51 protein-coding genes and 1 tRNA gene (2 of these 52 running past the window's edge) are annotated in these 57,671 nt (G+C 46.4%); 24 read left to right on the top strand and 28 right to left on the bottom strand.

Annotated elements, in window-relative coordinates:
• On the top strand, positions 1-5 hold the 3' end of the coding sequence (locus tag AC1DFM_RS11010; RefSeq protein WP_477076776.1) for a NirD/YgiW/YdeI family stress tolerance protein. Its footprint begins 319 nt before the window's first position; only the last 5 of its 324 coding nucleotides appear in the window; the start codon falls outside the window, past its left edge; the stop codon is at positions 3-5.
• Positions 6-14: 9 nt separating this feature from the next.
• Here AC1DFM_RS11010 and AC1DFM_RS11015 read toward each other — a convergent pair whose 3' ends face one another.
• Complete coding sequence (locus AC1DFM_RS11015; protein WP_477076777.1) at positions 15-989, bottom strand: sulfite exporter TauE/SafE family protein; 975 nt, start codon at positions 987-989, stop codon at positions 15-17.
• A gap of 173 nt (positions 990-1,162) precedes the next feature.
• On the opposite strand from AC1DFM_RS11015, the gene AC1DFM_RS11020 reads away from it, so the two are divergent.
• Positions 1,163-2,455 carry a hemolysin family protein gene (locus tag AC1DFM_RS11020; protein ID WP_477076778.1) on the top strand — a complete coding sequence of 431 codons (1,293 nt, stop codon included), beginning with the start codon at positions 1,163-1,165 and terminating at the stop codon, positions 2,453-2,455.
• A gap of 11 nt (positions 2,456-2,466) precedes the next feature.
• Entirely contained in the window at positions 2,467-3,330 is an 864-nt protein-coding gene (locus tag AC1DFM_RS11025) for a pirin family protein (RefSeq protein WP_477076779.1), read from the top strand.
• A 123-nt stretch (positions 3,331-3,453) separates the two neighbouring features.
• Here the strand turns inward: AC1DFM_RS11025 and AC1DFM_RS11030 are convergent, their stop codons facing one another.
• On the bottom strand, positions 3,454-3,690 hold the full coding sequence (locus AC1DFM_RS11030) for a hypothetical protein (protein WP_477076780.1): 237 nt from the start codon (positions 3,688-3,690) through the stop codon (positions 3,454-3,456).
• A gap of 273 nt (positions 3,691-3,963) precedes the next feature.
• On the opposite strand from AC1DFM_RS11030, the gene AC1DFM_RS11035 reads away from it, so the two are divergent.
• On the top strand, positions 3,964-4,593 hold the full coding sequence (locus tag AC1DFM_RS11035) for a hypothetical protein (RefSeq protein ID WP_477076781.1): 630 nt from the start codon (positions 3,964-3,966) through the stop codon (positions 4,591-4,593).
• A gap of 86 nt (positions 4,594-4,679) precedes the next feature.
• Here AC1DFM_RS11035 and AC1DFM_RS11040 read toward each other — a convergent pair whose 3' ends face one another.
• The 15 genes from AC1DFM_RS11040 to AC1DFM_RS11110 form a co-directional block, all read right to left on the bottom strand.
• Positions 4,680-6,272 carry a beta-N-acetylhexosaminidase gene (locus AC1DFM_RS11040; RefSeq protein ID WP_477076782.1) on the bottom strand — a complete coding sequence of 531 codons (1,593 nt, stop codon included), beginning with the start codon at positions 6,270-6,272 and terminating at the stop codon, positions 4,680-4,682.
• A gap of 75 nt (positions 6,273-6,347) precedes the next feature.
• Positions 6,348-9,272: a DUF4132 domain-containing protein gene (locus tag AC1DFM_RS11045; RefSeq protein WP_477076783.1), complete on the bottom strand. Its 2,925-nt coding sequence runs from the start codon at positions 9,270-9,272 to the stop codon at positions 6,348-6,350.
• A gap of 18 nt (positions 9,273-9,290) precedes the next feature.
• The gene (locus AC1DFM_RS11050; RefSeq protein ID WP_477076784.1) at positions 9,291-10,430 is read right to left on the bottom strand and encodes a VWA domain-containing protein; all 1,140 of its coding nucleotides are present in this window, start codon (positions 10,428-10,430) and stop codon (positions 9,291-9,293) included.
• The gene (locus AC1DFM_RS11055) at positions 10,420-12,732 is read right to left on the bottom strand and encodes a DUF5682 family protein (protein WP_477076785.1); all 2,313 of its coding nucleotides are present in this window, start codon (positions 12,730-12,732) and stop codon (positions 10,420-10,422) included. The genes AC1DFM_RS11050 and AC1DFM_RS11055 overlap by 11 nt, the downstream gene beginning before the upstream one ends.
• Before the next feature lie 506 nt (positions 12,733-13,238).
• On the bottom strand, positions 13,239-14,318 hold the full coding sequence (locus AC1DFM_RS11060; protein ID WP_477076786.1) for an ATP-binding protein: 1,080 nt from the start codon (positions 14,316-14,318) through the stop codon (positions 13,239-13,241).
• Positions 14,319-14,396: 78 nt separating this feature from the next.
• Positions 14,397-15,860 (bottom strand): DUF5691 domain-containing protein, encoded by a 1,464-nt coding sequence (locus AC1DFM_RS11065; protein WP_477076787.1) that lies wholly within the window; start codon positions 15,858-15,860, stop codon positions 14,397-14,399.
• Positions 15,860-17,173, bottom strand: a complete 1,314-nt coding sequence (locus tag AC1DFM_RS11070; protein WP_477076788.1) for an SWIM zinc finger family protein — start codon at positions 17,171-17,173, stop codon at positions 15,860-15,862. Before AC1DFM_RS11070 ends, AC1DFM_RS11065 begins: the two co-directional genes overlap by 1 nt.
• A 116-nt stretch (positions 17,174-17,289) precedes the next feature.
• Positions 17,290-17,604 (bottom strand): iron-sulfur cluster assembly protein, encoded by a 315-nt coding sequence (locus tag AC1DFM_RS11075; RefSeq protein WP_291921355.1) that lies wholly within the window; start codon positions 17,602-17,604, stop codon positions 17,290-17,292.
• Positions 17,601-18,029, bottom strand: a complete 429-nt coding sequence (locus AC1DFM_RS11080; protein WP_477076789.1) for a SufE family protein — start codon at positions 18,027-18,029, stop codon at positions 17,601-17,603. Before AC1DFM_RS11080 ends, AC1DFM_RS11075 begins: the two co-directional genes overlap by 4 nt.
• Before the next feature lie 10 nt (positions 18,030-18,039).
• Positions 18,040-19,287, bottom strand: a complete 1,248-nt coding sequence (locus AC1DFM_RS11085; RefSeq protein WP_477076790.1) for an aminotransferase class V-fold PLP-dependent enzyme — start codon at positions 19,285-19,287, stop codon at positions 18,040-18,042.
• Between the two features lie 7 nt (positions 19,288-19,294).
• A complete protein-coding gene (sufD, locus tag AC1DFM_RS11090) occupies positions 19,295-20,602 on the bottom strand; it encodes a Fe-S cluster assembly protein SufD (protein WP_477076791.1) in 1,308 nt (435 codons plus the stop codon).
• Positions 20,603-20,721: 119 nt separating this feature from the next.
• A complete protein-coding gene (gene sufC, locus AC1DFM_RS11095) occupies positions 20,722-21,486 on the bottom strand; it encodes a Fe-S cluster assembly ATPase SufC (RefSeq protein WP_142685371.1) in 765 nt (254 codons plus the stop codon).
• A 41-nt stretch (positions 21,487-21,527) separates the two neighbouring features.
• Positions 21,528-22,973, bottom strand: coding sequence for a Fe-S cluster assembly protein SufB (sufB, locus tag AC1DFM_RS11100; protein WP_477076792.1), 1,446 nt, complete (start codon positions 22,971-22,973; stop codon positions 21,528-21,530).
• Between the two features lie 13 nt (positions 22,974-22,986).
• Complete coding sequence (locus tag AC1DFM_RS11105; RefSeq protein ID WP_477076793.1) at positions 22,987-23,313, bottom strand: HesB/IscA family protein; 327 nt, start codon at positions 23,311-23,313, stop codon at positions 22,987-22,989.
• Positions 23,314-23,365: 52 nt separating this feature from the next.
• Positions 23,366-23,935 (bottom strand): NADPH-dependent FMN reductase, encoded by a 570-nt coding sequence (locus AC1DFM_RS11110; RefSeq protein WP_477076794.1) that lies wholly within the window; start codon positions 23,933-23,935, stop codon positions 23,366-23,368.
• A gap of 137 nt (positions 23,936-24,072) precedes the next feature.
• Between AC1DFM_RS11110 and AC1DFM_RS11115 the strand changes: the two genes are divergently transcribed.
• On the top strand, positions 24,073-24,714 hold the full coding sequence (locus tag AC1DFM_RS11115) for a helix-turn-helix transcriptional regulator (RefSeq protein WP_477076795.1): 642 nt from the start codon (positions 24,073-24,075) through the stop codon (positions 24,712-24,714).
• A gap of 9 nt (positions 24,715-24,723) precedes the next feature.
• On the opposite strand, the gene AC1DFM_RS11120 is transcribed toward AC1DFM_RS11115, so the two are convergent.
• From AC1DFM_RS11120 to AC1DFM_RS11130, 3 genes are all read right to left on the bottom strand, one after another.
• Positions 24,724-25,140 carry an EamA family transporter gene (locus tag AC1DFM_RS11120; protein ID WP_477076796.1) on the bottom strand — a complete coding sequence of 139 codons (417 nt, stop codon included), beginning with the start codon at positions 25,138-25,140 and terminating at the stop codon, positions 24,724-24,726.
• Positions 25,141-25,209: 69 nt separating this feature from the next.
• On the bottom strand, positions 25,210-25,707 hold the full coding sequence (locus AC1DFM_RS11125; RefSeq protein WP_477076797.1) for an N-acetyltransferase family protein: 498 nt from the start codon (positions 25,705-25,707) through the stop codon (positions 25,210-25,212).
• A gap of 12 nt (positions 25,708-25,719) precedes the next feature.
• Positions 25,720-26,274: a GNAT family N-acetyltransferase gene (locus tag AC1DFM_RS11130; RefSeq protein ID WP_477076798.1), complete on the bottom strand. Its 555-nt coding sequence runs from the start codon at positions 26,272-26,274 to the stop codon at positions 25,720-25,722.
• Between the two features lie 143 nt (positions 26,275-26,417).
• Between AC1DFM_RS11130 and AC1DFM_RS11135 the strand changes: the two genes are divergently transcribed.
• The 5 genes from AC1DFM_RS11135 to AC1DFM_RS11155 all read left to right on the top strand — a co-directional run bounded on the left by AC1DFM_RS11135 (position 26,418) and on the right by AC1DFM_RS11155 (position 34,245).
• Positions 26,418-27,098, top strand: a complete 681-nt coding sequence (locus AC1DFM_RS11135; protein WP_477076799.1) for a response regulator transcription factor — start codon at positions 26,418-26,420, stop codon at positions 27,096-27,098.
• 75 nt (positions 27,099-27,173) lie between these two features.
• Positions 27,174-28,544, top strand: coding sequence for a sensor histidine kinase (locus tag AC1DFM_RS11140; protein ID WP_477076800.1), 1,371 nt, complete (start codon positions 27,174-27,176; stop codon positions 28,542-28,544).
• A gap of 70 nt (positions 28,545-28,614) precedes the next feature.
• On the top strand, positions 28,615-29,919 hold the full coding sequence (locus AC1DFM_RS11145; RefSeq protein ID WP_477076801.1) for a TolC family protein: 1,305 nt from the start codon (positions 28,615-28,617) through the stop codon (positions 29,917-29,919).
• A 19-nt stretch (positions 29,920-29,938) separates the two neighbouring features.
• Positions 29,939-31,048: an efflux RND transporter periplasmic adaptor subunit gene (locus AC1DFM_RS11150; protein WP_477076802.1), complete on the top strand. Its 1,110-nt coding sequence runs from the start codon at positions 29,939-29,941 to the stop codon at positions 31,046-31,048.
• A gap of 41 nt (positions 31,049-31,089) precedes the next feature.
• The gene (locus AC1DFM_RS11155) at positions 31,090-34,245 is read left to right on the top strand and encodes an efflux RND transporter permease subunit (RefSeq protein WP_477076803.1); all 3,156 of its coding nucleotides are present in this window, start codon (positions 31,090-31,092) and stop codon (positions 34,243-34,245) included.
• A gap of 86 nt (positions 34,246-34,331) precedes the next feature.
• On the opposite strand, the gene AC1DFM_RS11160 is transcribed toward AC1DFM_RS11155, so the two are convergent.
• On the bottom strand, positions 34,332-35,420 hold the full coding sequence (locus AC1DFM_RS11160) for an AI-2E family transporter (protein ID WP_477076804.1): 1,089 nt from the start codon (positions 35,418-35,420) through the stop codon (positions 34,332-34,334).
• Positions 35,421-35,561: 141 nt separating this feature from the next.
• Between AC1DFM_RS11160 and AC1DFM_RS11165 the strand changes: the two genes are divergently transcribed.
• Positions 35,562-36,647 carry a family 20 glycosylhydrolase gene (locus AC1DFM_RS11165; protein ID WP_477076805.1) on the top strand — a complete coding sequence of 362 codons (1,086 nt, stop codon included), beginning with the start codon at positions 35,562-35,564 and terminating at the stop codon, positions 36,645-36,647.
• Positions 36,648-36,762: 115 nt separating this feature from the next.
• On the opposite strand, the gene AC1DFM_RS11170 is transcribed toward AC1DFM_RS11165, so the two are convergent.
• Positions 36,763-37,683 carry a helix-turn-helix transcriptional regulator gene (locus AC1DFM_RS11170; protein WP_477076806.1) on the bottom strand — a complete coding sequence of 307 codons (921 nt, stop codon included), beginning with the start codon at positions 37,681-37,683 and terminating at the stop codon, positions 36,763-36,765.
• Between the two features lie 453 nt (positions 37,684-38,136).
• Between AC1DFM_RS11170 and AC1DFM_RS11175 the strand changes: the two genes are divergently transcribed.
• The 3 genes from AC1DFM_RS11175 to porG all read left to right on the top strand — a co-directional run bounded on the left by AC1DFM_RS11175 (position 38,137) and on the right by porG (position 39,821).
• Positions 38,137-38,370 (top strand): hypothetical protein, encoded by a 234-nt coding sequence (locus tag AC1DFM_RS11175; RefSeq protein WP_477076807.1) that lies wholly within the window; start codon positions 38,137-38,139, stop codon positions 38,368-38,370.
• Positions 38,371-38,417: 47 nt separating this feature from the next.
• On the top strand, positions 38,418-38,783 hold the full coding sequence (locus AC1DFM_RS11180; protein ID WP_477076808.1) for a DsrE family protein: 366 nt from the start codon (positions 38,418-38,420) through the stop codon (positions 38,781-38,783).
• 168 nt (positions 38,784-38,951) lie between these two features.
• Positions 38,952-39,821, top strand: a complete 870-nt coding sequence (gene porG / locus AC1DFM_RS11185) for a type IX secretion system protein PorG (protein WP_477076809.1) — start codon at positions 38,952-38,954, stop codon at positions 39,819-39,821.
• Positions 39,822-40,034: 213 nt separating this feature from the next.
• Here the strand turns inward: porG and AC1DFM_RS11190 are convergent, their stop codons facing one another.
• Positions 40,035-40,250: a hypothetical protein gene (locus AC1DFM_RS11190; RefSeq protein WP_477076810.1), complete on the bottom strand. Its 216-nt coding sequence runs from the start codon at positions 40,248-40,250 to the stop codon at positions 40,035-40,037.
• 167 nt (positions 40,251-40,417) lie between these two features.
• On the opposite strand from AC1DFM_RS11190, the gene AC1DFM_RS11195 reads away from it, so the two are divergent.
• From AC1DFM_RS11195 to AC1DFM_RS11205, 3 genes are all read left to right on the top strand, one after another.
• Entirely contained in the window at positions 40,418-40,741 is a 324-nt protein-coding gene (locus AC1DFM_RS11195) for a hypothetical protein (RefSeq protein ID WP_477076811.1), read from the top strand.
• A 106-nt stretch (positions 40,742-40,847) separates the two neighbouring features.
• On the top strand, positions 40,848-42,770 hold the full coding sequence (locus AC1DFM_RS11200; RefSeq protein ID WP_477076812.1) for a menaquinone biosynthesis decarboxylase: 1,923 nt from the start codon (positions 40,848-40,850) through the stop codon (positions 42,768-42,770).
• A complete protein-coding gene (locus AC1DFM_RS11205; RefSeq protein WP_477076813.1) occupies positions 42,742-43,239 on the top strand; it encodes a DUF6265 family protein in 498 nt (165 codons plus the stop codon). The genes AC1DFM_RS11200 and AC1DFM_RS11205 overlap by 29 nt, the downstream gene beginning before the upstream one ends.
• Positions 43,240-43,641: 402 nt before the next feature.
• On the opposite strand, the gene AC1DFM_RS11210 is transcribed toward AC1DFM_RS11205, so the two are convergent.
• Positions 43,642-45,225, bottom strand: a complete 1,584-nt coding sequence (locus AC1DFM_RS11210; RefSeq protein ID WP_477076814.1) for a peptide chain release factor 3 — start codon at positions 45,223-45,225, stop codon at positions 43,642-43,644.
• Between the two features lie 102 nt (positions 45,226-45,327).
• Here AC1DFM_RS11210 and AC1DFM_RS11215 point away from each other — a divergent pair, with 102 nt between their 5' ends.
• The 5 genes from AC1DFM_RS11215 (at position 45,328) to AC1DFM_RS11235 (ending at position 53,582) form a co-directional block, all read left to right on the top strand.
• Positions 45,328-46,581 carry an ABC transporter permease gene (locus tag AC1DFM_RS11215; protein ID WP_477076815.1) on the top strand — a complete coding sequence of 418 codons (1,254 nt, stop codon included), beginning with the start codon at positions 45,328-45,330 and terminating at the stop codon, positions 46,579-46,581.
• 76 nt (positions 46,582-46,657) lie between these two features.
• Positions 46,658-47,662 carry a tRNA (adenosine(37)-N6)-threonylcarbamoyltransferase complex transferase subunit TsaD gene (gene tsaD, locus AC1DFM_RS11220; protein ID WP_477076816.1) on the top strand — a complete coding sequence of 335 codons (1,005 nt, stop codon included), beginning with the start codon at positions 46,658-46,660 and terminating at the stop codon, positions 47,660-47,662.
• Between the two features lie 156 nt (positions 47,663-47,818).
• Positions 47,819-49,954 (top strand): alpha-L-fucosidase, encoded by a 2,136-nt coding sequence (locus AC1DFM_RS11225; RefSeq protein WP_477076817.1) that lies wholly within the window; start codon positions 47,819-47,821, stop codon positions 49,952-49,954.
• Positions 49,955-49,956: 2 nt separating this feature from the next.
• A complete protein-coding gene (locus AC1DFM_RS11230; RefSeq protein WP_477076818.1) occupies positions 49,957-50,673 on the top strand; it encodes a tRNA1(Val) (adenine(37)-N6)-methyltransferase in 717 nt (238 codons plus the stop codon).
• A gap of 38 nt (positions 50,674-50,711) precedes the next feature.
• The gene (locus AC1DFM_RS11235; protein WP_477076819.1) at positions 50,712-53,582 is read left to right on the top strand and encodes a PKD domain-containing protein; all 2,871 of its coding nucleotides are present in this window, start codon (positions 50,712-50,714) and stop codon (positions 53,580-53,582) included.
• Between the two features lie 4 nt (positions 53,583-53,586).
• Here the strand turns inward: AC1DFM_RS11235 and AC1DFM_RS11240 are convergent, their stop codons facing one another.
• On the bottom strand, positions 53,587-54,801 hold the full coding sequence (locus tag AC1DFM_RS11240; RefSeq protein WP_477076820.1) for an NAD(P)-dependent oxidoreductase: 1,215 nt from the start codon (positions 54,799-54,801) through the stop codon (positions 53,587-53,589).
• Between the two features lie 243 nt (positions 54,802-55,044).
• Between AC1DFM_RS11240 and AC1DFM_RS11245 the strand changes: the two genes are divergently transcribed.
• Both AC1DFM_RS11245 and AC1DFM_RS11250 read left to right on the top strand, forming a co-directional pair.
• Positions 55,045-55,128, top strand: a tRNA-Leu gene (locus AC1DFM_RS11245).
• A 139-nt stretch (positions 55,129-55,267) separates the two neighbouring features.
• Positions 55,268-56,314 (top strand): tyrosine-type recombinase/integrase, encoded by a 1,047-nt coding sequence (locus AC1DFM_RS11250; protein ID WP_477076821.1) that lies wholly within the window; start codon positions 55,268-55,270, stop codon positions 56,312-56,314.
• An 826-nt stretch (positions 56,315-57,140) separates the two neighbouring features.
• Here AC1DFM_RS11250 and AC1DFM_RS11255 read toward each other — a convergent pair.
• The 3 genes in view from AC1DFM_RS11255 to AC1DFM_RS11265 are tightly spaced (each overlapping or abutting the next) and all read right to left on the bottom strand, a layout consistent with a single transcriptional unit that may run on beyond the window.
• Positions 57,141-57,488: a hypothetical protein gene (locus tag AC1DFM_RS11255; protein ID WP_477076822.1), complete on the bottom strand. Its 348-nt coding sequence runs from the start codon at positions 57,486-57,488 to the stop codon at positions 57,141-57,143.
• A complete protein-coding gene (locus AC1DFM_RS11260) occupies positions 57,475-57,660 on the bottom strand; it encodes a hypothetical protein (RefSeq protein ID WP_477076823.1) in 186 nt (61 codons plus the stop codon). The genes AC1DFM_RS11255 and AC1DFM_RS11260 overlap by 14 nt, the downstream gene beginning before the upstream one ends.
• Positions 57,657-57,671, bottom strand: the 3' end of a protein-coding gene (locus AC1DFM_RS11265; RefSeq protein WP_477076824.1) for a hypothetical protein. The gene runs 429 nt beyond the window's last position; only the last 15 of its 444 coding nucleotides appear in the window; its start codon lies off the right edge, out of view — the gene reads right to left on this strand; its stop codon occupies positions 57,657-57,659. Before AC1DFM_RS11265 ends, AC1DFM_RS11260 begins: the two co-directional genes overlap by 4 nt.

Here is a 57,671-nt window from a genome sequence, read left to right on the forward strand (position 1 = left end):
ACTAACGCCGAAGACTATATGATTTTTACCAGGAAGCTGTAAATACTCTTCATACTTACCAGGATTACAATCACCGCTACCGCGACCATAATTGTTTTGGCAGAAATTTTATTGGATACTTTGGCTGCAATAGGAGAAGCAATGGCGCTGCCTATTACCAGCCCCAGTACTGCATCCCAGTGAACGTGAGAGAGTACGGTGATAAAAGTGAGAGAGCTTAGCATGGCAATGAAAAAACGGGTAGCCTTCACCGTGCCCAGTGAAAAGCGGGGATGCCTGCCACCGGCAATCAGGGAGGATAATACAATAGATCCCCAGCCGCCGCCGCCAATAGCATCTATAAAGCCGCCTCCAAAGCCCAGGAAGCCAATTCGCTTTATTTTTTTAACGACATGTTTTTGGCGTTGCGCACGGATAGCCCGCAACAGGATGATGGTACCCAGGATCAGGGTATATAAGGATACTACCGGCTTCGTATACATCGCATAATGTTCCAGGGAAGACAGCAGGTAAGCACCAATTACGGCGCCCGCAATGCCGGGTAATATGAGGATTTTAAAGAGCTTCTTGTTTACATTGCCCATCCGTTGGTGCATCCAGCCTGCAATACCGCAGCTCAGTATTTCCGAAATATGCACCGCCGTGCTGGCAGATGCCGGCGGAATCCCCATCGACAAGGAAAAAGTAGTGGAAGTGATGCCATAAGACATACCAATGGCGCCATCAATCATGGCAAATATGAAACCGGCTATCAGGAAATAATAAAAAGTAGGGGGTACATCCTCCACATACGTGCGAAAATCCGGCGATTGCCACCAGGATACACCTAATATAATCGCCAATAATAAAATCCCGCCCAATCCAAATATCCAACGCTGCTTTTTTAGCGCACCATTGTCACCGGCGCTGCTATTCACGGGCACTATTGCCTTTGATTCCGCTGTGGTAGTGGTTACCGGAGCATCCAGGGTAGTAAGTTCTTTCTCCATTTTATATATTCCAGGCCTTAATTCACCACAAAATACATAAACTCTATGAAATAAGTGGACTATCGAAGAAAAATTGCGATAAGAGAGGCGATAATTCGCCATTCTCCAAAATACTACAACGTATAAAAATTGATTTACCTATATTTGGGGTTGCGAACCAATCTACGAACTACATGCTTTGGCAACTTTTCTGGACAATTATTTTAGTGCTATTAAACGGATTCTTTGTTGCGGCAGAATTTGCCATTGTTAAAGTACGTACCTCTCAAATCAACAGCAAGGGCGGTATGGCCAGCAAAAGGGCCACAGCAGCCGCTAAAAGCGTGTTAAGTAACCTGGATGGTTATCTGGCAGCCACACAATTAGGGATCACCCTGGCCTCCCTGGGTCTGGGTTGGGTAGGAGAGTCGGTTATGACCGCCATTGTGCTCAAAGGAATGGATCATCTGGGTATCCACAACATTTCCCACGGCGTTGTAGAAGGTGTTTCCGTCGCCATTGCCTTTACCATCATCACGATATTGCATATTGTTTTCGGAGAACTGGCCCCTAAGTCAATGGCTATCCGTAAACCATTGCCTACTACTTTGGCCGTAGCCATACCACTGCGCGTGCTCTTCGTTATTTTCCGTCCATTTATCTGGATGCTCAATGGCCTGGCCAACAGCATCCTGCGCCTCATCGGGATTACGCCGGCTGGTGAATCGGAAATTCACTCTGAAGAAGAACTGAAACTCATTATCTCGGAAAGCCAGGAAGGAGGCGCCATCGAAGAAACAGAACGGGAGCTGATCCAGAACGTTTTTGAATTCGATGATAGCCGCGTAAAAGAAATCCTGACCCACCGCAAAGATATTTCCGCACTCGATGTCAATCTGCCCCTGGATCAGCTCATTGACCAGGTAATCAAAGATGGCTATTCCCGCTACCCTGTATTCAGCGGCTCCCTCGATGAACTGAAAGGCGTGATATATACAAAAGACGTTGTAAAAGGCATGCACGAAAAAACGCTGCAGGACATTAAAGATATCATGAAGCCGGTATTCTATGTACCCGACAGCATGAAAATCAAAGACCTGCTCCGTACTTTCCAGGGCCAACGCCTGCAAATGGCCGTAGTCACCAACGAATTTGGCGATACCGAAGGTATTGTTACCATGGAAGATATCCTGGAAGAGCTGGTGGGAGATATACAGGATGAGCATGACCACGAAGCACCCATCGTTGAACAGAAAGACGATAACTTCATCGTGGATGCACATGAATACCTGGCTGATATTAATGAATTGTTACCTTACCCACTGCCGGAAAGCGAACATTATGAAACGCTTTCAGGTTTAATCAACTACACCCACGGAACAATTCCCCGCGAAGGAGAAATGATCATCATCGAAAACTACGAAGTGCTGATCCTTAAAATGTTCCGTAGCTCTGTGGAGAAAGCGCGACTCAAACTGATCCGATAAAATAAATTTTTATGGAGAAGAAAATACTCCACGTCCTGGAAGGACGCGAAAAACATATTACAGATACCGAAGTGGTGCGGCAGTCCTTACCCACTATGCAGTTCCGGTTTGCCAGCCCGTTTATTGTGGTGCACCATATGCCGGAGAAGTATTTCGCGCCGGGATCACCGGAAGACCGCCTGCATCCGCACCCTCACCGCGGTTTTGCACCAGTTACCTTTATGCTGCAGGGCCAGGGCTATCACCGCGATAATGCCGGTAACGCCATGACTGTTACCGCCGGTGACGTACAATGGATGTTTGCCGGAAAAGGTATCCTGCACAGTGAAGGTCCCTCTGCTGAATTCCTGGAGAAAGGAGGCAACTATGAACTGCTGCAACTGTGGTTTAACGTACCCGCCGCCCATAAAGGTGAAGCACCGTGGTATCAATATATCAAAGGCGTGGAAATGCCGCCGGTAGCAGTGAAAGAAGGTGTGCACCTGACCCTCATTGGTGGCGAGTATGAAGACAGAAAAGGACCGCTGAAAAATTTCACACCTGTTACCGCCATCTGGGGAAACATAGATGCCGGAAAGGACGTAACATTAACGGCTACACGTGGATACTGGACGTTGCTCTATGTAGTGGATGGTGGCCTGAAAGTGAATGGTACTGATGTAAGTGGATACCACCTCATTGTTTTTGATAAAGATGATGAGAATGCAGACATTCATATCACCGCTACTGAAAATACCCGCATCCTTTATCTATGCGCGGAACCTATCGATGAGCCTGTAGCAGCTAAAGATAATTTTGTCATGAATACCGCAGAAGAAATTGAACAGGCCATGGCAGACTATAAAAATGGTTTGTTTGGCACACTGGAGAAATAGCTGAAAGCATAAAGCATAAAGCATAAAGCAAAAAGCCATTGTAGCGAGTGATCAAAGCGTATTAATATTCGCTGTAATCACTCGCTACAATGGCTTTTTGCTTTATGCTTTATGCTTTCAGCTTTACAATGTATCCCTTCGGTGCCTCCACGTTGTATCCATTTTTTTCCTTTCCTTATTCCGATGATGTCTCATGGTAGTATCCAGCGGTGTAGGAGGAACCGTATCCTGCTGGAAAATTTCAATATTAGCGCGATCATTTGCCGGAGCAGCCTGCACAGCACGGTCCGGATTTCCCCTGAAGAAAACAAGCAGGGCAAGTATTATCACGAATCCAATAGTAGCCGGAAGGTTTTTCATATAATAAAGATTTATGTTCAGAGATGATATAAGCAGATATCGTGCTTTTTTAGCCTATATGGCCGTATTTGTTATAATCGCCTGAAACATACTTCAGTGGCTTTTTTGCCGGCCTGAAACATAGCGTCAGCACTGTGGATATTGTCCATCAATCAGTGGAAAGTGGGACACAAAACAGGGCTTTCAGCGTTGCCAGGGAAGGCACTGCTTTTGTAGCGCATTCCACATGGAGGTATGATTTTCTCCGGTATCTTTAATGAAAAAATAGCAGCTATGTGGTACGATAAAATAAGTATGGCCGGTTTCCTTGTAGTGGCAACTCTTTTCGCCTGTAACAGCCCTATGCAGAATAAGGCAGAGCAGGCGGCACATGATTCTGCCAATAAGCACCCCGTTACTCCCAACACACTGGATGGTACATCTGTAGAACGGGATACCATCTTCGGTGATTACCGTATTGCGGTGATCACCAAAGGCAACGGCTATATGCGCGATCTCTACCTGGCTGTTGGTTCAAAAAAAGACACCACCATAGCCGACAGTATCGTGGAAAGAGATGTGAAAGGAGCGCTAAGAAACCTGCTGATCGCCGATTTGAACGGAAACGGCCAACCGGAAATTTATTGCACCATGTTGTCTGAAGGAACCGGGCATTATGGAAGAATTTATGCCTTTGAGCTGCAGCATCCTGTTGTCCGTATTGATGTATCGGCGATTGACACGATGGAGCAGGCAGCTTACCGCGGACAGGATAGCTTCGCCATCAAAGGAAAAAACCTTGTCCGTACTTATCCGGTTTATCGGGAAGGCGCGTCAGATGCACTAACGGCGAATACGATGGGGATCATCCTGTATGGCCTGAAACAGGACGGTGATACGCTGAAGTTGTTACCATTGAAATGAACGACGTTATCCTGCTGAAAAGAGGAAGCGACGAACAAAAGCAGTGATTGCTTTCATCCGTCGCTTCCTCTTTTTTTATAAATGCCTTATTTATTATAACCGATACCTTCCTTATCCCAGCGTGCATAGAAGAATTGCAACGCTTCCTGGAATTGTGTAAAGTTTTTGTTGGCAGGCAGCGTCCATCCATCTTCTGCATAGGCCGCCAGTCTTGGAAATACCTGGTGATTCATCGCTTTATTATCTGGTATCCATTCGCCCCACATCTGGCAGCCGCTACCCAGTATTTTTGAATAATATTTTGGATCTAATCCTGCAGGAATAGGATCGAAGCTATAGGCCTTTTCCAGAGAGATATCACTATAGCTGTAATCCAGGTAAGTAGCAGCATGATAGGAATTTACCACATCATATCCTTTGGACACCGCATCTGTGATGAGGTTGAGTTCTCCCTTCCAGAACTGAACAATGGTGCCCGGCGCCAGTTTTTCAGTGGCAGCTACATCTTTGCTATCAGTAAATTCATGGAGCTTGCTACCCATAATTTCGTTCCAGCCGGTCATACGACGGCCTTTCTTCGACAAGTAATTGGAAATGTTGTTGGTGAAAAAGATCTGTAAATCGGCTGGAGAAGCCAGTTTATGGGCAGCCATGTAAGATTGTACACCCGCGTCTTCTTTCCATTGATTGTATTTTACTTCATCCCCGCCAATATGAATTACTTTAGATGGGAACAACGCAATTACTTCATCCAGTACATCCTGTAAGAAGCTAACAACCTTAGGATTGCTAACATTAAATACGTCGTAATGTACCCCGAAGGTGCCTGGTACTTTAATCGGTTCGCTCTTGGTACCTAACCACGGATAGGCGGCAATAGCGGCGCTGGAATGGCCCGGCATCTCTATTTCCGGTACAATGGTGATGTGCCTGTCGGCCGCATATTTAATAATGTCTTTGATTTGTTCCTGGGTATAGAAGCCCTGATGCACTTTGCCATCAAAATTTTTGCTGCCCCAGCTGCCTATCTGTGTGGAATCTCTTCTGCCTCCCACGGTGGTGAGCAAGGGATATTTTTTGATTTCTATGCGCCAGCCCTGATCATCGGTGAGATGCCAGTGAAACATATTCATTTTCAGCAACGCCATTTCATCCAACAGGTGTTTCACGGTTTCTCCACCTTTGAAGTAACGGCCTTCATCCAGCATAAAGGCTCTCCAACCAAAGCGGGGCTTGTCTTTCACAGATACGGCTTCCACCGTACAGGCGTTTCCGTTAGCCACGATTAATTGGCGCAGCGACTGGATGCCATAGAAGATACCTGCATTGGTAGCGGCAGTAATGGTAACACCGGCAGGTTGTACCAGCAGCTGGTAGCCTTCTGTACCGAGGTCCTGTTTTAATTTTTCATTTAGTGTTAAACGGATGAAGTCCGTTTTGGCTGTGGGTTTCAGCGAGAGGGAAAGTCCATATGTTTCCTGCAGGGTTTGTAGCAGCTGATTAGCCTCGCCGGCGCTCTTACCTGGAATGATAGTAGTGGCGCCGGATAATGTAAAGGTGCCGGACAACGTCTTTACTTCCGACGGTTGCGGAATAATATGAATGGCCTGAACGGACAGGGTGCCAGCTGATAGCAGCAGCATAAAAGCCCCCGCCAGGGTGTTGCGTAGTTTTAACATACGTCGGATTTTAATTGTTCATGTTCACTGGTGAAAGCGAAAAAATACAAATAAAATTCCGTGATTTTAAAAAAGCTACACCAATGCGGTCTGATCGCGGGAGATCGAGATATCCGTCATCACTTCCGAATAAAACACCGGCGGCACATTCTTCAATGGCAGCAGGCAGTCTACCGCTTCTTTGTCGGTGCTGCGGAACCAACGTTGCTGCGTTTTGGTTTTATCTATAAAGTACAGCTTACCTAATTTGTACCGGAAGCTATCTTCATTAGAAATACTGCTCATTTCCACAATCACCTCCAGCTGATGTTCATCGTCAATTTTATGATAGGCATATACAAATTTGCCATCACTACCTTCACTCAGCTGCCAGCCTTTCTTTTCCATGTACTGATTCAGGATATTGCTTTCCAGGGAAATATCCTCAAAGTCGTGCACCAGCGTGCTATAAGCTTGCTGCGGTGATAACGCAGCCACCGGTCTTTCCAATTGAGGAAAGACCGGTGTAATGTTCAGCGCAGTAAACTTTTGTTTCCACTGTTGTAAAGTAGCAGCGTCGAGATAAATCGGGTGAAGCATCCGTACGGAGGCACTTTCCGGCAGTGTGATAACGGTATCTGCCAGCGTGAGCAGGCGGCCGTCTTCCCCGCGGTAGAAGGAGGTGATCAGTTGATCTTCTTCATCAAAAAGTCCCCAGGCCAAACGGCTGGCGTATACAGACATCACCGGATGTTGTCCGAAGAATTGCTGCCATTGTGTGGTACGCCATTTCCGTTGTGTGACCAGGAAGTGCTCCATACGGGGCGTCTGCGATTTCACTGTTTCCGCCACTTCTTTGGTCAAGGCTTTGAACGATTCCCTTATTTCAGGTGGCGTGGCAGCAGGTATTGCTTTCAGCTGCCGGTTATTATCATTGAGATAAGCCGGTTTGAAATTACGATCCAGATATGCCCGGTAAACATCCTTCTTCACTTCAAAGGATTTGTATAATCCATCGAAACCAAAATCAGGAACGATATAGTCGCCTAAGTCGTGCAGACTCATCCCTCTTGCGGCAGCGGTTTGTTGCAGGGCTGCCAGGGCGGCGGCGCCTACATTAGGCTTGCGGCTGCGGTATCTACGCGACAGGTATTCTACCATGCGTAACGCCTGGTTACTACCATGGAGGGCCAGTGCGCCCACTCCATGTTCGGCCATTTTGAGACGCTTCGTATCAATCCAGAATTGCAGCGCCACGCGCAGGTTTGCGGCCAATGCGTCATCACCTACTAATGCCGCCAGCGTCATCAGGTATTTGTATTTGGCATCGCCGCCTCTGTCGATATAAAACTGGAAGAGGTGATTAGCGAAATCCCCGCTGCGGGTACGGTCTACCAAACGCAGGAATGGTTGGACTTCCATATCCGCCACAATTTCTTTGGTGCGGCTCATACGGTAAAAGAGGAATCGTACCATATCCAGGGAGGCGATGTTGCCGCTCAATAAGTAGAGTGGTGGCATGTTGCTGTCGTCCAGCCATTTTTCTACCGGTCTGGACAGCTTACCACGTTTTTTCGCATACGCCACCAGTTGTGTTACTATGGTGAGATCATCTTCACCAGTAATGGTATGGTCGTTCAATGTTTCCAGCATCAGGTCACGCGCATCGTCGTTCACTTCTTTCTGCAGTATCTGTTGCAGTAAGGTGATTGCCTGCGGATTGTTGAGTCGGACGAGAATTTGCACACCTGTGAGGCGTTGATCTGCCTTGGTACTTTGCACCAGTTCGGATGCCCGCTCCATGGCCAGCGGATGTTGCGCCAATACAACGGCAACGAGCGAACGAACAGATTTTAATTTATGGTATACAAACGGCCATAGCTGTTCTATATACAAGGCAGCCGGTAACTGAGTCAGCGCTGGTAATACTACCCGGGCATCGTAGTCGTTCCCGAGTGCATTCAGCAACAACGGCACAGCGGATTCTCCGAGTTCATTTACCAGCAGCTGGAAGGTATCCGGGTGCAGATAACGTTTTTCTCCCAGATAATTATCCAGGTAAGGCAACAGCTTTGCCTGGTCTTTTTGCAGCAGGGTGCGGATTGCCAGTATGCCGGATGACGATACATCAGGTATCCACAAACCTGTTACGAGTGAGCCGGTCAGGGCGCGGTCTTCGATGCCGGTAGTGGGCATATCGAGGTAATCGTATGCTACGCTGATGAGCCTTTGCTCAAATCGTTCCGGCAGATGATGCGCCAGCAGATGATAGCTATGCAGCGCCGAGGCAATATCCGGGCGTAGCCAGGCTTCTTCGGCGGCTCTTTCTATCAGCGGCTCATATTTGGCCACATTATTTTGTAATAATGCTTTTGATAATTCATGCTGATCAGGGAGATTACCTGCAGGAAGCAACATATTTTCGAGGTATTCCATTTCCCGTTCCGGATGGCCTTTAGCCAGCAGACGATAGAAGAGGGAATTCCAGTTTTTAGGTTTCCAGGTAGCGAGGTAGTCGTCTATGACATGTCGCTCGGCGCTTTTGATCAGGTCCTGTAAAAATTTACGCAGGGGCGTAAATTTCAGTGGCGCGAGGTCGAAGTTATTGCCATCGCCGGAGTAGCTGATAAGTTGAGAGCCTATTTCCTGTGGTGTACAGCCTCTTTGTTGGAGGAAGCTGGTAAAATAGCTGAATCGCAGTACAATGGATGAGGAAGTTCCCGGCAGGTCCATCATGGGGACGATGCGGGATAAAAATAGTGGTTGGCACACCTTCCAGGTGTCGGGTGAGGAAATAAGCTGAAGTATCAGCCGGTCATTGTCGTTCCAATGTTCCGGTACCTGCAGCAACTGGATAAATAGTCCGAGGGTACGGGCCTCCTCCGGGTTGTTAAACAGGGGAGGTTGTAAAGTTTGTCCAGTAAGGAAAGCTACCCCGGTTCTAATAGGTTCATTGTTTTCATAGATAGTCAAGTTCAGTTTTTCAAGCAGCGGTAGTATGTCTTCCTTGTTGTACGGCATAAGGTATAAATAGATTCATTATTTTTTCAGCACAATATCTTCTTTTGCGGCCCATTGCGCAACATCTTGTTTGCTTAGTGCCATGGCCATCATATCCGGGAATTTATCCGGAGAGCAGGCAAATACCGGTATGCCCAGGTTCGCGAGGAATTGTGCATTTTCGTGATCATAGCTGGGAGCGCCTTCATCGTTTAGTGCCAGTAATACGATTACCTGCACCCCTGCTGCTGCCAGGTCGGTAAAGCGTTTGCGCATGTTTTTTTCGTCACCGCCTTCAAATAGATCGGTGATCAGTACCAATACGGTGTCGGTGGGCCGGCTGATAATTTGTCCGCAATATTTTAATGCGGCGTTGATATCAGTGCCACCGCCGAGCTGAACGCCAAACAGTAATTCTACCGGGTCTTGTAATTCTTCCGTAAGATCGGCAACGGCAGTATCAAAAACAACCATTTGTGTTTTTAGGGCAGGAATAGATGCCATGACCGCTCCGAAGATGCCGGAATATACTACTGAGGTGCCCATCGAACCACTCTGGTCCAGGCATAACACTACTTCTTTGAGGGCAGACCGCTTACGACCATATCCAATCAATGTTTCCGGGATAATGGTTTGATAGGCGGGCTGGTAGTGTTGCAGATTTTTCCGGATGGTCAGGTGCCAGTTGATTTCGTGATGACGAGGGCGCCTGTTACGCGCACTGCGGTTTAAGCTGCCGCTGATGGCCTGTTGCGTGGGCTGCGACAGTTTCTTCATCAGTTCATCTACTACTTTCCGGACTACCTGCCGGGCAGTGTCTTTGGTTTTTTCCGGGATGACCCGGCTCAATGTCATCAGGGTAGCTACCAGGTGAACATCTGCTTCTACGTTTTCCAGCATCTCTTTTTCGAAGAGCATCTGGGTAAGGTTGAGGCGTTTCAGTGCATCCTGTTGCATGACCTGAACCACAGAGGAGGGGAAGTAGTTGCGTATGTCGCCCAGCCAGCGGCTTACATTGGGTGACGAGGGGCCTAAGCCGCCCTGCCGGGTGCTGTCATATAAGGCTTCCAGTGTTTTGTCTACCTGCAGGTCCGTTTTATTTAACGAAAAGCCGGTACCATCATTCTGAGATCCTCCCAGCACCAGCCGCCACCTGCGAATCTGTTCTTCATGCTCCATCTGCTAACAATTTTGAGTCATCCAATCCGAGTAACTGCATCACTACCGGAATACCCCTGGCGCCGCGATCTTCGTCGAGGCCCCCGCTGGTAGTGGTTTTTATGCTATTACTGCTGCCACCATTCTTTACTTTGTCGCCCAGTTTTTTTCTTTCCGGGGCGGTAAAGTTAGAAAAGGTGCGGCGTAATAACGGCAATACCTGTATGAAAATATCATTTTCCAGCTGAGAAACCCAATGATGCACCATTCCCCATAGGCTGTCATCCAGCAGCAGTAAGGTTCCGCTGCCCCGGAGAAATCCTTCCAGCCAGGCGGCGGCCAACGCGGGTGGGTTGGCAACGGACATGGATACACTGAAGGCTTTGCTGAGGGCATCCTCCTGCAGGATTTTTGCGTCGAATAACAGCCTTGTGGCGTAGCCGGCAATCATGGGTGCCGATTGCTCATTTCTGGAAATGGCTTGCAGCGTTTCCTGCCAGGCGCTGGTCAGCGGGGCTTGTTGCAGCAGGCTGATCGCGTCATTCATGGCATAAAAAAGGTCCAGCAGGGCGAGTGCCGCGTCTTCCGCTACCGCCGTGCAGGCAGCCGGCAAACTGATACAGATGCGGCCAATCATGCTTTCTGTGATGCCATTCACCAGGGCGGCATCTGTTTTCCGGACGTTACCATAGCGACTGATGTTCACCAGCGAAGGAATCACCTCCATCAGCTGTAACACATCACCGGAAGCAGCGGCCAGGTTATTGATCCGGTGAATCAATACTTCCACTACGGCAGGCAGTTCTGCTGGAATTGCAGAGGCCAGCATTTTGCAGACCTGTTGAAGGGTGGCGGTGTTTTCTGCGCTATTGGTGACATAACGGGTAGCGGCTTCGGCTACCGTATTGCCCCAGCTGCCTTTTTCGATAATGTCGATCGAAAACGCCGGGTCCCATTGCAGGCGCCATTGTTCTTTGAAGGTACCTTTCCCGGATATTTCGCTACGTTTACCCCAGTGGATATCCAACAGTTGCAGGCGGTGCAGGAAAACGCTTCTTTCCAGGTCGGTATCCTTACGTAAGTCCAGGATATAGTCTTTGAAATCGGCCGTTTGCGGCAACCGTAATTTCTTTTGCCATTTGGCGATATCCGTCTGCAGGGGTGGAGTAGGCACTTCCAGTGGTACCTTTCCGATGCGGTTGCGTACAATGAGTTCATACCGGATCAGTTGCATGAGAATACTTTCTCCGTTGCACAACACGCTAAGGGTAGCCTCATTTAGCTCTTCCAAACCGGGCCGGGCGAAATGTCGCAATGATGCCAGCGCATTAGCCAGCCTCACGGCTTCCATTACGTGTGCTACGGACGTATCCTGCTGCTGTTCCCGGAATAGTTTGGCTACGCCCGCCATCCAGCGGGTGCCGTCATCGGTGGGATGTTCCCAGATATGTTCGTACCATCCGGGGGAAGGAATGCCGGCGCCATAACCGCTCTCGTAACTCAAACGGCTATACGTCCATGGTATCCAGGTACATTCCACTTTGGCTTTGGGGAGTCCTTTCAACAGGTCGTTATCGTCTTTTTGTTTGGGCATGTTTTGCAGCGCCGGTCCATGCCAGGCGCCACAGATCACGGCAATCCGCTGAAACATTTCCTTTTCCGCCTGACGGATACATTTACGCATCCATGCTTCCCGGAGTTGTTCCTTCCGGTCTTCTTTCCGGTGGAGTTCTTCGCGGAGGGCTGCCATGGCGTCATTCACGGCCTCAAAAACGGCCGTTTGCTCCAGGCGATATTCAAACATATGTTCCCACCATCGTTCCCCATCATCATAGCCAGCCGCAGCGGCCAGGTGAGATATAGGATCATGGGCCGGGAGTAAAGCCGGGGCTTCTGCGATGTCCTGGCTATTGTGTAGCCGTTTCGCCGCATGGGCGGTGGAAGCATTATTATCAGCGGCTTCGGGGTCTGCTGCTCCGGTTGCTTTCGCCGTTTCCTCATTTTCCATTCCGAATACATGTGCCAGAGGAAGGTCCATGAAGCGGGCGTGTATGCGGTGCTGTTTGGCGTATAACATAGCCTGCCACTCCGGAGAAAAGGCTGCAAACGGGTAGAAGCAGGCTTTCTGCGGACTATCAGGTTGATAGGCGAGAATCGCTACCGGTGGCTGCAAGTCTTCGTGACCAGCCCATTGCAGCAAAGCATCTGCCTCCGGAGGACCTTCTATCAGCACAATATCCGGTTGCAGCTCTTCGAGGAAAGCTTTTACATTCCTGGCAGAACCAGGTCCGTGGTGCCGGATACCTAAAATATGTACGGACATATGTGGTGCTTAATCGTAAAAAAATATATCCTCTGCGGTCATCATCTCCCGAAAAATATCCTGACCAATTGGTCGCTTAATATTTTATTACAGGTAGATGATGGGCTTTTTATCTTCCAGAAAATATCAGCGTAAATAGCTACTTAATATTTTACTGTAGATAAATAAAGAACTGTTTATCTCTTTAATAAACAATAATTACCAAGCGTAGCTGATAATTTTATTGTAAGAAGATGATCAGCATTTAGCACTAAAAACTAACAGTTGCCATTGGGCAAAAGGTGGCTTTATAAGCAGATGACCGCTATTTTATCTCCCTAAAATAAAATAATCATAAATTGTTGATTATTAATTTATTATAAGATGTTATTTAGCAATTAGTACTAAGTAAAAGCGATTTCCCTTGTTGTCAGAGCACCTGTTTATTCCCATGCCTTTTTGTATGGTTACGGGGCGTTTACGGTGCTCGTTTCTTCGGCGCTATTGCTTGGTACCAGTGGTTTTCATTAGTTTAGATCTCTGCAGGCACGATAGACATCTTTCCAGTCTTCCCGCGTTTTTACCACTGTTTCCAGGTATTCCTGCCACACCAGTTTATCCTGCACCGGATCTTTCACTACTGCACCAATGATGCCAGCGGCCAGATCTGCAGCGTTCAGGGTTCCATCTCCAAAATAAGCAGCCAGTGCTAACCCATTGTTAACCACAGAGATAGCTTCTGCGGTACTCAGGGTGCTTCCAGGTGACTTCAACTTGGTTTTGCCGTCCAATGTTACCCCGTTACGGAGCTCACGGAAGATGGTAACGATGCGACGGATTTCCTCCAGCGCCGGTTTTTCTGCCGGCAGCTCCATCACTTTCTCGAAGCTTTCTACTCTTCTTCTCACAATATCAATTTCCTCTTCCATAGAATCAGGGACAGGTAATATAACGGTATTGAACCTACGTTTTAACGCGCTGGATAATTCGTTGACACCCTTGTCGCGGTTGTTGGCCGTGGCAATCACGTTAAATCCTTTGGAAGCCTGCACTTCTGTATTCAGTTCCGGAATCGGCAGTGTTTTCTCAGACAGGATGGTGATCAGGGTATCCTGTACATCCGCGCCGATACGGGTGAGTTCTTCTATTCTTGCAATTTTACCGTCTTTCATAGCACGCATCACCGGCGTTTCCACCAGCGCTCTGGGAGAAGGGCCTTCTGCCAGCAGACGGGCATAGTTCCAGCCATAGCGGACACTTTCCTCGCTGGTGCCGGCAGTACCTTGTATAATCAAGGTTGAGTCGCCGCTGATAGCAGCAGCCAGGTGCTCGCTCACCCAGCTTTTGGCGGTACCGGGTAAACCATATAACAGCAGCGCGCGATCGGTGGCCAGGGTGGCTACGGCGATTTCCATCAGGCGTTTGCTGCCAATATATTTAGGGGTGACTTCAAATCCGTTTTTCAATTTCCCGCCAATCAGGTAGGTAACCACCGACTGGGGCGTTAACAACCAGTTGTGCGGGCGCTTTCCGGAGTCCTGCTTTTTCAATTCTTCCAGCTCCTGTGCAAAAAGCTGTTCGGCATGATAACGTAAAATGTCTGACATGAGAGGGAGATTTATGAGCTTTTAGCCTTTAGCAGTTAGCTTGAAGTAACAGCTTCGGCGGTTAATATTGTTTGAACGTTATTTATGAAAGCATCCGGGGAGCAGGCTTTTAGCTTGTATCAGCTTGCCCAGGTGCACTTTTATATTATTCCAGTAGCCTACATGGTAAGATTCCGTTGGCACAATATCATCCAGCGTAGCCGCGATGGCAACGGGTATCTGGCGTATCACATTGTTCATGTACAACTGGTTGTAAGTATAAGGTTGTGAAGCCGCATAACGTAATATCCGGGTACACAGGGCAACGCTCCATTCTGCCTGGTTAAGGCCGGCATATTTGATGATGGCTTCCGGATGCTCCACAAAATGATGCTCGCTAAGCTGTTGCTGTTGCGCCGTAGGCAGCATCGGAATGATATCTATATAAAAGGTTTCGCTGTGTTCCATAAACGCAGTAGCCCATTCCTTTGCCTCAAACCAGGTGATGGCTTGTACCAACGCCGGCACAAAGGGCTGCAGCGTTTCATACTGTAAAAACAAGCGGATCACTTCTGCCGGCGTGCGGCTGAAATGCGTTTCCCAGCGGGCCGGATGTACTGCGCTGATCAGCTGATACAGTATGTGCGTTTCGTCGGACACACTCTTACTGTTGCTGAGTTTTTCGATGCCACTCTGAAAGATGCGTTCATCTGTCAATTCTGGCAAAGCCACTACGATGTGCCCATCCCATTGGGGCTGTACAGCGCCGGCAAGCACCTGCCAGTATAATTCATGGATAGAGGAGCCCGGCAGTTTTTTCAACAGCCGGAGCAGGATTTCCTTCACCGTTTTGCTCTTTTCTGTGAGCAAAGACTCCAGCCATTCCAGGTCGCTTTCCTGTGGCGGTTGTTCTAAAACGGTCAGCAGCTCCGCTTTCACGGTGGCGCTTTCTTTGGGCCAACTTTGCTGTAACCAGGTGCGTGCCATAACGGGATCGGTTGCACGTAATTCCTGCAGGGCTTCCACCCGTTGCGCAGTAGCCCCGTTTTCCCATCTGTCTTCCAGTGTTTCTGCCACGCGGGAGAAGTTCCAGTCGGGGTTAAATTGTCCCAGCCATTCGGCCCGGTATCCGCCTGCCGCGGCCGTGAGTGCACGCAGTGATTTATTGCGCCAGGCTTTGTCCAGCATCACGGGTAACTGCGCCGGCGGCAAAATAAAATGGCGTTGGGTGCAGTATTCCAGCCAGAGCTGTAATAGTTGTATGCTGTCTGTTTCCAGTACCGGCTGCAATGCCCGGATAGCAGCCGGAGGACAATAAGCCTTGGTTTCAGCGGGGCAAACAGCGAGAGGGGGCACGGCAGTCGTTACCGGCTGTGTACCGGACTGCCGGTAGTTGTACACCACTGCCGCCAGTTGCAGAAACTGTTCTTCTTTATCAGTGGCGGTATTACTTAAAACAGTGGCCGCTGCCGCCTGTAGCGGTCCCTGAAGTCCTTGTGCGTCGGCCTGCTTTTTAGCAGTACCCAGCAGGGCGGTATTGATGATTTGATTCCAGCGCTCCATTATAATATTTTGTATTCGTGTTCATGCCATACGCCGATGGGTTCATATTGCATTTCCCTGCCGGTAACCGCCATATGTAACGGGGCGCCACCGCTGAAAGCGAGGAGCTTCCAGATATGCGAAAAGCCTTTTTTTACCGGCATCAGCTGTTGGCGGCTATCTTGTAACCACCATTGTTCCTGGTGCCACACCGGCGTCAGGGTTGCAATCGTATATACCTGATCGTTATACACGGGTAATGCCGCTGCGATATCGCTTTGAGCCGCGACTACTTCTTCCCATCCGGAAAAACCACTGAAGGTATGATCCGGTGGTACGGTCATCTGTTGCTTAATGATAGCCCGTAGTGGCGCAGCAGAAGGGTAGTACACCAGTTCCGCCTGTATGGTACTGCCGGGTGTGAGCGGTTGTGCAATGGTGCTTTGTCCGCGTACAAAAAACTGCAGGATGAGTGCCCGGCGTTGGGTGTGAATGCCGTATAGCCAATACCGTTCTACGGTAAGCCGGTCTTCTTCGGAGGTTTGTTTACCCAGTACGCGCCAGGTATCGGTGATACCGGTTTGTTCTTTCAGTTCTTCCTGGGATTGCGCAAAGCCGATCAGGCTGCGTATATCCTGTTGCAGGAGGGGAGGCAGCTGATCAAGGTGTTGATAGCCCTGGATGACGAGGTAAATACGCAGCAGCTGGTTCATGAAAACGGTTTGCCAGCCTTCGTGGAAATAGCTGATATCAGCGAGTTCCCGCATCATACCGGCTAATCCTCCGGCCTGGGCATCTACCATGCGGCGTTCCATATTTTCGAAGAAGGCGGCGTCTTTTTCAGGTAGGTCCATGATCCCATTACGTATCAGGTCTTTTATCCAGCGCAGTAGTTCTGCGGTACCATCGGCTACTTTTTGTTGGCGGGCCTGTTGGCGTTTTGCCTGTGCAGCGGTGTCCACCTGTTTTTCAGGTGAGCTGGCAGCTACGGCTTTCTTTTCTTCCCGTTCTGCACGTTTGGCCAGCCACTCACTCACCCAGGCGGGTGGCGTGGTGGTGGCAAAGGAATCAGGTTGCCGGGAATACTGCAACAGTAGTCCCAGTCCATGTTTACAAGGAAATTTACGACTGGGGCAACTGCATTTGAATGCCATATTGCCGGTGTCTATTTGTGTCTGGTATGGTTTGCTGCCGCTACCCTGGCATTCTCCCCACAACGCATTATCGCCAACGCCTCTACTGACCCATTTGGCCGGGTTGGCCAGGTCTTTCCCTGATTTACGGGAGGAGTCATCAGGCGCCATTGCAAGCACTTGTTCGTCGGATAGGTTCAATGGATAAACGATTTAAGGCACAAAGTAAATAATTCCATAACATAAAAAACCAAATATCAAATAACACTACGCAGTGTATTTGGTATTTGGTTCAATTATATGATATTTTTGGCGGCTTACATAAAGCCCAGTTCCAGCTTTGCTTCTTCACTCATCATGTCTTTGGTCCATGGTGGATCAAAGGTCAGGTGTACATCTACATCAGACACCCCTTCAATATTTCTTACCTTTTCATCTACTTCGCGGATAATATCTCCGGCTACGGGGCAACCAGGCGCGGTCAGCGTCATATCAATCCCAATCCGGTTATTTTCCTTGATCTTGATGGCGTATACCAGCCCTAATTCCATAATATTCACCGGAATTTCCGGATCATATACTGTCCTGAGCTGTGCTTCTATCAGTTCTCTTAATGTTGCTTCGTCGTTCATTGCTGGTTAATTTTTGCCTGATAAGCGATAGCGTATAACTTCATTTGTTTGAGCATACTCAGCAACCCATTAGAACGGGTAGGGGAGAGATGACTGCTTAAACCAATGGCATCAATGAAATGAATGTTTGCTGCGGCAATATCCTGTGGTGTGTGGCCAGACAATACGTATATCATCAGGCTCACCAGTCCTTTGGTAATTACGGCATCACTGTCGCCGGTAAAAAACAGTTTCCCGTCTTTCAGCTCTGTATGCAGCCACACGCGCGACTGACAGCCTTTAATCAGGTTGTCAGGTGTTTTAAATTCTTCTGCAATGAGGGGTAGTTCTTTGCCGAGCTGGATAATATATTCATATTTATCTTCCCAGCTACCCATCACCGAAAAGTCGGATATTATTTCTTCCTGTATTTCCTGAATCGTCATATTCACCTGTTTACAACAGCATGGCAGCGGCTCTTTTAATACCGGCTACCAGTTTGTCTATTTCTTCCCGTGTATTGTAGAAAGAGAGGGACGCGCGAACCGTACCTGGGATCTTAAACCAATCCATCAGTGGTTCGGTGCAGTGGTGACCCGTTCTCACGGCAATACCTTGCTGGTCCAGCAGTTCACCCATATCAAACGGGTGGATATTATGTACCAGGAAGGAGATCGCGCCACTTCTGTGGGTAGCATCGCCGATAAAGCGGATACCATCGATCTGACGGAGTTCCTGCATGGCGTAAGTCATCAGTTCTTCTTCCCGCTGCTGGATTTTCTCAATACCTACCTGTTGTAAATATTCGATAGCAGTCCCCAGGGCAATAGCGCCCGCAATGTTAGGGGTACCGGCCTCGAATTTATACGGTAGTTCGTTATAGATTGTTTTTTCGAAAGTAACGGTCTTGATCATATCACCACCACCCTGATAAGGGGGTAGTTTGTTCAGCCATTCTTTTTTGCCATACAGCACACCAGTACCAGTAGGCGCATAAATTTTATGGCCGGAAAATGCCAGGAAATCTACGTCCAGGGCCTGTACATCAATAGTGATATGTTGAATGGCCTGTGCGGCATCCAGTAATACCGGTATATTTCGTGCATGCGCCAGCGTGATGATATCCTGTACCGGGTTGATAGTACCCATGGTATTGGATACGTAGGTAACGGCTACTATTTTCACCGTATCATCCAGCATCGCTTCGTAGGCATCCATCAGCAGTTCGCCGCGCTCATTGATAGGAATGACCTTCAGGGTAGCGCCGCTTTCTTCGCAGGCAATTTGCCAGGGCACAATATTACTATGGTGTTCCATGGCAGAAATGATCACGCTGTCGCCGGCCTTCAGGAAACGGCGTCCCAGGGTATTGGCTACCAGGTTGATGCTGTCTGTAGTGCCTTTGGTGAAGATGACTTCGTGCGGATCTGCTGCGTTGATATAGCCAGCTACGGTGATACGGGCTTTTTCGTATGCATTGGTGGCCACCTGGCTGAGGTGGTGTACACCGCGGTGCACATTGCTGTTATATTCTTCGTAATAGCGGGCTTCCGCTGCTATTACTACCTGCGGCTTCTGCGTGGTAGCTCCGTTATCGAAGTATACCAGCGGTTTGCCATGTACCTGTTGCTGCAGGATAGGGAAGTCCTTTCTGATCTGCGCAATATCCAGGCCGGCGGTTACTATGTTAGCAATATGTTCCATGGTTCGTTTAGTTATTCATGATCTCCGCAATCTGCTCCTGCAGGTGATGTTGCAGGGCTGGTACCTTGATGGCATCTGTGATGTCGTGAGAGAAGGCATTTACCATCAGTGCTTTGGCCGCATCTTCACCTATGCCACGGGAGCGCAGGTAGAACATGGACTCTTCACTGAACTGACCGGCAGTAAAGCCATGGCTGCATTTTACATCATCGGCATATATTTCCAGCTGTGGCTGTGAGTTAATATCTGCTTTGTTGCCCAGCAACAGGTTATTGTTTTGCTGGAATGCATTGGTTTTCTGCGCTTCCTGATGTACCAGGATTTTACCGGTGAATACGCCATTGGCATCATCCAGCAGTACACCTTTGTACAGCTCATTACTGTTACAATCCGGCATGATGTGATCCATGAAAGTATGGTTATCTACATGCTGGTGTTTGTTGGCAATATATAAACCGTTCAGATTAGTTTCGGTATGACTGCCATTCAGTGCCACGCTCAGGTTGTTACGGGTGAACGGGGTGTTGGGCAGGGTGAAATTAAAATGATGGTAACGGCTGTCTTTATACTGTTGAGTAGCGGTGGTATGTACTTCACGGAAGCTTTCTTCTCCCTGTTGTACATTGTAGTGCCACAGTTCTGCATTTTCCATTACCACGGTTTCCAGTACGCTGTTAGCGAAAGCCACGGTAGCGGTTTCCGGGTGAACAGAGCTCTCAATAATGGTAGCGGCAGCGCTTCTGTTCAGCACCCATAAATGGCGGGGTTGAATGAAAGCGTGTGCAGTAGAAGAGTATACGTGTACTACATGTATGGGTTTGTCCAGCACGGTGTTGGCCGCCAGTTCCAGATACAGGCCATCTGCAAAGAGGGCAGTATTTAACTGGGCCAGGGATTCACCTGCCAGGTGTGGTTGTTGATTGAAGTAATTGGTAAAACCTGGAGCAGTAGTATGTGCACTCATTGCGCCAATGGTGATGCCTTTGCCTTCGGGCAGGGTAGATTGATCTGCCTGCAGGTGACCATTTACCAGTACCACACGATAGCAATCCAGTTCAGGAATTGCTTTGCTTGCTGCTATAGTAGCGGAAACCGGGGTAGCAGTGGTCAGCAGTTCGTAAGGAAACTCTTTCAGATAGCGCTGAATATTGGTGTAGCGCCATGCTTCCGTTTTCAGCGAAGGAAGTCCGATTGCTGTAAAGCGCTCCAGCGCTTTGCGGCGAATATCGTTCAGTCCAGCCGCGGCGGGGGCCGAAACCTGTGCCGACAATGCCTGTACATCTTCCGTTAACGCCTGGTAAAATGGCAATATCATATTGCTTATCATAATTTATATCCAAATTATGAATTACGAATTATGAATTACGAATTACGGAGTTGTGGGGAGATTTACCCGAAGAACCGTAATTTGTAATGTGTAATTTGTAATTCTTCTTATACAGATTCTTTCAAATGTAATTCCTCTTTCAGCCAGTCGTATCCTCTTTCTTCGAGTTCCAGTGCCAGTTCTTTGGTACCGGTTTTAATGATACGGCCATTGTACAGTACATGTACAAAGTCAGGTATGATATACTCCAACAGGCGTTGGTAGTGGGTAATCACTACGAAAGATTTTTCTGCATCACGTAATTTGTTTACACCATTGGAAACAATACGGAGGGCATCGATATCTAATCCGGAATCTGTTTCATCCAGGATAGCCAGCTGTGGGTCCAGCATAGCCAGTTGGAATATTTCGTTACGTTTCTTTTCACCACCGCTGAAGCCTTCGTTCAGGGAACGGTTCATCAGGTTGGAGTGGAAATCTACCAGTTGTTGTTTCTCTTTGGTCAGCTTCAGGAACTCTCTCGCTTCCAGGGCAGGAAGGCCTTTATACGCTCTGATTTCATTCAGTGCGGTTTTGAGGAAGTTGAGGTTAGACACACCTGGAATTTCTACAGGGTATTGAAAAGCAAGGAATACACCTTCACGGGCGCGATCTTCCGGAGCCATGTCCAGCAGATTTTTGCCATTGAACCATACTTCACCTTCGGTAACGGTATAGTTATCACGACCCGCCAGGACAGAAGCCAGTGAGCTTTTGCCGGAACCGTTAGGTCCCATAATAGCATGCATTTCTCCTTTGTTTATTTCGAGATTGATGCCTTTCAGAATTTTCTTCCCTTCTACTTCTGCGTGCAGATTTTTAATCGTCAGCATGATTGTTTTTTTCGTTCTGTATGTATTAGTTGAATAATGAATTATCCAACGCTTCCTTCAAGTGTAATAGATAATAATTTCTGTGCTTCCACGGCAAACTCCATGGGCAGCTGGTTCAGTACTTCTTTCACATAACCGTTTACGATCAGGGCTACTGCTTTCTCGCTGTCGATACCACGTTGATTCAGGTAGAAGATCTGGTCTTCTCCGATCTTGGAAGTGGTAGCTTCGTGTTCGATCATCGCAGTTTTGTTCCTGGATTCAATATAAGGGAATGTGTGTGATCCGCATTGGTTGCCGATCAGCAGGGAGTCGCACTGGGTGAAGTTACGTGCATTGTCAGCACGCGGACCTACGGATACCAGGCCACGGTAGCTATTGTCGCCACGGCCGGCAGAAATACCTTTGGAGATGATACGGCTCTTGGTACTTTTTCCGATATGGTGAATTTTGGTACCGGTGTCAGCAATCTGTTTGTTACGGACTACTGCTACGGAATAGAATTCGCCTTCAGAATAATCGCCCTGCAGAATTACGCTCGGATATTTCCAGGTAATAGCAGAACCGGTTTCTACCTGTGTCCAGGATATTTTGCTGGAAGTACCTTTACAGATACCTCTTTTGGTCACGAAGTTGTAGATACCGCCTTTACCGTCTTTATCACCGGGATACCAGTTTTGTACGGTAGAATATTTTATTTCAGCCTGTTCCATGGCTATCAGTTCCACTACCGCCGCATGCAGTTGATTTTCATCACGCATAGGGGCTGTACAACCTTCCAGGTAACTAACATAGCTGTTGTCGTCTGCAATGATCAGGGTACGTTCAAATTGTCCGGTGTTCTGTGCATTGATACGGAAGTAGGTGCTCAGTTCCATCGGGCAACGTACGCCTTTCGGAATGTATACAAAGGAACCATCAGAGAATACGGCAGCGTTGAGGGCAGCGAAGATATTATCTGTATGGGGAACTACGCTGCCCAGGTATTTTTTTACCAGTTCAGGGTGTTCCTGTACGGCTTCACCGAAAGAGCAGAAGATCACGCCCATTTCTTTCAGTTTGCCTTTGAAGGTGGTAGCAACGGAAACGCTGTCGAATACGGCGTCTACGGCTACACCAGTCAGTGCTTTCTGTTCGTTCAGGGGAATACCCAGTTTTTCGAAAGTGGCCAGCAGCTCAGGATCTACTTCGTCCAGGCTGTTGAGCTGTACTTTTTTCTTCGGGGCGGCATAATAGGAAAGCGCCTGCAGATCCAGCTGCGGCATTTCAAAGTGCTGCCATTTGGGGAATTCCATTTTCTTAAATGCGGCAAATCCCTTCAGGCGCCATTCGAGTAGCCATTCAGGTTCATTCTTCTTCGCCGAAATAAAACGGATGATATCTTCATTCAGCCCCGGAGGAGCCATATCCATTTCAATATCGGTGCTAAAGCCAAACTCATACTCCTTATTGGCTATATCATCAATTATTTCGTTACTGTTGATCATACAAGTTTAAAATTTATACCCCGAAGCTCTCGCCGCAGCTACAGGTTCTGGTTGCATTAGGATTATTAAAGAAAAGGCCTTTGCCATTGAGTCCATCTGAAAAGTCCAGTTCTGTACCATACAGGTATAACAGGCTTTTCATCTGTACTACTACTTTTATACCCTTATCTTCAAATACCTGGTCGCCTTCTTCTTCTGTTGCTTCAAATTTCAGCACATATTCGAGGCCTGAGCAGCCACCACCTTTTACGCCAACACGTACAAAGGTGCCTGGTGCATGATGTTCTTTCTCCATCAATGCTTTGATATATACTCCTGCTTTTTCTGAAACGGTTATCATACTCAGAATTGTTTTAATTTGCTATCACCGGCAAGCCGGTGTGTTTCTCGATTTATCCTTCAATACCTGCCACCACATGCGATTTTGCCGCACATAGTAATTGCACCATCGTATCCAGTTTGTTTTTATAAAACGCAGTGAACGCGCGGGTTTGTGGGTCGTACAGGTTGTCCTTTATAATAGGGAGGGAGTAAGGTAATACCCATGCCCTCAACGCCTTCGCCACTGCATCCATCGCATTTATACCCTGCATGGCCTGTGTGCCATCCGCCCAGGACAGCAAAGCTACAACCTTTCCTGTTAAATAAGGACGTTGGTTCTTGCTCGTCATCTCCAGCCAGTCCAGGCAATTTTTCATGGCGCCGGTCATACTACCATGATATAGCGGAGTCATCCATATATGTAAATCTGCCTTGCAAAACGCCTGACACATCGCATCTACTGCCGGGGGCTTTTGTCCGGCTGCCTCTTGAGAGAAAAAAGGAATCTCGGTATTACCCAGGCTGAATATCTCTGGGGAAAATCCTTTCTCCTGTAGTTGCTCTGTCAGATATACTGCCAGTTGGTTAGACGTAGCATAGGGACGATCATCAATGGCTCCATTAAATATCAGTACGTTCATTAATATTTAATATTTAGAGAATTAATTGATTATGAGATTAAGTGTTGATGTCTTACGGCTCACAATCATCAAAACCCCAAAATCTTTTTTTTAGCTTTCACAAAAATACGATATTTGATAATAAAACAAGTAATAACTTGGAAAATTATCCAATCCGAACCAAGAACGCTGCCGAACGGTTTTTGACATTGCTCAAGACCCGGGGACCCTTGTCTGCAGCCGAACTGGCCAGCGAATTGGGTATCACCGGAGAGGGCGCCCGCCTGCAACTGCTCAAGCTGGCAGAAGAAGGATTAGCCCAATCTGAAAGTATCTCCCGAGGTGTAGGCCGCCCCGTATTAATATGGAGCCTCACCCCATTAGGCAACGCCCGCTTTCCCGACACACATACCGAACTAAGCCTGCAACTGATACAAACCATTAAAACGGTATTGGGTAAAGAAGCATTGGATAACGTCGTTAACGCCCGGGAGAAAAAACAACTCGAAAAATACAGCACCGCCCTGGAAGGCGTCAACGGCATCGAAAACCGCTTAACGTCCTTTGCAGCCATCCGCTCAGGAGAAGGCTACCTGGCAGAATGGAAAAAAGAAGGAGATACCTACTTCTTTATAGAAAATCACTGCCCTATCTGCTGTGCTGCTTCGGAATGTGATAATATATGTACCTCCGAAATGAGAACATTTGTGAGCATACTCGGAGAGAAAATGAATGTGTCCCGCATGGAACATATCATCAACGGCGCCCGCCGCTGCGTATATAAAATCGAAGCAGAGTAAAATTTCCTTTTATTTCAGGATCAACACCAATGTGCCGGCTATAATGAGCCCTGCACCAATCGCTGTTTTCCAGGTAAGCGCCTCGTGCAGAAAAACAGCTGCCATAATAATGGTCAGCGCTACACTCAGTTTATCTACCGGGGCCACCTGCGATACCTTTCCCACCTGCAATGCCTTGAAATAAAAAATCCAGGAGCAACCCGTCGCCAGCCCAGACAGTACCAGGAATAACATACTGTGTTTGGAAATAGCTCCCATACTTTTAAATTCCCCTCTGGCCAATACAATTGCCCAGGCCATGACCAGTATAATCACGGTTCTGATGGCCGTAGCCAGGTTGGAAGGAATATCTGCCACCCCTATTTTGGCAAAAATAGCCGTGAGCGCAGCAAAAGCGGCTGATAATAAAGCGTACATCCACCACATAGTATCCTATTTAGAAGGTCGAAAGTAAAAACCGAAACTGAATCCTTTCTGTAGTAGTGTCCCGAACGCCTATACGATTTTATACCCCAGTATCTTCACACTTCTCTCCACACCATCCAATACGGCAATCTCCGGCAAATGGGCCCATTCTTTAAAACCGATATCCATAAAGAGTTTCAGGCTGGGGAGGTTATGCGCGAAAATAATGCCCAGTAGCGTTTGTACACCAAATTCAGGGGCCACAGCAATGGCATGGCGAAGTATCTGTTTGCCTAAACCCTTGCCACGGGCCGACTCATCCAGGTAAATACTCACTTCCACGGTACCATCGTAGGCCGGCCGGCCATAGAACGACTGAAAACTCATCCATCCCATATTTTGTCCGTCCAGGTTAACCATCCACAATGGACGATGAGTGGTGTTATGCACGTTAAACCAGGGCAGGCGGCTTTCTACCGTCACCGGATTGGTATCTGCGGTCACCATTCTGCCAGCTACTGTACTATTATAAATTTCCACAATCCTCGGCAAATCATCGAGGGTAGCATGCCTGAATTCCAAACTCATAGTATATATCAATTAATAAATAGACTCCCGGGTATGTTCACGTCTTAAAAGACTGTATAATTCCGCATCCACAAATTTTCCCTTCTCAAAAAAGGCATCTCTTAAAAAACCTTCATAGCGAAAAGCCAGATTAGTCAACAGTTTGCCGGATGCAATGTTTGCCGGGTCGATAAATGCCTCAATGCGGTTAAACTGCAGTTCGTTGAAACCATAATCTAACATCGCACCCACCGCCTCTTTCATAATACCTTTGCCCCAGTGCGTTGGATACAAATCATAGCCGATTTCTGCCTTGAAATGGGGTTTATTGATTTTATGATAGCCACAGGTACCTATCAGCTCATCCTGTCCGGCAATGGTAATGGCCCAACGCATACCTTCTTCCTCTGCCAGGCTTTTCCGGAAGAACTGAATAATCTGGGTGGCCTCGCTGATATTGGAAAAGGAGTCAATGTCCATGTACTTAGTGACCGCATCATTGGAAAAATGATGGAATAATGCAGCGGTATCTTTTTCGTCTATAGGTCGTAATACCAGTTCGCCGGTACTTAAAATGGGTAAATACATAATCCTGTTGCCGGTTTAGGTTGACGCAAAGCTAACAGATATTAGGAAATTGTCCATACTGCTTCCGATTTTAATGCGGCTTTAATGAGCGCGGGTGTAAACAATCCTACTTTTGCAATGGTTATTGATATTAATTATTATCTATGAAAATATTGGTGATAGAAGATGAAACCAAAGTGGGGGCCTTTATAAAAAGAGGATTGGAAGAACACCACCACCAGGTGGATGTATATGCTGATGGGATTGCCGGACAACAGGCTGCGCTGGAGCATGATTATGACCTGATTCTGCTCGACATTATGTTACCAGGGATTAACGGGATTACCCTCTGCAAAAATCTGCGTACCCTGGAAGTCAGTTCTCCCATACTCATGTTAACCGCCCTGAATGCTACCCAGGATATTGTTGACGGACTCAATGCCGGCGCCGATGATTATCTGGCCAAACCTTTTCATTTCTCTGAACTGGTAGCCCGCATCAACGCGCTTTCCCGCCGGAAAAGCCAGTTCCATCAGCAGCAGGCTGTCCTTACGTTTGCTGACCTCCAACTCAATACCAACACCAAAACGGCTAACCGGGACGGACAGGAAATTACCCTTACCGCAAAAGAATACGCCCTGCTGGAATTACTACTCAGAAACACCGGTAAAGTATTGTCCCGCGCACTCATTTCTGAAGCCGTGTGGGGACTGGAGTTTGATACCGGTACCAATACCATCGACGTGTATGTAAATTATCTCCGGAATAAAATAGAAAAAGGATTTGCCGGAGAAAAGCTGATACACACCGTAGTAGGCATGGGGTATGTAATGAAACAGAAATAAGCCGTTAGCTATTAGCTTTTAGTCTTTCAACAAAAAGTAGTCCCTAACAGCTAACAGCTTAAAGCTAACAGCTACATGAAAATACGTCATCGTTTATCGCTCCAGTTTACACTCATTTCGGGTATTATACTGACCATCGTTTTTGTTTTAATATACTTGTTATCTGCCCAATATGTACAGAACAGTTTTTATAAACTGTTGCAGATGCGCGCACTTGTTACCGCCCAGGTATATTTGGAAAAAGATGAGCTGACCAAGAAAAAATTCCTGGAAATAGAGAAAAGCTACCGGGAACGGATACCCGATGAATCAAGTAATATTTATGATTCTACCAACCAGCCTGTTTTCATAGAAAAAATAAAATATAACTGGCCGGTGTCTATGCTGGAAACCGTCCGCCACCGGGAAGTTTACCGGTTCCGATTCCAGGATGAAGCCGGCCTGGGGATCTATTATCCGGATAACCAGGGCAACTTTGTGGTGATTGTTACAGCCCGTAATACCATGGGGGTACAACAACTGCAATTCCTGATGTGGATATTGATCATTATGTTTTTTATCGCCTTGCTGATCACCTTTGTGATGGGGCAGTGGTATGCCACCCGGGCATTGGAACCGATTAAAAGTATTAACCGGCAGGTGAAAAATATCCGCTCCAATAACCTGCACATGCGGGTACAGCAAGGGCGTAATAAAGACGAGATAGATGAGCTGGCCACTAACTTTAACAGCTTATTACAACATATGGAGCAGGCATTTGATATGCAGCGCTCTTTCGTATCCAATGCGTCTCATGAACTCCGTACCCCGTTAACTACTCTCATCGGGGAAATAGAAGTGACGCTTCAGAAAGAACGGAGCCAGGAAGAATACATACAAACACTGGGCTCGTTGCTGGGAGAGTCGGAAAAGCTGAAGATTATTACTGACGGGCTCTTACAGCTAACACGCGTAGATGCCGTACTCACTGATGCCAATACAGAAATGATTCGCCTCGATGAATTGCTGTGGGAAATACAGGAATTCTGGCGGCACAAAACGCCCTGCGGGCGCCTGCATGTAAAGCTCAGTAATATGCCCGAAGATGCTGCCTGGTTATGTATCCGCGGAAACAGGTCGCTGCTGATGCTGGCGTTGCAGAATATTGTCAGAAACGCATTTAAGTTTTCGTATAACCGGGACGTTAATTGCCATCTGATGTATAGTAAATCAGGTATGACGCTGTCTATCAGCGACCACGGCATTGGTATTGCCGGTACCGACCTGGAAAAAATATTTATGCCATTGTACCGCGCCGATAACGCCCACACTTTTGAAGGATACGGTATTGGCTTATCGATGACTCAAAAGATAATACAACTGCATAAGGCAGCCATTACAGTGAGCAGCGTGCTAGGCCAGGGGACCACTTTTAATATTTTTTTTCCCCATAACCGTAAATTCTAATTTTGTTTTAACTTCATTCTAATATCGAGCTAATAGCCTATTGCCATCTTTGCAACGAAAAATCAGTTGTATGATCAATAGATTAGCATTATGTACCTATTTTGTACTGTTTGCAGCTTTATTCCGGATGACGGCATCAGCGCAACAGCAGACCCCTGTTATTTCAGGTCCTCCTTCAGATACCCTTCACCTTACGCTCGACAGCGCGGAAAAAATCTTTCTAAGGCAAAATCTATTGCTGCTGGCACAACGTTATAACGTAGATGCCCAGAAGGCACTGGTAATACAGGCAAAGCTGTACGCCAATCCTACTTTCAACATTGAACATGGTGTTTATAATACCGAAACGAAAAAATTCTTTCCGCTGGGTAGCGATGGACAAACTACGGCAGGACTATCGCAATTGGTGATGCTGGCAGGTAAACGCAACAAGCAGATAAAGATCGCCAAAGCCAATGCTAAGTTGTCGGAGTACGAGTTGTATGACCTGCTCCGCACGCTGAAATTTACCCTGAGAGATGATTTCTACAATATCTACTACCTGCAGCAATCTGCCAAAGCCTACGACGATGAGATCACCTCTCTGCAGAAAGTAGCGGATGCTTTTGACGAACTAAAAGGAAAAGGTTATATCTCCCAGAAAGAAGCCGTGAGAATAAAAGCGCAGCTATACAGCCTCAAAAGTGAGTATAAAGATCTCCTCGAACAAATCAGTGATCAGCAAAGCGAAATGCGATTGGTGTTACAGGTGAAGCCCGTATACATTGATCCCATCCTTGATCCGGCTACGCTGGAAACCATGAGTCCTGCAAAGTATCCGCTGCCGGTACTGCTGGATTCTGCCTATACCAATCGTACCGACCTGCTGATGGCCCGTGCCAACACCGATATCAGCAAACTGAATTACAGCTATCAGAAAGCATTGGCGGTACCGGATTTGACTTTTAACTTGTCGTACGACCATCAGGGTAGTTACATCAAGAATTATAATGGCGCCGGTGTGGCCTTTGACCTGCCTGTTTTTAACCGGAATCAGGGTAACATCAAATCGGCCAAAGCGATGATTGCCTTTAATGATGCTACACAGAAAAGTACAGAAGCTACCGTGCAGGAACAGGTATACCGCGTATTGGAAAAGACAGTAGCCGCTGACAAACTATATAGAAATATAGATGCTTCTTTTTCGAAAGATTTTCAGCGATTGATGCACGAGGTATTGATCAACTATCAGAAGCGGAATATTACGATGTTGGATTTCCTGGATTTCTATGATTCCTATAAGCAGAATGTATTGCAGTTGAACAACATACAATACAATCGTATGAGGGCTTTCGAAGAACTCAACTTCATTACCGGAACCAACTTTTTTAATTAAAGATAAATCTACAGAGAGTATGCAAAACTTTATAAAGGCAGGTAGCTTTGGCCGTTTTTTATTGATCATTGCAGGTGTTTTTCTCGCACAGAGTTGCAATACCAAACAAGAGAAGGACCCCAGTGAAAGGCCTAAGTACGTGATTCCCGATACCGTGCTACGCACGCTTAAAATAGATACTGTAGGACGCAGCGCTGTGGTGAATGATTTGAAGCTGACCGGTAAGGTGGCGTTTAACGATGATAATGTATCCCGTATTTATCCCATGGTGAGTGGTAAAATCCGCGATATTAAAGTGATGTTGGGTGACTATGTAACGAAAGGACAAACGCTGGCAGTTATGAACAGCGCTGAAATGGCAGGCTATAGCAGCGACCTGGTAAATGCAGAAGCCGGGGTGGCCGTAGCTAAGAAAAGCCTGGATGCCACACAGGATATGTTTAACAGCGGTATTGCTTCCCAACGTGACTTGCTGTCGGCCCAAACTGACTACCAGAAAGCACAATCTGAATTAAGCCGGGTAAAACGTGTATTGAATATCAATGGTGGCAACACCGCTGGCGAATATATCATTACTTCTCCCATCAGCGGCTTCGTAGTAGAGAAACTGGTTACCAACAACACGTTGGTACGTAACGATAACAGCACACAATTATTTACCATCTCCGATTTGAAAAATGTATGGATCATGGCCAATGTATATGAATCAAATATTGGCCAGGTCCATATGGGTGATAACGTGGAAGTAACAACGTTGTCTTATCCCGGCAAGGTATTCCACGGACAGGTAGATAAGATGTTTAATGTGCTGGACCCGACTAATAAAGTCATGAAAGTGAGAATAAGTTTGCCCAACGATGATTATGCCCTGAAACCTGAAATGTTTGCCAGTGTAAGAGTGATTTATAAAGATGGGGGTGAGGCCCTGAGCATTCCATCAGGCGCGCTGATTTTCGATCATAGCCAGTACTATGTATTGGTGTATCACAGCAAGTCTGATGTGAGAATTACGCCGGTATCCGTGATCAATTCTATTGGCGACAAAACATACATCTCCACAGGTTTGCAGGCCGGTGATAAAGTAATTGCTACACAAGCTATTCTTATCTATGACGCACTGAATAATTAGGCGAAACCTGCTCACTCATCATAAATATAATTGTTTTTTAGATGAATAAAGTTCTCAGAAGTATAATAGGCTTTTCGCTGAAGAATAAATATTTCATTTTCTTCGCCACGCTGCTGCTGTTGGTATCAGGTATTATTTGTTTTAAAAACATGCCTATTGAGGCTTTCCCGGATGTTACCAATACAGAGATCAGCATCATTACTCAGTGGCCCGGCAGAAGCGCAGAAGAAGTAGAAAAGTTCGTGACCATTCCGATAGAAATCGCGATGAATCCCGTGCAAAAGAAGACCAGTCTGCGTTCTACCAGTATCTTCGGCTTATCTTACGTAAAATTAATTTTCGACGATAAAGTCACCGATAATGAAGCCAGGATACAGGTCAACAACCTGCTGGCCAACGCCAATCTGCCGGATGGTATCAACCCTTCCGTGCAGCCGCCCACAGGGCCTACCGGTGAAATTTACCGCTATACACTTAAAAGCTCTTTCCGTGATGTAAGAGAACTTAAAACGATACAAGACTGGACAATTGACCGGCAACTTCGTTCCGTGCCCGGGGTGGCAGATATTGTGAGCTTTGGTGGAGAAGTGAAGACTTATGAAATTAAGGTAGATCCGGGAAAACTCACCAATCTCGGGATAACCCCGCTGGATGTGTATTCTGCCGTAGGCAAAAGTAATATTAATATAGGCGGTGACGTTATTGTTAAAAATAACCAGGCCTACGTAGTTCGTGGTATCGGATTGTTAAATGATATCAACGAAATTAAAAACATCATTATACAGAACGTCAATGGTATTCCTGTACTGGTAAAGGATGTAGCTACAGTAGATATATCCAATATGCCCCGGCTTGGCCACGTAGGACGCACGGATGCCATTATTGATTCCACTGGCAAGCGGACCGTTACCGATGAAGATGACGTGGTGCAGGCCATCATCATCATGCGGAAAGGAGAGAACCCCTCGGATGTAGTACAGGCGGTGAAAGAGAAAATTAAGAAGCTGAATGCCTCCGTACTGCCCGCTGATACCAAAATAGTTCCTTTCTATGACCGTGAAGACCTGATACATTACGCTACAGATACGGTGATGCATAACCTCATAGAAGGTATTTTATTGGTTACGCTGTTGGTATCTATCTTCATGTTCAGCTGGCGTACTACGCTGATAGTGTCGATCATCATTCCGTTATCGTTGTTATTTGCCTTTATCTGTCTGCGTTTGATGGGTATGTCGGCCAACCTGTTGTCACTGGGTGCAGTAGACTTTGGGATTATCATTGATGGAGCCGTAGTGATGGTGGAAGGACTATTTGTCGTCTTAGACCATCAGGCGCGGGATGTAGGCATGGAGCGATTTAATAAGATGGCGAAGATGGGGTTAATCCGGAAGCATGGTGCTCAACTGGGTAAAGCGATCTTCTTTGCCAAAGTAATTATCATCACCGGTTTGTTGCCCATTTTTGCATTCCAGAAAGTGGAAGGGAAAATGTTCTCTCCGCTGGCATATACGCTGGGCTTTGCCTTGCTGGGAGCGCTGATTACCACATTAACGCTGGTACCGGTATTGATAAACCTGTTGCTCCGGAAAAATGTGCACGAGAAACACAATCCTATTCTGCATGCCATGACAGGCTTCATGCTGGGTTGGTTTTCCTTTACCTTCAAGCATCGGAAATTAGCCGTTTTCTCTTCTTTTATTATTATTATCCTTGGTTTGTATTCTTTCAAATTCCTGGGAACAGAGTTCCTGCCGGAATTGAATGAAGGCTCCATTTGGTTGCGTGTACAGCTACCATATAGTGTTTCGTTGGAAAAGTCTGTAGAAACGTCCAAAGAGGTACGTGCTAAGTTGATGCAGTTTCCGCAGGTGAAGAATATCGTATCGCAAACGGGCCGTCCGGATGACGGAACAGACGTGGCGGGATTCTACAACAACGAGTTTGATGTAATGCTGTATCCGGAGAAAAACTGGAAGCCGCATATCACCAAAGAAGAGTTGATAGACCAGATGAATGATACCCTTTCTGTAATACCGGGCGCTTCGTTGAACTTCTCTCAACCCATTATGGATAACATTGAGGAAGCGGTATCGGGTGTGAAAGGATCTATTTGTGTGAAGATATTCGGCGACTCGCTGAATTATATGGAAGACCAGATTACGCGGGTGCATGATGTGCTGAGAACTGTAAGAGGGATTGAAGATTTAGGGGTGATTAAAAATATTGGTCAGCCTGAATTGAACATAGACCTCGACCAGCAGAAGATGGCCTTGTATGGCGTAGCTACTGCCGATGCCAATGCAGTGATAGAGATGGCGATTGGTGGTAAGGCGGCCAGTACCTTATATGAGGGTATCAGGAAATTTGATATCCGTTTACGTTTTCCGGAAGAGTATCGTAAAGATGCCGAAGACATCGGTAACCTGATGGTACCTACGCAAAGTGGTTCCAAGGTGCCGGTGAAGGAGATTGCCACCATTGTGATGAAAACGGGGCCCTGCCTTATTTTCCGCGATGCCAACGAGCGCTACTCCGCCGTGAAATTTTCTGTGAGAGGGCGCGATATGGGTAGTACCATTGCAGAAGCGCAGCATAAAGTGGATGAAGTGGTAAAACTGAAGGGAGGCTACTCTATGGTGTGGCAGGGGGATTTTGAGAATGAACAACGCGCCACCAGCCGTTTACAGCAGGTAGTGCCTATCAGTCTCACGCTGATCTTTATCCTGTTGTTTATCATGTTTGGCAACTTTATGGATGCGGCATTGGTGTTCCTCAACGTACCGTTTGCCATCGTAGGAGGCTTGCTGGCATTGCATTTGACGGGGACTAACTTTAGTATCTCCGCTGGTATTGGTTTTATCGCTTTGTTCGGTATTTGTATACAGGATGGGGTGCTATTGATAACGGTGTTTAAACAAAACCTGGATAAGATGCGGGGGCAGGGAGGTTCCTTGTACACGGCCATTAAGCTGGGTGTGAATTCCAGAATACGACCGGTAATGATGACTGCGTTAATGGCGGCGATTGGACTGTTCCCGGCAGCGATTTCCCATGGTATTGGTTCTGAAAGTTCAAGGCCGCTGGCTCGTGTGGTAATTGGTGGTATCCTGTGTGCGATGATTTTCTCGCTGATCATTTTCCCGCTGATATTTGGCTGGGCTTACCGTAAGATGGATACCAAACATCCGGAATAATAAAGAAGGTTGGTTTTATATGTTTAATTAGTGTGGCTGTCTTCTGATCTTATCATGAAGACAGCCATTTTTTATGGTGAGCGCGTTTAATCTTCCTTTTTTTTAGGTTTTGCTTTCTTTACTTTGGGTTTAGATTCATCTCCTAGAAGTATGGCCCATGGCTGCATTTCGGGAACGTTTTCGCAGATGATTTTGATAATCGCAATAGTCGGAATGGCGAGAAACATACCAGGTATCCCCCATAGCATATTACCCAATACCACGCCGATAATGGTGATCAGCGCATTGATTTTTACTTTGGAACCTACAATGCTGGGGAATAGTACGTTGCTGTCCAGGATATGTACCAGGAACAGGGCAATACCTGCCTGTAGCGCCTGTATAGGCGTTCCCGTAGCCAGCGTGACAAATATAATGAGGATGGCGGCAGTTAGAATACCTACATAGGGAATGATGTTGAAGATAGCGGCCATCACACCCAGCAGGATCGCATATTTGATACCGAGCACCAGGAATAGGGTAGTATTAAGAATAGCAACAATCACCATTTCAATCATGAGGCCACCCACATAACTTTTTATGATGGAGCGGGTGCTTCCAATTACGCTGAGTAGTTTACTGCGGTGTTCTTCCTTAAAGTTTTTTATGAGGAAATTTACCAATAACCTCCGGTAGAAGAGAATAAAAAAAGCATACAGGAATACGAATACCACGAATACCAGCAGGGAGGAAAGTGATAAAAATGTTTGGCTGAGGAAGCTGGTGGCGGTACCGAGAGTGCCCATCAGTGCTTTCTCCATATAACTTAACTGGGTACTGGAGTTAATATGAAATTTGGTGTTGACCCATTCCTGCGTAGAAGTGATTACCAGCATTAATTTTTGTTGCAGTTGGGGGAAGTCGGAAATGAATGCTTCCATTTGCCGGCCGAGCATCATCATGACGAGGGCAATGATAATGATAAACAGTAATACGGCCATGATAGCAGCCATTCCGCGGGGAATATGCCATTTTTCCAACCGGTGTACTACCGGCAGCAACATGATGGAAATCAGCATGGCAAACATCAGGGGCACAATGATACCACTACCGATGTGGGCAATATAAATTACCAGGATAATAGATAAAAGGGTAAAGGTGAGTCTTGCAGTAAACGGTAGTTTAAACTCATTCATAGAAACAGTGCTTTTACCAAAGATATTAAAAATCAATTGGTATAACATTAGAATTGCTATTATACATTTGTTTATACCAAAAGATTGCAGTTCCCCTTTGCTTTCCTTAAATTACTGCATCTTAAAATTTCTTAAAAAGTTATGAAAAAACTATTTGCCCTTTTATGGGTGGTTTGTAGCAGTATTTCTTTCTGTTTTGCAACCCCTCCACCAACAGATACTTTACCGGTACGTGGATTTTGTATAGCTGCGCCCAGAGCGGACGGCTTGCCTGCTTTTCTGAAATTCATCGCAACGGAGCTGGCACCGCGTCATGTTAACACGCTGGTATTGCGTATAGATTTTAATTATCAGTTTAAGTCGCATCCGGAGTTGCGTGATCCCGGAAGTTTATCAGAGCAGGAAGTAAAGCAGCTGGTGGAGGCCTGTAAGCAATATCATATCCGGTTGATTCCGCAGATTAATTTATTGGGGCATCAATCCTGGGCGAGTACTACTATGAACCTCCTGAAGGTATATCCGGATTTTGATGAAACGCCCTGGGTGAAGATGCCGGTAAAGTATGAGTGGCCTAACCCTGATGGGTTGTATTGCAAAAGTTATTGCCCGTTGCATCCGGGGGTACATAAAATAGTTTTTGAGCTGGTGGATGAAATTTGCGATGCTTTTGAGTCTACCGCTTTTCACGCAGGAATGGATGAAGTATTTTATATAGGAGAGGAGAAGTGTCCACGTTGCGGAGGAAAGGACAAAGCGGAGTTATATGCCGGCGAAGTATGGACTATCCGCAATCACCTGGAGCAAAAAGGCCGTCAGTTGTGGATTTGGGGAGATCGTTTACTGGAGGGCAAAACTACCGGATTAGGCGCCTGGGAAGCCAGCATGAACAATACCCACCGGGCCGTAGACCTGGTACCGAAAGACATTATGATATGCGACTGGCATTATGAAAGACCGGATAAAACGCCGGTTTATTTTGCGATGAAGGGATTATCTGTGATTACCTGTCCGTGGAGAATGCCCGAAAATGCGAAGCTGCAGTTGAAAGACATGTATGATTATCGTAACAGTGCTACAAAAGAAATGAAGCCACGCTTTCAGGGAATGATGCAAACAGTGTGGTCTGATGCTGGTAGCTTCCTCGATGAGTTTTATGGAAGAGGAAAACAGCAGAAGGATACGTTGAATACAAGTGCGAATTGCTTCCGGGCGATATTTGTTAAATAGCAGAAAGCAGAAAGCGAAAAGCAAAAAGCTATTGTAGCGAGTGATGATGGCGGATATACGCTTTGGTCACTCGCTACAATAGCTTTTTGCTTTGAGCTTTTCGCTTTATGCTTATTTAATAATGTTTCTTCAGCACCGGGATAAATATTTCGGTATAATTAGGACCATTGAGAGAAAGGAAGAAGTGATTGCCACTCATTTTAAAGACCCCTTCTTTACAGTTCATGCTGATGAAGTTGTACATCGGAATGCCGGCGGTGGCGAAGTCCATCGGTACGGGCAACCGGAGATAGCTTCCTCCGGGTACTCTCTTAACCATCAGGTCAGGAAAGTTTTGTTGCAGCTGGAAGTGTACGGCTACTGCGGTGATAGGCACCAGGATGCCAGCGAACATGGACAATCTTTCATAGTTGGTCACTGGTACGGCATCGAGGGTACCGGTAATGATTTTGCTTTGCGGTACGTCGTACAGCGTTTGCATCTTCTTAAACAAAGTATAGTGCTGGGTCATTCTGGCAATCATTTCACCTACGGGGTCCTGTCCCTGGGAAATGAGTGAATAATACAATATACTGTCGGGCAGTTTTACTTTTTCACAACGGTCGTAGTTAAATAGTCCGCCAAAGGCTTCACTACCAAATGCAGCGGTGATGCCTTCGGTAATTTGCAGGGTTCTTTTTTCGTTGGGCAGTGTAATGATGCGGCGGAATTCTTTGGGACTTTCCAGGAAGTATTGCTTGAAAGCCTTACTGAAAGCTGCCGTAGTAGCGTATCCGCACATGTCGCTGATTTCGCTGATATTGTAGCCACTGTGACGGAGCAATCCTGCAGCGAGTTCCAGCCGATGTCTTTTTACATATTGCCAGAATGGTTCTCCCATGTACATCGTGAAATTGTGATAGAAGTAGGAGTAGGAGATACCCAGTCTTTCTGCAACATCTTTAATATTAAACGGATCACCGACATGGTCATCGGCAAATGATAAACCCTGTAATGCCAAATTTTTGAGTTGTTCTTTCGTCAAGAGGGTAGACATACAATACGGGGATTTTAAATGATTTTCATTGGATGCGGTACCGGTAGAATTTCAACAAAATGTATTCTTTTTCTACATGATCATTATATCTAATTTAATTTTTTTATGATCAATGGAAATGAAATTTTTAGAATCATTTTAATTTGTTGAAATTCAATATGATATAGGAGTTATTAAAGTATTTATATTTATAATATGTATGATGGAGGGATTAAACCCGGCCTTTTTTTTAAGAAAAATTGAAAAAAAGCTAAAATGGACAAACTGCTTTTAAAGGGAATAAATAACTTTAGCGGCAGTGTCATGTTTATAGCTCCAGCCAGGTAAATCAATACGGATTTTATAGTATTCAGCATATTTGTCCTATCAATCCTGTTATGGAGTTGCGGCAGTCCGCAACGCCATTTACCGGCAGTAGAGTATAGTCGATCCCGTAGTATAATTGCTTATTATATGGTAGCCATTATCGTTGTTTTATTATTACTCATGTGTCTTGGATGGATATTATTATTCCGTCATTTCAGGGCGTTGCAGGCGGCTTACATCAACCTGGTAAAGCAGGAGCAGCGGGAGGCTTCCCTGTTGTATCAGCTGCGCGATGTAAAAGAGCAGTACCGCAAGCTGGAAGATAAGTTAAGAAAAGTACAGTATGAACTGTATAGCGCGAGGCACAAGGAAGATCATTAATTGTTAGATTTACATCCACCTTTTTACGCTTTTCATTTTGCCAATATTTGGGTAGGTTTGTTGCCATGCAGGTAGTTTTTCAGATCACCTCCGGCGAACAGGAGGCACAACTGGCCATGTTAGGGCAGCTTCACAATCTTCTTCAGCAGGCGGTGGCCACACAAACGCGTATAGGCGTAGAAGTGGTAGTACACGGCCAGGCCTGGAACCTGTTATTAAAAGAAGGGAACCCCTTGTCTGAAAAGGTGCAATCGTTACAGGAGCGCGCCGTTCAATTCCTTATTTGTCGCAATACCCTGAATAGCCGTCAGTTACAGATCACCCAATTATTGCCACTGACCGGGGTGGTTCCTGCGGGTATATTTCATTTGGTTAGCCGCCAGCAAGAAGGTTGGGCTTATATAAGATGTTAGTTTAATTGTTTATTAGTTAATTGGTTTATTAGTTTATTTTTACATTTTATTAGCCGTGCCGGCATATGTGTAGAAACTAATAAAGAGGGGGCACCAAATAAAAATTGTAGTAAGAACGTTAAATGTTTTGCAAGATTAAAAAGGACTAACCTCTTAAACTTTAATACTTTGAAATTGATTAAATCTACCGGAACCCTGTTGTTATTCATGGCCCTTCCCTTTCTCTCTTTTGCACAGGACTGGCATGTGGGCGCTTTTCTCGGTATTTCCAATTATAGCGGAGATCTTGTTCAGCAAAAGGTCGATATGAAATACACCCGTCCAGCGCTTGGATTGCTGGTGAGAAGAGATATTAACCGTTACCTTACTGTACGCGCTGCGCTTACCTGGGGAATTGCCACAGGGGCGGACAGCACAAATTCCAGTAAGGACCTGATAAAACGGAACCTAAGCTTTCGCTCCAATGTATTAGAAGGAAGTTTGATTGGTGAATTCAACTTTTTTGATCTGGACGAAAAAGGATTTACGCCTTATGTTTTTGCAGGAGTTGGTCTTTTTGGTTTTGATCCAAAGGCGAAAGACCAGTCAGGCAACTGGGTACGGCTTCGTCCACTGGGTACAGAAGGACAAGGATTGCCGCAATATCCTACTCGTCAGCCTTACGACTTATGGGCTATTTCCATTCCCTTTGGTGCAGGTGTAAAGGCTATTCTGAATGATAAATGGACATTGGGTTTTGAAATAGGATTACGGCCTACTACCACGGATTACCTGGATGATGTAAGTACTAGTTATGTAGATCAGAATACGTTGTTGGCGTATCGCGGGCAGAAGGCAGTAGATATGGCTTATCGCGGAGATGAAGTAAGCGGCAAATTAACACCGGGCACTTATCCGGCAGACGGCGCCAAGCGTGGTTCCGACAAGTATAACGACTGGTACGCATTTTCAGGATTTACGATTACTTATCGTTTAGGTGGTAATAACAGTGGTTGGGGCAAGCAGAAAGCTACCCGTTGCCCGATACTCCGACCTTAAACAGCAGATACTGTTCAGATATTTAAATGGGTTATTTGTATGTCAGTCCCCTCGCCGAAAGCGAGGGGACTTTTTATTGGCATAGTTGTTGAATTTATGAGTTGAAACAGGTATAAATGCAGCCACCAGCTTATCGCGGAGAGCAGCATCACAAATCGCGGAGAGAGTAATGAAACAGTGACCGCAAAAAATAAGTTGGTGTGCAACTGCCTGTTATAAGTTCACAAAAAAGAAATGCCATGAAGAAGTTTTTGTTTTTAGCTTCGGTGATATTGATAGCGGGTAGTATGAGTATTTCAGCACAACATAGGCCACCTGCGCCACCATTTCCGCCGTTGCCACCGCATCCAAGGCATTTGCCGCATCCGCCTTTGCCGCCAAGGCCACATTTTCACAGGCCACCGATGCCACCGCATCCGCCAAGGCCACACGGACACGCACATTATCGTAAGCATTATAAGCCTCACCACCGCCATTATCACCGATATAGCTACGTGAGGTATCCGGGAGCAGATTATAGCCTTAGTTAAATAGCCTGTAGTTAAATAGATACACACAATTTTTGCCAACCAATCTTGAACTAAAAACCACACAACATGAAAAAAGTATTGCTGATGATGCTGCTGATGGGCGGCGCAGTGCTGTCTACTTCCGCGCAAAGAGGATACGACAATGGCTATCGGGATCATGGCCGGGGGCACGGTCGCTGGAAACATGAGGATCGTTGCGATGACCGCTACGAACGCAGAAGAGATTGCCGCCGTGACTGGGATGATGATTGCTACCGTCCAAGAAGGAGAGTAGTATATGCTCAACCAGCCTATTATCCGGTGGTGCCAGTACCTGTTCCAGCACCGGTACGCTACTACCCATCCAGGCCCAGGGCTGTATTTCACGCAGGTGTTACGATCGTGAACTGATAACTGAAAATGGAATAAAAATGAATGCCTCCCATTATTTAATGGGGGGCATTTTTTATTGCGGTATGGGTTGGTTACTTTTGTTGATTGGTAATAAGACGCAAACATGGCATATAAAAATCTCAGACACTTTATAGATACGCTGGAGCAGGCAGGCGAACTGGTACGCATTAAAACCTATGTGGACCCAAAACTGGAAATAGCTGAAATCACAGACCGGGTGAGTAAATCGCCTGATGGCGGTAAAGCCCTGTTGTTTGAAAATACCGGCACCGATTTTCCGGTACTGATCAACTCCATGGGCAGCTATAAGCGTATGTGCCTGGCATTGGGCGTACAGGAGCTGGATGATGTAGCCGGTGAAATTGAAAATCTTTTTAAACTGTTATCCAAACCCAAAGAAAGTATACTGGATAAGCTGGCATTACTGCCAAAACTGGGTCAATTTGCCTCCTGGATGCCTAAAGTAGTGAGTGGTAAAGGTAGTTGCCAGGAAGTAGTGATGGCCAATCCTGATATGGGCAAATTGCCAGTGCTTACCTGCTGGCCTAAAGACGGCGGTCCTTTTGTGACCTTGCCTGTTATACATACTAAAGATCCGCTGACAGGCACGCGTAACGTAGGCATGTACCGGATGCAGGTATTTGAAAAAGATATGACCGGGATGCATTGGCATAAACATAAAGTATCTGCCAAACATTTCATGGAATATAAGAAGCTGAATAAACGTATGCCCGTTGCCGTAGTACTCGGCGGCGATCCGGTATACACTTATTCCGCCACCGCTCCATTACCTGAAAACGTGGATGAATACATGCTGGCAGGCTTTCTTCGCAAGAAAAAAGTGGAACTGGTAAAATGTATTACCCAACCTGAAATAGAAGTACCGGCGGATGCCGATTTTGTAATAGAAGGTTATGTGGAGCCGTCGGAAGACCTGATCTGGGAAGGACCGTTCGGCGACCATACCGGCTACTATTCGCTGGCCGACTGGTATCCTAAGTTCCATATCACTGCCATCACCCATCGTAAAGATGCCGTATATCCCTCTACGATAGTAGGTATTCCTCCGCAGGAAGATGCCTGGATCGGAAAAGCAACGGAACGTATTTTCCTGGCGCCCATTAAAATGACGCTGGTACCGGAAATCGTTGACATGGAAATGCCAGTGGAAGGGGTTTTCCATAATCTGGTGATTGCGCAAATCAAGAAAGATTACGCCGGTCAGGCGCAGAAAGTGATGAATGCCATGTGGGGAGCCGGACAAATGATGTTCAATAAAATCCTTGTGGTTACAGACGACGGCGTGAAGATCAACGACTATAAACAGCTGGCACAGCACGTCTTCCGTCATCTCAACCCGGCTACAGATATTTACCTGAGCCAGGGCCCTATGGATGTACTGGACCATTCCTGCTCTAAAATGGGCTTTGGTGGTAAGATGTGTATAGACGGTACCCGTAAATACGAAGAGGAAACGGATACTGCTTATCTGCAGGTAGCTACGCCATCGGCGATCGATACGGCCGCTATTATGCAGCAGTTCCCGGAAATCAAGGGTATCAACAGCCAGCTGCTGGCAATGGATATCTCCTGTATACTGGTATCAGTAGAAAAAAGCCGTCCTTTTCATGTGCGCGAGCTGAATGAACAACTTTACACACTACCCGCACTGGCAGGCGTAAAGATGATCCTCTATGTGGAGCATACCGTAGATGTAAGCGACCTGGCCTCCGCACTGTGGCGCTTCTGCAATAACCTGGACCCTAAACGGGATAGCTTTGTGATCAATAAACCATCCGCTACCCCCGGAAAGTATATCGGAGGTATAGGAATGGATGGTACCCTGAAAACCAGGCTGCTGGATGGTTTCGAGCGCGACTGGCCCAATATTATTGTGGCAGATGATGCTACCATCCGTAAAATAGACGCTAAATGGGGAGAGCTGGGCATCGGTCCCTTCCTGGCTTCGCCATCTCTCAAATACAAACAACAGATCTATGGAGAAGAAGCAGTGGTACAACAGTAAACACCTACTGCTGCTGCTATTGCTGGTGGCCGGTAGCTTTCGGGTAGCCGGCCAGGCTAACCCGGTTGATTTCCGTATCCTGGATAAGCTGGCCGGTACCTGGAGCATGAATACCCGCAAAAGCACCATCGTGGAAAGCTGGAGCAAGGTGAATGACTCTACCTGGACCGGCCAAACCTGGCGCATTGTAGGCGCCGACAGCGCCTTGCAGCAAACCATGCAATTGGTGAGACGGGACAATGAGATGTATTTCCTGCCGGTGTATCAGGGACATCAGCCCAAAACGCCGGTCCGCCTGCGCCTTCGGGTGTTGAAGCCCATAGGCTTTGTAGCAGAAGATCTTAATAACGACTTCCCTAAGAAAATTACTTACCGCTTTAAAGATGCCCGCCATCTGGAGGCCCGTGTAGAAGGCACCAGGGACGGGACTATTGAGGAGTATATTTTTCAATATATCATTTCCGACTAAGCATAAAGCGAAAAGCAGAAAGCAAAAAGCTATTGTGGCGATTGATTAAAGCGTATAGATAATTCGCTTTGATCAACCGCTACAATAGCTTTTGCTTTTTCAAAGTTTCCCGATTGCGTAAATCATTTTCCCGCTTTGAGACGGTTGCGCACATGAGGGAACCTACTTTTGCATCACACACGATACACAGCACCTAAATCAAAATATTCTCAATAAAGCAATAATTTGAGTTGGTCGTACAAGCAATGCCGCACCTGTTCACAGGAAGCGGCCTTTTTTTTTGAGCTGAAAGCATAAAGCAGAAAGCAAAAAGCTATTATAGCGATTGATCAGCGCGAATTATCTATACGCTTTACTCAGTCGCTACAATAGCTTTTTGCTTTCTGCTTTCGGCTTTCAGCTTTACTTATGTATTTCGGAAGTGAAGTTGAACTGGATATCCGGGTTATTGGTTCTTTCGGTATTTAAGTACCACTCAGATTGGGCCAGGTATACCAGGTGTCCGTCTTTGTCTTCTACGATGTTGGAAGATTTAAAGCGGATAAATTCTTCGATTTTATTTTTAGGGCCGGTGAGCCAGCAGGCTTTGTAGAATGGCAGTGTATTGAACTGACATGCTGCGCCGTATTCCTGCAGGAGGCGGTACTGGATTACTTCAAACTGGAGTTCTCCCACACAACCGATGATTTTGCGGTTGCCGCCGTGCTGGGTAAACAGCTGGGCTACGCCCTCATCTGTGAGCTGACGGATACCTTTTTCCAGCTGCTTGGTTTTCATCGGATCTTTGTTCACCAGTTCCTTGAACAGTTCAGGGGAGAAGCTGGGGATACCGGTGATGTAGAAATCTTCACCTTCTGTGAGTGTATCGCCGATTTTGAAGTTGCCGGTATCAAATAAACCTACCACGTCGCCGGGGAAAGCATCGTCAACGACGTTTTTTTCGCGGGCAAGGAAGCTGTAAGGGTTACTGAACCTAACGTCTTTGTCTAAACGAACATGGTGATAGAACTTGTTGCGTTCAAATTTGCCGGAGCAAACGCGGAGAAACGCAATACGGTCGCGGTGCCGGGGATCGAGGTTCGCGTGTATTTTGAAAACGAATCCACTGAATTTATCTTCACCTACTTCTATTTCGCGGGTAGTGGCGGTACGGTTGCGGGGTACCGGTGCAATGTCCACGAAGATATCGAGCAGGTCTTTCACGCCGAAGTTATTAACGGCGCTACCAAAGAATACCGGTGCCAGTTTGCCGGCGAGGTATTCTTCGCGGTTGAAGGTATCGTATACACCTTCAATCAGCTCCACATCGCTGCGTAGCTGGGCGGCGTCTTTTTCGTTGAAGTGTTCATCCACGTAGCTGCTGCTGAGGTCGGGCAGGGGCACGATATCATCGTCGGTGGCTTTCTTGTTGGGTTGGAAAGCGACGAGGTTTTTATCGTACAGGTTATATACCCCTTTGAAATCGCTACCCATGTTGATAGGCCAGCTGAGTGGTCTTACGCGGATATTGAGTTTCTCTTCCAGTTCGTCCAGGAGGTCGAAAGGATATTTACCGTCGCGGTCCATTTTATTCACGAAGATGATTACAGGTGTATCGCGCATGCGGCATACCTCCATCAGTCTTTCCGTTTGTTCTTCCACTCCTTTTACACAGTCGATTACCAGTACCACGCTGTCTACCGCGGTGAGGGTGCGGTAAGTGTCTTCCGCAAAGTCCTTGTGACCGGGGGTATCCAGGAGGTTAACGAGGATATCGCGGTATTCGAAGGTCATAACGGAGGTGGCCACGGAGATACCTCTCTGTCTTTCAATTTCCATGAAATCCGAGGTAGTGTGTTTTTTTATCTTATTGGACTTCACCGCACCAGCCGTTTGAATAGCACCGCCAAACAGGAGGAATTTCTCTGTCAGCGTAGTTTTACCGGCATCCGGGTGGGCGATGATAGCAAAGGATTTTCTTTTATTGATCTCGTTAGCGTACTTCATAAATATCCGAAAAATGGCAGCAAAGGTAACTAAATTTTTTGTCCGGCTATATTTCGTGTTTATTGGCACCGGTGGTGAGCATAAATCCGCTAAATTTGAAATATGATAGCGACCCTTAAAATATTATGGAATACTTTCAAAATGGCGATGATGGAGCTGCGGGTGAATAAGCTGCGTACGTTTTTGTCGCTGTTTGGAATCACCATAGGCATCTTCTGTATTATTGCGGTATTTACGTTGACCAGTAGTCTGGAGCACAATATCCGTAAGGATCTGGCGGATTTGGGAGATGACGTGATTTACCTGCAGAAGTGGCCCTGGGGAGGTAATGGAGAATACGCATGGTGGAAATATATGAATCGTCCGGAGCCGCAGTTTAAGGACCTGAAGCCCGTACAAGATAAGGTACATAGCGCCAGCTATGCTTCTTTTAATTTTGATGTGAATAACAAGAAGGTGGAGTATGGGAGCGATTATATGGATGGGGTGACTATGACGGCCGTGAGCAATGATTTTGACCAGATACAAACCTTGCAGATACTGGATGGACGTTTTTTTGCCAATACAGAAAGTAATAGTGGGGCTAATGTGGCTATTCTTGGATTTACCGTATGGGATGGGTTATTTGCTTCTCCTGAGTCTGCCCTTGGAAAGATTGTGAAGATTGCGGGCCGGGATGTGAAAATAATAGGGGTGTTAAAAAAGAAGGGCGAAAGTATGATTGGTGCAGGGAGCTATGATAACGCCATTATTTTACCGTATCGTTTTGCCCGTACTATTGTGGATGAGCGTCGTAATGCAGATCCGTACATATTGGTGAAAGCGAAGCCCGGCGTGAGCCTGGATCAGCTTAAAGATGAATTGAAAGGGGTGATGCGGGCCTCGCACCGGTTAAAGCCACGGGAGGAGGATGATTTCGCATTGAATGAAATCAGCTCTGCTAATGAGAGTTTGAGTTCGATGTTTGTTGCTATCAATGGAGGAGGACTCCTTATTGCGATATTTTCCTTGCTGGTGGGCAGCTTTGGTATTGCGAATATCATGTTTGTGACGGTAAAGGAGCGTACCAATATTATTGGTCTGAAAAAGGCCATTGGCGCGCCTAAGCGTATTATTTTAATGGAATTTTTGCTGGAGTCTATTACACTCTGCTTAATTGGAGGGATGCTGGGATTACTCATGGTGTATATTTTGACCACCGTTATCAGTGCTGTTAGTACGTTTGAGATGGTGATATCTATGGGCGCCTTTATTTTTGGGATGGTGGCTTCCGTAGGAGTAGGTGTGCTGGCAGGGTTTATTCCTGCGTATAGGGCCAGCAGGCTTGATCCGGTGGTAGCTATCCGGAGTAATTAGGCAGAAAGATATTGGGCAGCAGTGATGCTGTTGTACAGGCGGGGTTTTCCCGCCTTTTTTATTAATTTTGCGGCTTATGTCTGTTAAAATATTAGCGATAGAATCCTCTTGTGATGATACAGGGGCGGCAGTATTGGTAGATGGAAAGGTGTTATCCAATCATATTGCCAATCAGAAGGTACATGAACAATATGGGGGCGTGGTACCGGAACTGGCTTCCAGGGCGCACCAGGAGAACATTGTACCGGTAGTGGATATTGCCTTGCAAACGGCGGGTGTAAAGCGGGAGGAGCTGACAGCTATCGCCTTCACGCAATCGCCGGGATTAATAGGCTCGTTGCTGGTGGGCAGTTGCTTTGCCAAGTCTATGGCCATGGCGCTGGATATTCCGCTGATTGGTGTGCATCATATGCAGGCGCATGTACTGGCTAATTTCATTGACGACCCTAAGCCGGATTTCCCGTTTTTATGTTTAACGGTGTCTGGTGGCCATACCCAGATTGTTTTATGCGAAAGCCCGCTGTCGATGCGTGTAATTGGTGAAACACTGGACGATGCCGCCGGAGAAGCATTTGACAAAAGTGCCAAAATACTGGGATTGCCTTATCCGGGCGGTCCTTTGATCGATAAATATGCCCAATCCGGTAATCCGACGCGCTTTAAGTTTACAGAACCACGTATTCCGGACCTGAACTTCAGCTTCAGTGGCCTGAAAACGGGCATCCTCTATTTTCTGCAGGAAAATCAAAAGGAGAACCCCGACTTCATCCAGCAAAATTTACCGGATATCTGTGCTTCTATCCAGCAGCGGATTATTACGATCCTGTTGAATAAGGTGGTAAAGGCTGCGGAGGAAACAGGGATATGTGATATTGCTATTGCCGGCGGCGTAAGTGCCAACAGTGGCCTGCGCAAGGCGTTGCAGGAATACGGAGAAAAGTATCACTGGCGCACGTTTATTCCAAAGTTTGAATATTGTACCGATAATGCCGGCATGATCGCCATTACGGCGTATTATAAATACCTGGCAGGTGATTTTGCCTCGTTGGATGTGATCCCTACTGCCAGGGCCGCTTTTTAACTGTAGCAAAAGTAGCTGACTATTTTAGCTACATCTCCCAAAAAAATAAAAGTTATTCCGGCAAGCTGCTAAAAGGATAACAGCTTTGGGTAAAATGCTATTCTTTTCCTTGACTTAATCGATTTAGCTTTATCTGGTATATAACAGTCAATATCTATGAAGAAAGTCCTGATTGCTTTACTGGGTCTGACAATGACCTTTCAATTTGTGTTGGCACAAGACCAGGCTGCACAAACCGGGTGGAAGAACCAGAAGTATTCCATGTTTATTCACTGGGGCGCCATTTACTCTACCCTGGGAGGTGTTTGGGAAGGTAAACCGGTTACCAGAGGCTATAGCGAGCAAATACAGGCGCATGCCGGTATTTACAGTGATGTGTATGGAGATGTAGCGAAACAATTCCATCCGGAGCAATGGAATGCAGATTCGATTGTACTGCTGGCAAAGGCGGCGGGGATGAAGTCCGTGGTGATGACCTCGAAGCATCATGATGGTTTTTGTATGTTTCATTCTGCCTATACCGACTATAATGTGGTAGATGCTACCCCTTTTAAACGGGATGTGCTGAAAGAGTTATCGGATGCCTGTCAGCGTCATGGTCTGAAGTTCGGGATGTATTTTTCTTTGATCGATTGGCACTTTCCGCAGGCTTATCCTATTTCCAGTTCCAATAGTGATCCGATTACACCGGAGCATCATGAATATAATAAAAAGCAGGTAACAGAGCTGATGACCAATTATGGCCCGGTATCAGAGATATGGTTTGATATGGGATCACTGACAGCACCCCAGAGTCGTGATCTGGCAGATATTGTACATCGTTTACAGCCGGGATGTATGGTGAGTGGACGACTGGGAAATGATGCCGGAGATTTTTGTGTAATGGGAGATAACCAATACCCTGATTATAAAATTGCGTCGGCCTGGCAAACGCCTGCTTCCGTATATGATGAAACCTGGGGTTATCGTAGCTGGCAGCAGCATGGACCAGCAGCCGATAAAGCGCATGAAAAGCTGGAAGGCCTGATTAAAGTAGTGAGTAGGGGAGGAAATTATCTGCTGAACATCGGTCCCCGTGGAGATGGGTCAGTAGTAGATTTTGAGAGAGAGGTATTACTGCTCAATGGCGCCTGGCTCAAACTTAATGGGGAAGCCATTTACAGCGCATCGGCCAATCCATTTGATACTACTTTTGCCTGGGGAGAAGTGACAACGAAACCCGGCAAATTATACTTGCATCTGCTCAACACACCTGACAACGGCACTATTGAGTTGCCTGGACTGAACAGTAAAATCAGCCAGGTGGCCTTACTGAGCAGTGGGAAAAAATTGCCGGTAAAAATCAGTACGAAAGCAGGCGTTACAAAATTACAGCTGCCGGCTGATTTTCGTGTAGCCGATAAGGATATTGTTGTATTGGCGCTTACCTGCAAGGACGGCGTGGATATCACCCCGCAACATTTGCTGCGTCAGGCCACCCGTTTAACGAGAGACAATGCTACTCCACTGTTTAGCTTCTCCGGTGTGGATTATGAAAGTTATTACCGCAGCCAGGTGGGGAACTCCTGGGCATTTACCAGCACTCGTCCTGCACGATTGAAACTGATATATAGTGGGGCGGAAAAAGGCCGCAACATTCAGTTGACGTTGAACAACAACACGCAGGTAATACCGCTTACCAGTGGTACCGAAGTACCGCTGCACAATGATGTGGCTAATCTCCAGTGGGGGCCTATGTACAGCGCTGGTCCTTTCTGGTCAGGCATTAACGGAACACATGGTAGCGTAAAAGATATTGATCCGGCACAACCCTGGCCGAATAAGGACCATAAAGCCTGGACGCTGCAATCCGGCTGGCAGAATGATGCCGTGATTAAATTGCCGGGCGACAGGAGTGTGGCCAGGTATATCTTACAGGAAATTACTACTACACAGGCAGGCGACTACCTGATTGGCTTCACCAGTGGCGATGGCATTGCGGTGTATTTGAATGGAGAAGAACAGGTAGTGCATAATAATCCGGAGAGAGGCGGACAACAAAGTGAAGTGTTGTTATTGTCGCTGAAGGCGGGTAAAAATCAGCTGGTGGTGAAATATTACAGTCGCTTTGCCAAAGAGCTGGTGATGGGTATTAATCGCCAGGTGCCGCAGGTATTGTATGAACAAGTGTTGGATATTCCTGTTAAAGGTAATGGTAAAGTAGAAACCTGTGTAATCAGGGAAGCGAACCCGGTATCAGTGCATCGCAATTTGCGGATGCCTAACCTGGCGGTCGTGATGGAGTCAAAATAACGATGGCAAATACATTTTTTCAATTCAAACAGTTCACCGTTCACCAGGAGCATTGCGCCATGAAAGTGTGTACAGACGCCTGTATACAAGGAGCTTTCACGGCGCAATACCTGGCGCATAAAAAGGTGTCGGCTATATTGGATATTGGCGCCGGCACTGGTTTGCTTAGTTTGATGCTGGCACAGCAAATTGATGCTGCTATAACAGCGGTGGAGCTGGACCCGGCAGCCGCGAAGCAGGCGAGGGCCAATTTTGCAGCCTCGCCATGGGCGGATAGGTTAACCCTCACGGAAACGGATATACGTGAAATGACGCCGGCATTGCCCTATGATTTCATTATTACCAATCCGCCCTTTTATGAGCAGGCGCTGAAAAGTGGGCATGCGCAGAAAGATCAGGCGATGCATGCTACCAACCTGAGCTATCAGGAGTTGATCCGGGCTATTGACCGGCAACTGGCGCCCTCCGGAGAAGTTTCTGTACTCCTGCCATATACTGCATTTGAAAGTTTCCGGACCTTGGCTATAGCGGCTGGATATCAGCTCCGGGAGGTGTTACATATCCGGCAAAGTGTGAACCATGGCTTTTTTCGTACGGTGGGTATATTTAGTCGCGGCGCCGGAGATACCCTTGTAAAGGAGTTAGCTATTCATGATGCTAACCGGGTGTATACCAGTGCTTTTGTCGCTTTGTTGATGCCATACTACTTGTATCTGTAAGTATTTAGTATCTTAGTGTCCGCTATTTATCCTTATTTATGTACAGAAGAATTGTTTGTTTCTGCCTGTTACTGTTGTCAGCATTTTCGGTCACGGCTCAAAAGGAAGTTTACCGATGGTACTTTGGCTATAATGCCGGTATCAATTTTAATACAACACCCGCCTCTGTTCTCACTGATGGACAGACTTATACCCGCGAAGGGGTGGCCACTATTTGTGACGGCGCCACAGGTGATTTATTATTTTATACAGAAGGGTCCACCGTATGGAATGCAAAACATGAGGTGATGCCTGACGGCACCGGGTTGCTGGGAGATCCTTCCAGCTCGCAGTCGGCCGTAGTTGTGCCTTTCCCAGGACATCCAGGTCAGTATTATTTGTTTACAACGATGACGGGTAAGGGGTTTCGTTATAACCTGGTGGACATGGCATTGGACAATGGCAAGGGTAATATTGTTCCCGGAACAAAAAATGCGATGTTATTGGGCAATAGCCTGAGTACGGAAAAAATAGGGGCTACCCGACATTGTAATGGAAGGGATTTTTGGGTAGTGACCCATGCGGTGCGTAGTGCTGATTATTATGTATACCTGGTTACATCAGCGGGTGTTTCGGCGCCTACTGTGTATACAACCGGAACTGTTGTTCGTTCCGGAGGCTGGGAAGAAGCAGGGGTAATCAAGTTTACCGATGATGGCGGAACGATGGTCCACACCATAGCCGGCCTGCGGCAAGGGAAGATGGGTAAGGTAGATGTTTTAAAGTTTAATAATTCCACAGGCGTTATCAGTGCGCCACTTGCGATACTGGATGTGATTTTCCCTTTAGGATCGGAATTTTCCTCTGATGGAAAGCTCCTATATGTGGTGAGCTTGAATTACTCCGTATGGAGCAGGGTTTATCAATTTGACCTTACCGCGCCAGATGTGAATGCATCCCAGGTAGCTGTTGCCAGTGTTATCTCGCCGTTGCAGATAGGCGGTCTTCAAATGGGGCCGGACCGGCGTATATATGTGGGATATGTGAAGGGGGAGGACGACGGGTATCCTTATGTGGGTCTTATTCATCACCCGGAGGTGAAAGGGATGGGATGTAATTATGAACGTGACGGGATGAATGTAGATCCTACCGGAAGCGGATTACATCGTACCTCCGCCTGTTTCCCTACGTTTGTTAAGAGCTTTATGTATGTTCCTGCTGATTTTACGGTGTCCACTGTTTGTGAGGGAAAATCTACCTTTAAGCTGATTAATGAAACAGGTGTAACAAGTGTATTATGGGATTTTGGGGATGGCACCAGCTCTACAAATTTATCTCCCGAACATCTTTATACGAGTAAGAAAACTTATACGGTGAAAGTGATTGTTTCCGGGAATTGCATCACTAGTGAGCAAACCCGGGATGTAGTTATTGAAGGCCCCATAGCGGAGGCAGTTACCAAGTTTATTTGTGATGGAAGTACTTATATTTTGCCGGACGGAAAGAAGGTCAATGCTGAGGGTACTTACATTAGCACTATTAAAAGGGCAAGTAGCAGTTGTGATAGCGTAATTACCACCACTGTGAAGTTTATGCCCACTTATAATAAGAAGGAGGATGCCATGATTTGCATGGGGGAGGAATACCTGCTGCCAGATGGCCGTAAAGTGGCGACTAGTGGCATTTATGTGTCGTCTTTTAAAACTTATCAGGGCTGCGACAGTATTATTACTACTACGTTGAAGGTGGTACTACCTGTTGATTTCACGGTTGCTAATGTTTGTGAAGGTAAGCCCACTTTTAAGTTGGTAGATGAAGCGGGAATAACAGGTGTGTTGTGGGACTTCGGTGATGGTAGTACGTCTACAGCGATGTCTCCTGTGCATATTTACACCAGAGAGCAAATGTATACCGTGAAAGTGACGGTTACCGGACATTGCGGCAATGATGAGAGAATTCGTAAAGTGCTTATAGAAGCGAGTATTCAACCGTCAGTTACCAAATTCCTCTGCCAGGGAACATCTTATGTTTTACCTGACGGCAAGGTGGTGAATGCGGAAGGAATTTACATCAGTAATTTAAAAAGGGTGGTTAGCGGTTGTGATAGTGTGATAACGACTACCGTGAAATTTGCATCTGTTTATCATCTGAAGGAGCAGATTGTGATTTGTGATGGGCAGACCTATCAGCTGTCAGACGGCCGTAAAGTAAAAAGCAGCGGTACTTATGTAGCCAATATTAGAACATATCAGGGCTGCGATAGTATTACCACAACTGTATTGCAGGTAGCACCGCATTCCTATGCGGAGGTATATGATACGGTTTGTAACGGAAAAGACTACACGTTACCTGATGGGCGCATAGTGTATAATGCTGGTAGTTATACCAGTAAGCTGTTTACAAGATATGGCTGTGACAGCACTATTGTTACTTATCTGAGTGTAAAAGACAGGCCACAGGTAACTATGGTGCCTGAAATTTGTTTGTTTAACTGGAAGCCGGTAACGGTTACTGTGCCACCAGGATACCAGTATTTGTGGGGAAATGGCGCTACTACCAATACACAACAGATCCGCTACCCAGGGACTTATCATGTCAACGTTGGTAATGAATGTGGTACCACCGTTTTGCAAACGGTGGCGAAGGAGTGTGGGGTGGATTTGTATGTGCCTAATGCCTTCACGCCTAATGGTGACGGAAAGAATGACTTATTTCGTTTACGGACACCGCATGGGCAGGTGTTGCTGGAGTTCAGGGTATTTGACCGTTGGGGAGTAGAAATATATACTTCCACTGGCATTATGCAGGGATGGGATGGTACTTATAAAGGCGCGCCGCAGCCGGTGGGCAGTTATGTATATTTTATCCGTTATAAAAATATAGAGGGAGAAGAGAAAATGCTGAAAGGGGCAGTTCATTTGCTCCGGTAAATTTTCAGGAGGCGCCTTTTGCATAATCTTCGAGGTAGGCAAAAGGCGCTGTCAGCGATCCTTTGCTGGCAATGGTAGCATTTTGTATCATGGTGCTGCCTTGGTTTAATAATTCTTCAAATACATATTTCATCAGCTGATCTCCGAAATACTGGGAAGCATCTCTGGGTAATTCATTGGGCAAATTGCTGACACACATCATGTCTACCGTATCCGGCAGATAAGGGGCCGTTTGTTGCATCGTATCTTTGGTAACGCCATAAACGGGGTTTTCAATGGTGCTATCGCCCAGATTACAGGGAATAGATCCGTTGGTATCATCTGTGATATCGGCGATCACCTGTATGCGGAAATTGTCTTTTTTGAGATCATCGGCATGGAAGAGGGGAGGGATGTTGTGGTCCCAATAGATGCCGTTCATCAGGATATCGCTGGCGGTGACATAAGGCAGGAAGCGGCATTCGTAGTTTTCGGGATGTGCGTGGAAGTCGGCCCTGCTATATGTTTTATCTTCTTTTTTCAGGTATAGTTCTCCCGCTTTTAGTTGTGTATATACGGGATAAGCGTAGCTGTTAATCAGGTATTCTTCCGGCGGGAGGTATTTGATGCCTAGCAGGCCCATAATTTCCAACGCTCCTGCGGCAACGCGTCCGGAGCCGGTGATAACGATTTTCATCGGCGGTAATTTGATCCCGAAATAGTGTCCGATCAGTTCCTGAAAATCATGGCAGGTATGTACTCTTTTGAAGTGGAAGCTTTTTGTTTTTTCGCCGAAAGCCATCAATCCGTTGTGGGCGCCTACAATGCCGGCGAAGAAGCCGAAGCCCAGAATGCGTTGTCCGTCGGGGTGTACGAGGCATTCATAATCTATTAGCGTGATATTTTTTTGCAGGATGGTTTGCAGCATCCGTTGGTTATGTGGTTGCTTTTTTTTCGTGTGGCTGAAGAAGAGATAGGTTTTATCGGCTATCAGCTGGTCTACCGGCACTTCTTTGATACCCAGCAGGACGGTGCATCCGGAGAGATCTTCCTGGAGGGTGATGCCTGCTTTTTTATATTCTTCATCAGAGAAGCAGCGACGGGGAGATGGCTGTACGTATAGCCGTACCTGTGGGAAGTGGTGCATGATCCACTGGCATTGCTTAGGAGTAAAGGCCACGCGGTTATCGTGTGGATGTTTTTCTTCCCGGATGAGTCCTATGTGTATCGTGTTTTGCATGTCTGAATTTACGGTATTTTGCGCAATGGAATAACGAAGGGGGAAATTTTTTTGAGAAGAGAAGGGGAGAGATGGATGCTTTGTGATTGTTGGTGGTGGCTGGTTTTCGGGGGAGCGGCTGATGCGGTGTTGCTGTTGTGTGGAATGTTTTTTAGTATGAAATCAAAAATTTTCTTGGAGAATAAAAAAGAGTTCCTATATTTGCATCCCGCAATTGACGCGGAGAGTTCTTATAAAATGATTGCCCAGATGGCGGAATTGGTAGACGCGCTAGACTCAAAATCTTGTTTTCGAAAGGGAGTGCAGGTTCGATTCCTGTTCTGGGCACTGTTCAAAGCCCGTAAATGCTTATATTTGTAGCGTTTACGGGCTTTTTCTATTTTCGCAACTGTCGCATATTAACCCTTTTTTTCACCTTTTCACACCGTTTGCGGCGAACAAACGGCGAACACATTGGCGAACAGTTATGAATATCACAATTTCTTCCAAACTCTCCAGAGACAAGAAAAAAACATGGTATTATTTTGAATGGGGCAAGGGTGCCGGCCAGCGGAAAACAACTGGTATTTACACATGGACCAATGCTACTGATTCAATTCAGAAGAATTTCAATAAGGAGGCCAAAAGAATTTTAGAGGTAAGGCGCTCGCAGTTAGTATTGGAGCTGCAATCACTGAGTAGTGGATATACCCCTATCCATAAGATTAAACACAATTTCTTAGATTTTTATGAAGAATTTGTAAATGATAATAAGCGTCCCGGCAATAAAAGCCTAAGCTGCTCCTTTTCGTCGCTTAAAAAATTTATTGGCAAAGATCACATTAGCGCAACTGATATCACAGAGAATTTTTGTGAACGCTTCCGGGCTTACTTACTTGACAACCTCGAAGGCGAAACCCCTGGTGACTACTTTATGCGTTTCAAACGGGTTATCAAAGCTGCGACAAAACAGGGGTACTTTAGGGTTAATCCGGCTGAAGACGTAAAGGTAAAGGTTCATCCCAGTAAGCAGAAAGATATCTTGGAGGCCAAAGAGTATATTCAATTAATGAAAACGCCGTGCAGTAATCAAGAAGTAAGAAGGGCGGCAATTTTCAGTTTGTATACCGGTCTGAGATGGTGTGATATTGAGCCTCTTGGGTGGGCAGATGTATTGGAAGATTCCGTAATTCTCAGCGCACAGACAAAGACGGGCGTACGTGTTGAGGTGCCATTGCACCCAATTGCAAAAAAAGTCGTTGAGAATCGAATGGTTGGCAAGGTATTCGATTTGCCAACACAGGACGGGGCAAATAAGACGCTTAAGGAATGGGTTAAACGAGCAGGTATTAATAAGCACATTACATGGCACTCACTTAGGCACTCTATGTCAGTATTACTTCAGGATGCGGGGGTTGATATTGCTACCGTGGCAGGCCTACTAGGACATACAACTACAAAGTATGTTCACAAGACCTACCAGCGGTATAGAAAAAATTCAGGCCAGGAAGCTATCAAGAAGTTACCGTCATAATTTTATTTTTTGGTTAGCCGGTGACGTTTTGCCGGCTAACATTCGATCCAAATCCTCTTTACTGAAATATCCTGATGCACTTTTATAAACGCCGTACTCCTCACACTTTCTGGCTAATGCAGTGCGGCCAAGGTTTGTGTAGATAAGGGCCTCTTCGGGCTTTAAAAAGGGTTTGAAGCATATGGCTATTGCCTTCATCTGTATAATTTCATTATTACTCATATCTCTTCACATTTTCTCCCTCACGGGTGGTTATCGTATCATTCCATTTTTTCGCATACGGTTATATTGATTGGCCGTCATGCTTGTTAGGTGCCATTTTTTGCACTCGTGGCACAGATATGACCGGATAGGTCTAACCCCTTTCCAGTCTGGCTGGGCATGATCGAGTGAACGGTCAGCTGCAGCTTTGTTGTTGTAACTGGTTTTATTGCACATATCTCTTTCACTTTCCGGATACCGGAGCCGGCGCGGTTTAAAATTTTAATTCTACTTCATGCCACCCGTAGCAATTAGTATCCGACAGGTCTACTGAAATCAAATCGTCAATTATTCTTGCTTTTGATTGTTCGATCTGCGTCTGAATTACTTTCAAATGAGTGATAAAATCTTTAACGGTTAAGATATCCCCGATCTTAATTTTTACTTCCATAATCATTTCCTGGTATCGCTTCCGGTAGCGTTTAGTTTTTGCAATTGCTTTTTTAGTTGTTCAATCTCCTGCTTTAACTTATTTCGTTCATAACAGGGGACACACCTCAGTTTATCCACCAATGGGGCAGGGATTACTTTTAGATTTGTATTACCGCATATCGGGCATTTTCTTTTACCGAACATCTTTCCCGGCCTCATTACCGGTGGTTTTGTTTATGTAATTAAACAATAGAAGCGTGTTCTTTCTTGAAACTATGCCTTTCATGCCGTGATTGCATAGGTTGTCATAAACGGCGGTTATGATGTCATTTGCCTCTTTCAGCAGCGCGTCCTTCTCTGCTACTCCCTGCAAAAGAATAATTGCATTATGTGATTTATGGGCAAAATTTGACATAAGATTTACAACATGGTCGGTACTCCACATTTCATTTTCAGGAACATCATCTCCGTCAAAATGCTCGTTTTCAATGAATGTGAGCGCGTCCATTTCTTCCGGTGTGAGCTTCTTACTGTTCTCCATCTGAATTAATTTTTATCCTTTTCAATAAAGGCTGAGAATTGAATTGGCTATTACTTAAAGATTCAATAGCGCGATGATAATATTCGGCCTGTGATTTATCATATTCTAATGCGGCAATTATATCCAAAGCCTCCCATAATAGCTTGCCTAGGAATATTTCGTTTTCAGTCATTTGAGTGCGTT

It is taken from the genome of Chitinophaga sp. 05T412 (assembly GCF_056396465.1).

Bases quoted from the DNA above. Each gene is read 5' to 3' on its own strand.
- AC1DFM_RS11015 (WP_477076777.1), bottom strand. From the start codon at position 989: ATGGAGAAAGAACTTACTACCCTGGATGCTCCGGTAACCACTACCACA.
- AC1DFM_RS11020 (WP_477076778.1), top strand. From the start codon at position 1,163: ATGCTTTGGCAACTTTTCTGGACAATTATTTTAGTGCTATTAAACGGA.
- AC1DFM_RS11025 (WP_477076779.1), top strand. From the start codon at position 2,467: ATGGAGAAGAAAATACTCCACGTCCTGGAAGGACGCGAAAAACATATT.
- AC1DFM_RS11030 (WP_477076780.1), bottom strand. From the start codon at position 3,690: ATGAAAAACCTTCCGGCTACTATTGGATTCGTGATAATACTTGCCCTG.
- AC1DFM_RS11035 (WP_477076781.1), top strand. From the start codon at position 3,964: ATGTGGTACGATAAAATAAGTATGGCCGGTTTCCTTGTAGTGGCAACT.
- AC1DFM_RS11040 (WP_477076782.1), bottom strand. From the start codon at position 6,272: ATGTTAAAACTACGCAACACCCTGGCGGGGGCTTTTATGCTGCTGCTA.
- AC1DFM_RS11045 (WP_477076783.1), bottom strand. From the start codon at position 9,272: ATGCCGTACAACAAGGAAGACATACTACCGCTGCTTGAAAAACTGAAC.
- AC1DFM_RS11050 (WP_477076784.1), bottom strand. From the start codon at position 10,430: ATGGAGCATGAAGAACAGATTCGCAGGTGGCGGCTGGTGCTGGGAGGA.
- AC1DFM_RS11055 (WP_477076785.1), bottom strand. From the start codon at position 12,732: ATGTCCGTACATATTTTAGGTATCCGGCACCACGGACCTGGTTCTGCC.
- AC1DFM_RS11060 (WP_477076786.1), bottom strand. From the start codon at position 14,318: ATGTCAGACATTTTACGTTATCATGCCGAACAGCTTTTTGCACAGGAG.
- AC1DFM_RS11065 (WP_477076787.1), bottom strand. From the start codon at position 15,860: ATGGAGCGCTGGAATCAAATCATCAATACCGCCCTGCTGGGTACTGCT.
- AC1DFM_RS11075 (WP_291921355.1), bottom strand. From the start codon at position 17,604: ATGAACGACGAAGCAACATTAAGAGAACTGATAGAAGCACAGCTCAGG.
- AC1DFM_RS11080 (WP_477076789.1), bottom strand. From the start codon at position 18,029: ATGACGATTCAGGAAATACAGGAAGAAATAATATCCGACTTTTCGGTG.
- AC1DFM_RS11085 (WP_477076790.1), bottom strand. From the start codon at position 19,287: ATGGAACATATTGCTAACATAGTAACCGCCGGCCTGGATATTGCGCAG.
- sufD (WP_477076791.1), bottom strand. From the start codon at position 20,602: ATGATATTGCCATTTTACCAGGCGTTAACGGAAGATGTACAGGCATTG.
- sufC (WP_142685371.1), bottom strand. From the start codon at position 21,486: ATGCTGACGATTAAAAATCTGCACGCAGAAGTAGAAGGGAAGAAAATT.
- sufB (WP_477076792.1), bottom strand. From the start codon at position 22,973: ATGATCAACAGTAACGAAATAATTGATGATATAGCCAATAAGGAGTAT.
- AC1DFM_RS11105 (WP_477076793.1), bottom strand. From the start codon at position 23,313: ATGATAACCGTTTCAGAAAAAGCAGGAGTATATATCAAAGCATTGATG.
- AC1DFM_RS11110 (WP_477076794.1), bottom strand. From the start codon at position 23,935: ATGAACGTACTGATATTTAATGGAGCCATTGATGATCGTCCCTATGCT.
- AC1DFM_RS11120 (WP_477076796.1), bottom strand. From the start codon at position 25,140: ATGTGGTGGATGTACGCTTTATTATCAGCCGCTTTTGCTGCGCTCACG.
- AC1DFM_RS11125 (WP_477076797.1), bottom strand. From the start codon at position 25,707: ATGAGTTTGGAATTCAGGCATGCTACCCTCGATGATTTGCCGAGGATT.
- AC1DFM_RS11130 (WP_477076798.1), bottom strand. From the start codon at position 26,274: ATGTATTTACCCATTTTAAGTACCGGCGAACTGGTATTACGACCTATA.
- AC1DFM_RS11135 (WP_477076799.1), top strand. From the start codon at position 26,418: ATGAAAATATTGGTGATAGAAGATGAAACCAAAGTGGGGGCCTTTATA.
- AC1DFM_RS11140 (WP_477076800.1), top strand. From the start codon at position 27,174: ATGAAAATACGTCATCGTTTATCGCTCCAGTTTACACTCATTTCGGGT.
- AC1DFM_RS11145 (WP_477076801.1), top strand. From the start codon at position 28,615: ATGATCAATAGATTAGCATTATGTACCTATTTTGTACTGTTTGCAGCT.
- AC1DFM_RS11150 (WP_477076802.1), top strand. From the start codon at position 29,939: ATGCAAAACTTTATAAAGGCAGGTAGCTTTGGCCGTTTTTTATTGATC.
- AC1DFM_RS11155 (WP_477076803.1), top strand. From the start codon at position 31,090: ATGAATAAAGTTCTCAGAAGTATAATAGGCTTTTCGCTGAAGAATAAA.
- AC1DFM_RS11160 (WP_477076804.1), bottom strand. From the start codon at position 35,420: ATGAATGAGTTTAAACTACCGTTTACTGCAAGACTCACCTTTACCCTT.
- AC1DFM_RS11165 (WP_477076805.1), top strand. From the start codon at position 35,562: ATGAAAAAACTATTTGCCCTTTTATGGGTGGTTTGTAGCAGTATTTCT.
- AC1DFM_RS11170 (WP_477076806.1), bottom strand. From the start codon at position 37,683: ATGTCTACCCTCTTGACGAAAGAACAACTCAAAAATTTGGCATTACAG.
- AC1DFM_RS11175 (WP_477076807.1), top strand. From the start codon at position 38,137: ATGGTAGCCATTATCGTTGTTTTATTATTACTCATGTGTCTTGGATGG.
- AC1DFM_RS11195 (WP_477076811.1), top strand. From the start codon at position 40,418: ATGAAAAAAGTATTGCTGATGATGCTGCTGATGGGCGGCGCAGTGCTG.
- AC1DFM_RS11200 (WP_477076812.1), top strand. From the start codon at position 40,848: ATGGCATATAAAAATCTCAGACACTTTATAGATACGCTGGAGCAGGCA.
- AC1DFM_RS11205 (WP_477076813.1), top strand. From the start codon at position 42,742: ATGGAGAAGAAGCAGTGGTACAACAGTAAACACCTACTGCTGCTGCTA.
- AC1DFM_RS11210 (WP_477076814.1), bottom strand. From the start codon at position 45,225: ATGAAGTACGCTAACGAGATCAATAAAAGAAAATCCTTTGCTATCATC.
- AC1DFM_RS11215 (WP_477076815.1), top strand. From the start codon at position 45,328: ATGATAGCGACCCTTAAAATATTATGGAATACTTTCAAAATGGCGATG.
- tsaD (WP_477076816.1), top strand. From the start codon at position 46,658: ATGTCTGTTAAAATATTAGCGATAGAATCCTCTTGTGATGATACAGGG.
- AC1DFM_RS11225 (WP_477076817.1), top strand. From the start codon at position 47,819: ATGAAGAAAGTCCTGATTGCTTTACTGGGTCTGACAATGACCTTTCAA.
- AC1DFM_RS11230 (WP_477076818.1), top strand. From the start codon at position 49,957: ATGGCAAATACATTTTTTCAATTCAAACAGTTCACCGTTCACCAGGAG.
- AC1DFM_RS11235 (WP_477076819.1), top strand. From the start codon at position 50,712: ATGTACAGAAGAATTGTTTGTTTCTGCCTGTTACTGTTGTCAGCATTT.
- AC1DFM_RS11240 (WP_477076820.1), bottom strand. From the start codon at position 54,801: ATGCAAAACACGATACACATAGGACTCATCCGGGAAGAAAAACATCCA.
- AC1DFM_RS11250 (WP_477076821.1), top strand. From the start codon at position 55,268: ATGAATATCACAATTTCTTCCAAACTCTCCAGAGACAAGAAAAAAACA.
- AC1DFM_RS11255 (WP_477076822.1), bottom strand. From the start codon at position 57,488: ATGGAGAACAGTAAGAAGCTCACACCGGAAGAAATGGACGCGCTCACA.
- AC1DFM_RS11260 (WP_477076823.1), bottom strand. From the start codon at position 57,660: ATGACTGAAAACGAAATATTCCTAGGCAAGCTATTATGGGAGGCTTTG.